The sequence below is a fragment of the Pedosphaera parvula Ellin514 genome (assembly GCF_000172555.1).
Taxonomy (GTDB): domain Bacteria; phylum Verrucomicrobiota; class Verrucomicrobiia; order Limisphaerales; family Pedosphaeraceae; genus Pedosphaera.
In genome coordinates, this window is the sequence record NZ_ABOX02000017.1 from 57672 (window position 1) to 115342 (window position 57671).

Below are 57671 nucleotides of genomic sequence, written 5' to 3' on the forward strand. Positions count from 1 at the left end.
GAGGAAAACTACCGCACTCTGGTCGAACAATCTCAAGACCTGATCTGGGCCATCGATCTTCAGGCACGATTCACTTTCCTCAACCAGGCAGCCTACAAGACGCTGGGATATCGTCCCGAGGAGCTTCTCGGCAAACCCTTTACTGAGTTTGTCCCACCGGAGCATGTGCCTACATACCAGGCCGCCTTTGAGGAAAATATTCGCACCGGAAAGGACACGCTGGATTACGAGAGCTTCCTGGTCCGCAAGGATGGCACGATTGTGGCACTGAGCGCCAATGCAACGGTCATCCGCGATTCTCAAGGAAATCCTGTGGGTATCACCGGCATTTCCAAGGATATTTCCGAACGCATCCGTGCGGAACAGGCCCTGAAAGATAGCGAAAAACGTTATGAACTGGCCGTCAGTGGCTCGGCTGCTGGTTTGTGGGACTGGAATATTTTGACCGATGAAATTTACTACGCCCCAAGGCTGAGGGAACTCCTCGGTTACAGCCAAAACGAATTCCCAGATCGTCTTTCCTCAGTAAATGAGAAACTTCATCCTGATGACTACGAACGTGTTTGGGCTGCCATACGTGAACACCTGGAGCGCCGGACCACTTATAATATCGAGTTTCGCCTGCTCACCAAAACTGGCGATTACCATTGGTTCCTTGGTCGTGGCCAGGCCCTTTGGGAGGAATCCGGCAAACCATACCGGATGGCTGGCTCAATCTCGGACATCACTGAACGCAAATACACCGAACAGGCCCTGCGCGAAAGTGAAGAAAGATTCCGCCAACTGGCGAACACCATGGATGAGGTGTTCTGGATGAATTCGCTGCTTCCCGAACGCGTTCTCTATGTGAGTCCCGCCTTCTTCCGCATTTGGGGTGTTTCACCAGAAGCTCTCTATCAAAATCCGCGCCTGTGGCTGGAATCGATTATCCCCGGGGACCGCCAAAGAGTTCGCGATCTTTATGACAACTTTTTCAAAAATAAGGCGGTCCCCACTTATTCCGCAGAATACCGCATTCGGCGTTCCGATGGTTCGCAACGTTGGATTTCCGACACTGGCTCCAAAATCAAGAATGAACGGGGGGAGGCCTATCGAGTTTGTGGTATTGCAAGGGATGTTACTGAAAGAAAGCTCGCAGAAGAAAACCACGCCGCTTGGGAAGCCAAACTGCAGCAATCACAAAAAATGGACGCCATTGGCCGCCTGGCCGGTGGCATTGCTCATGATTTCAATAACATTCTGACCGTCATCTCAGGAAATGCCCGGATGGCGAGACAAGACCTGCCCGCCGGGCATTCACTTCAGGAACACCTCACAGAAATCGAAAAATCCTCCGAACGCGCCACCGATTTGGTCAGGCAAATTCTGGCTTTCAGTCGCCAGCAGGAAATGGAACGCAAGCCGCTCTACCTGGCCCCTGTGGTTGAGGATGCTGTAAAATTCCTCCGATCCACCCTGCCTGCATCGATCGAAATTCGGTCGAATTACGAATCCCATCTCCTTCCTATTTCAGCCAACGCCACCCAGGTGAACCAGGTGATCATGAACCTTGGCACCAATGCGAGCCATGCCATGAATAACAACGGCCTGCTGGAAGTGAGGCTGGATATGGTCACGGTGGATGCCAACACCGCTGGCACAGTCCCTGATCTGCACCAGGGCAGGTACGTTCGCCTCTCGATGCAGGATGCCGGCTCTGGAATCGACACGAGTATTCTTCCCCACATTTTTGATCCGTTCTTCACGACCAAGTCACCTGGCCAGGGCACCGGTTTGGGACTGTCCGTCGTGCACGGCATCATGAAGAGCCATGGCGGTGCCGTCACGGTTGAAACGGAAGTCGGAAAAGGCTCTGCTTTCAACTTGTTTTTCCCTGCTCTTGAGGTCGAGATACCACCCTCGAAACCCGTGGAAGCGGATGAAGCCCAGGGTCACGGTGAACGCATTTTGTTCGTGGATGATGAACACTCGATCGTCTTCATTACCACGCGCATGCTCAAACGGGTGGGTTACAACGTCACCGGATTTACCAATCCTCTTGAAGCCCTCGCTGCTTTTAAGTCGGACCCTGATCAGTTTGACCTTGTTGTCACAGATATGTCCATGCCGTACCTGGATGGACCACGCTTGATTGTGGAAATCAAAAAGATCCGACCCGACATCCCCATCGTAATGACCACCGGTTACATCCGCTCTCAAGATGTTGAAAGCGCAAAAGGTCTTGGTATCGCCGAGCTGATCCTAAAACCGAATACCATCCACGAATTGGCTCAAACCCTTCACACCATCCTCGCCCGCCGCCTGAAACCAAACACTCCGCCTTAATTCGCAGTTGCCCCGACGAATTCAAGGCTCCTTTTCTCCGTCCATTCCCCGAAATCTTCCACCTGCACCAATCTTGAAATTGAACGCCTTGCCATCTTTCAAACTCTCAACCTCATACACATACTCTCCCTTCTCATCAAAAACCTTGTCGATCCGCACCAACTTGCCGTTGCCCACTTTTCCGTGAAGCACCTTTCTTCCGAGCGGCGGCAGGTCCGACGCAAACGCCTCGATGGTCTCCAGCTTTCCATCCCCCGCAATCGTCATATCACGACTCCTCCCCCCTTCATTCACTTCGGCACTGTACGAAATTCCATCCTCTTCTAATACTCGATAAACACTCTCCAGCTTTCCCTTCGCACTCTCAACTTCGATGGTCTTCCTCACTGCGACCGGGGCTTCCTCCAGACCAATCTCAGCCCGGATCATTTTGCCCTCCATCGTCACTGTAAAAAACCGATCCTTCCCAGCCTTGTTGGTCATCTCGACTTCATAACTGATTGTTCCATCCTCCTCTGAAGTCTTTTCCACGCTGTCGATTGTTCCGTTACCCAACTGTGCCCTGATTGCTTTTTGCGGCACGGCCGGCACCTCGTTCAAATCCACTTCCATGCCCAGCAACTTGCCTTCCTCCGACACCGTCATGTCCCGCGCATCCTCGCCCTTCACGATTTCCACCACGTAACTAATCTCTCCATCATCTTCCTCCCGGTCAATCTCCCCCACCTTGCCCCCGCCCACATTCAACTGGCTTTGCACCATCTTCTGCACCGCCGCTGGCAAATCAGATAAAACAAGCTTCTTTGCCTCCGCCGCACTGATCTCGGTACAAACCACCCCGCAACAACACAGGAAAAGACTTGCTACAAGCGAGAGTGATTGCCGGCTGAAGTTCCTTTTCATGATTCCGCTGGAATATAGCCGCCCCCCTTAAATGTCAACGTGGATTTCAGGCCTAACTGTTTGGCTTCCGAACGATTATGACGTCGCCTTCGTGATCACAGAGAACTAGTCGATTCGATTCCGTGCACACCATCACCACATCCAAGTCTGAAATAACACATTCTCCGGTGACACGTCGATAGGCCTCTGCAAATGCCTCTGTCGCAGACATCCGAAATGCAAAAGGTGTATTCCCCGAACGAAATGAACAATCAGTCACGACAATAACGAATTCATTTGAATTCGTGCCGGCCAAAAGCTTCCGGATGGCGGTCGCATCACTTTCCTCCAATAATTTCTCCCCAGCCCACTGCTCTATAACCAGCCCATCCTTCTCAGCAGCAGACCAGAGAGAACCGGGAGTGAGATAGGCCACACTTGGAATCAGAGCCCTAACAGCTTTCCAAATCATCTCCCATGAGACTCTCTCAAGATTGGCGTCGGACATTTCCATAATTGTATCACTCATTTAATACTCTCCGCAAAATTCGCGAAACAAGCGCCTCTCCTCCATTGTCGACAAGAGAGGACGCACACCGACACAGCCGCTGACGCTCTTGATTCAGCTAAAGATTAAGCGCCAATCAGCCCCTTTGCCTTCGCCATCGCCTCATCCAGCTTGGAGACATCCTTGCCGCCGCCTCGGGCATTGTCTGGCTTGCCGCCACCTTTGCCACCCACGATCGGCGCGATGCCTTGAATAATTTTCCCCGCCTGCACCTTCGCGGTAAACTCAGGCGAAACTGACGCCACCAGCGCGACCGCTCCATTGGCAGCCCCACCGAGCACAACAACTCCCTTGAATTGCCCCTTTAAGGCGTCTGCTATCGATTGCAACGTGTCGCCATCTGCCGAACCCAGGTTCTCAATGATGGCCGGAATTCCATTCAACGTCGCCGCTTTCCCAATCAAGCTCTTCGCGGTGTTCGCGGCTTCCTTTTGGTTTACGGCCTTGAGCTGTCTCTCCAGCTCTTTCTGTTGGGCCAGCAAGGCATCGATTTTCTTTTCCAATTCACCTATCGGCGCATTCACTTTGCCAGCAATACTCTTGATAAGTTGAATTTCATCGGTTGCCTTGCCATATGCTTCCAACCCGGCCACCGCTTCGATACGACGCACTCCAGCCGCCACGGCAGACTCACCAATAATGCGGAACAACCCAATCTCTCCGGTTCCCTGGGTATGAGTTCCACCGCAGAGTTCCATGGAGTAACCGTTCAACTCCCCGGCTTTCCCGCCAATCTGCACGACGCGCACGCGGTCGCCATACTTATCACCGAAAAATTGCATCACGTCTTTGCGCCCCTTCACATCGGCATGAAGAACCTCCGTCCACGACACGCCTGCATTTTCCAAAATGCGTTCGTTCACCAGCTTTTCCACATCCGCCACCTGCTGTGGTGTCAATGGCTGTGAATTAAAATCAAACGTCAGCTTATCCGGCCCCACGAATGAACCCTTTTGCGACGCCTCTCTGCTCACGACTTCATGAATTGCCCAGTGCAAAATATGCGTCACCGTGTGATGCCGCTGAATCGCATTGCGCCGCTCCCGATCCACCGTCAACTCCACTTCACTTCCCGTCTGCGGCGCATCACCGTCCGCAAGGAAATGTAGCCAGGTGTTCCCACTCTTTTGGGTATTCTCCACCCGCCACAATTTGCCGCCTTGGCTCAATTCACCCGTATCTCCCACTTGGCCACCCATTTCCGCATAGGCCGACGACGTGTCCAGCACTACAGCGGTCTTATCCTTCAATCCCACGACTTCAAGCACCTTCGTTTTGGCCTGAAGTTGATCAAAGCCGATAAACTTGGTCGGCACGGTCGTTTCGATTTGCGAAAGCGAAATCACTTCTTTCTTCTGCGCGGCCTGAGAACGCTTCTTTTGCTCGTCCATGAGCAAATTGAACCCAGCAACGTCCACGGCCAGTCCGCGTTCGCGGGCCATCAACTCAGTGAGATCGAGCGGAAAGCCGTATGTGTCATAAAGCTTGAATGCAAAAGGTCCCTGTAGTTGATGACCGGGCTTAACGTGAGCAATTTCCTGGTTGAACAACTCGATACCTCGATCCAACGTTTTGTTAAAAGCTTCTTCCTCCGAGCGAATCACATCCTTGACATGCTGCTTGCGTTCGCGAATTTCGGGAAACACCTGACCCATCGTTTCAGCCAGCACATCCACCAGCTTGTAGAAAAACGGTTCATGGAACCCGAGTGTGCGTCCGTACTTAACTGCGCGACGCAGGATGCGGCGCAGCACATAGTTCCGGTCCGTATTCCCGGGCTGAATCCCATCAGCAATCGAAAAACTCAACGTCCTGATATGATCCGCAATCACGCGGAACGCCACGTCAACCTTCTCCTGCTCTGTATCTCCTGTGCTGCCCGATTTCGGCAATGTCGAGCCATAACGCTTACCGCTCAATTTCTCGATTGCATCAAAAATTGGACGAAAAATATCCGTTTCGTAGTTTGAAATCTTGGCATTGGCAAAATCCTTGAAACCGTGTGACCCCTGCATGATTGAAGTCACACGCTCAAATCCCATGCCAGTATCAACATGCTTTGCAGGCAATGGTGAAAAAGTCCCACCCGGATTCGCATTGAATTGGATGAACACCAGATTCCAAATCTCAATGCACTCCGCCGTTCCCTTGTTGACGAGCGCGCCCTTGGTATCCCCTTGCGGCGTCAGATCCACATGCAACTCCGAGCACGGACCGCACGGACCCGTATCGCCCATCATCCAGAAATTGTCCTTCTTATTGCCGTTGACGATATGCACCTTCGGATCGAGCCCGGCGGCGGAAAATTTCGCGGCCCACAAATCGTAAGCTTCCTGGTCAAAATCACTGGGGTCGCCCAGCGATTTGTCCGGGCTGTAAACCGTCGCGTACAAGCGTTCCTTCGGAAACCGCCAGACTTCCGTCACTAGTTCCCACGCCCAATCAATCGCTTCCTTCTTGAAGTAATCGCCGAAAGACCAGTTCCCCAACATCTCGAAAAAAGTATGGTGATAGGTATCCAGTCCGACATCTTCCAAGTCGTTATGCTTGCCGCCAGCGCGAATGCATTTCTGCGTGTCCGCCGCGCGCGTATCCAGCGATGGAACCGCTCCCGCCCATTTGCTCACGTCCGCCTTTTTCTGCCCCAAAAAGATCGGCACGAACTGGTTCATCCCTGCGTTGGTGAACAATAGGTTCGGCGAATCCGGCATCAAGCTGGACGACGGCACAATGGTATGCTGTTTCGATTTAAAAAAATCGAGGAACGACTGGCGTATCTGGCTACTGGTCATAAAATCTTAAAGGCAGCCTCGCTGCTCAAATCATCAATGTAACTTAGCCGTAAAAAGGCACAAATGCCCGCTTTCGACAGGCGGAGAGGATAGAAAATCACCTCATTTAAAGCTAGTGGAAGTTTAAAGCCCCCAAACCGAAACCGGCAGGGGGCTGAATTTGCTGAAATCTCGTTGAAAACAAGGCTATTGCTTCTTCTTGAACAAATCGGTGACCCCTTTAGCTGCCTTATTCAAGTCATCAACACTTCCCTTACCCAGATTCTTGCCAATGTCTTTAAGTTGCTTGCCGCCATCCGCGATGGCTTTGGTCCCAGCTTCCACCGCCCCTGCCAGAATCGGCTTCAATATTTGCCGAGATAATTCCGCAGCCGAAACCCCACCTTCCCCGGTGCCAACGTTTTGCAAATGGATGTCAGGAATCGGTACGGTCATCCCCAAAGTCTGGCCCAAAGCAGTGATATTGAGGTGCACCTTTGCACCGTTCACAACAATGTCCTTCACTATGAATTTCTTTTCCTTCTTACCCGCAGTCGGTTCGTTCTTCACCTTCTCCTTCGTTTCGCTGGTCGAATTAAGATTTTCCAGGATCTTGCTCAAATTATTCCCGGTTAAGGTTCCCTCCATGGTGATTTCAGGAGCCTGAATATTGATTTGCTCCACCATGATGGTATCTGACAACACAGAGCCCACCTTAACAGCCACTTTGACGTCACCCACCTGGATGGCGGAAGCAGTTTTATAACCTTCCGGATTGCCCACGAACAATTTGCTCAACTGCCCGCTCCCTCCAAATGGAGAGATGTTCGCGGAACCCAGCTTCACATCGACTTTTGTGATCTGAGGCCCCACCGTTTCCACTCCCTTTTTCACAATGGAATTCAGTGAAAAGAAAACTGCCACCAGCGCCACCACGAGCAGGATGCCCAGTCCGAGAACAATTCGAATCAATGTTTTTTTCATATTAAAGTGTCATTCGGTGCCACTGCGGAAAAAATGCCTTTCCGCCAGACAATACCTCGGCCATGGTTGGGTTCGGAGCCATGCAGGTCAAGCGCATTCAATGGCCGTGTTGTAAAGAAAAATCTTGGCAATTAGGGTGATGACCCGCTGAATTTTTTGAAATATTTCCTTGAGAAAAACACACAATTCGCTAATACTTTTTGCAGTTGAATGCGCATAAAAAGTTGAGTGCGCCACGCTCTTTGTAAACAAGTTTGAGCACCAGATTTTACCCTGCCATGTTCGTGCTCCTAGCAAAAATCCTTGAACCGTAATTAGAAAAACACGGAGCCTCTATTTCGGTTGTCGGCCGACAGGCCTTGACTGGAAGTCGTAAGTGATCGATCGGGCTCCACCTGTTCCTTAAAAAGTTCAAAGGGACTGTTATACACGGCATTACGGTGGGGTACTCTTTAAAACTCATCCACACGGATGAGTTTTTTGTTTTGGGCGAGTCCTCCCAAACCTGATATATTAATCCCATGTCGCGGGACGACCTGTTTGCCACCCCCAAAGAACCTGAGGCCAGTGCTTTAGAGAACACTGAACCCCAACCGGTTCGGCATATGCCGTTGGCAGCACGCATGCGCCCCCGCAATCTTTCTGAATACATCGGTCAATCACACATCCTTGGCCCGGGCCAACTGCTCCGCCGGGCCATCGAAGCCGATCGCATCCAATCGCTCATTTTCTACGGTCCACCCGGCACAGGCAAAACCTCGCTCGCTCAAATCATCGCTCTCCAAACCAGCAGCAAATTTGAGCGCCTTAGCGGCGTCGAATCCAACGTGGCCGATATGCGCCGCGTCCTGTCCGCTGCATCCAATCGGCTCGAAAATACCGGCCAACCGACCATCTTGTTCGTCGACGAAATCCATCGCTTCAATAAATCGCAGCAGGATGTCCTCCTGCCTGACGTGGAAAGCGGCGTCATTCGTCTGATCGGTGCCACTACTCACAATCCATTTTTCTTCGTCAACTCCCCGTTGGTCTCACGATCGCAAATATTTGAATTACGCCCTCTCACCGAAGAGGAACTCTACCAGTTGCTTCAACGCTCCCTTCAAGATCCCGAGCGCGGTCTGGGCTACATGAAAATCCATGTGGATGAAGCCGCCTTGCGCCACCTCGCCAAACTTTCTGATGGCGACGCTCGCAAAGCCTTGAATTCTCTCGAAATCGCCGCACTCACCACCTCTCCCGAAGCCAACGGCATCATCCATATCGATCTCGCCGTTGCCGAACAAAGCATCCAACGCAAAGCCGTGGTGTATGACGGGGATGGCGATGCCCATTACGACACCATCTCTGCCTTCATCAAATCCATGCGCGGCAGCGATGCCGATGCCACGCTTTACTGGCTCGCCAAAATGATTCACGCCGGTGAAGATCCCCGCTTCATCTCGCGACGCATCGTCATCTGTGCTGCTGAAGATGTCGGCCTGGCTGATCCCATGGCACTCGTCCTCGCCAATGCGGCGCACCAAGCCGCCGAATTCATCGGCTGGCCCGAGGCGCGCATTCCCATCGCCGAAGCTGCGATCTACATTGCCACTGCCATTAAAAGCAACACGAGCATTACCGCCATCGATGCAGCATTGGCCGATGTCCGTTCCGGTCGCACTCTGCCCGTCCCCGAGCATCTGCGCGATGCCCATTATGCTGGTGCAGAACGTCTCGGCCACGGCAAAGGCTACGAATACGCCCACGATCACCCCGACCACTTTGCTTCTCAGGATTATCTCGGAGCCGACAAACACTACTACGAGCCCACCGATCAAGGTGTGGAGAAGAAGATCAAGGAGCGGGTTGAGAAATGGCGCGCCTTGCTGGCCCAGTCCAGAAAACCTAAATGACAATTCGTCATGGATAACAGCCCTTCCCCCAACCATATCCATAAGCACGAGAAAGCCACACTGCGAGCGAAAGTCCGGACCGAAGTGAAAAAGCTTTCTCAGGCAGAACGACAGTCCTTGTCCCTCCAACTCTGCTCCTTATTGGAACAACAGGAAATTTGGAAACAGGCTCAGTCCATATTGTTCTATGCACCTCTACCAGATGAACCTGACATTTGGAAACTGGTGGAGGATTCAATTGCTACCGGAAAAACCGTCCTATTGCCTCGCTTCCATCCTGAACAAAATCAGTATGTTGCATGCCATATAAAGAATATTCCCCGGGATCTCTCCACCGGTCAGTATGGAGTCCGTGAACCAAACGAATTTTGTTCCACAATTTCTTTAAACCATCTGGACTTGATACTCGTACCTGGGGTAGCATTCGACTTTGCTGGACACCGGCTTGGTCGGGGGAAGGGGTTTTATGACCAACTGCTGGAAGTTCTGCACGGTACGACTTGTGGAGTGGCATTTGATCAGCAAATTTTGGATAAGGTCCCTGTCGAACCGCATGACATTCGTTTGAGTTGCATCTTGACGCCGACGCGCTGGCAATCAGCAACACCGCCGCGCCCGGTCTTGAAATGATCCTGGTGGGAAATATTTATGCAGAAGGCGCCTGCCTTGTCGTTGGCGCAGTGCTTTGCTATCTTCTTTTGTGGTTGCGAGACCGCAATGCAAGAAAGCTCCAAGCTCTTCAACTCCAAACCCTTCTGGAGAACGCCCGCCGCGATGCTGAAGCCTTCGTTCGCGATGCGCGCCTCGCTGCCAACGAAGAAGCGCTCAAAATCCGCGAACAAACAGAACAATCCTTTACCGCACGCAGGCAGGAACGCGCCGAACTCGAACGCCGCCTCAGCGAACGCGAAACATTGATCAATACCCAACTGGAAGGCGTGGTCCAGGCTGAGAGAAGTTTACGTGAACAAAAGGATGTGCTGAAGCGAAAGGCTGACTTGCTGGATTCACAGCAACAGGAACTGGAGGGGCTCATCAAACTTCGCCGCGAACAACTCGAGAATCTTTCCCGACTTTCCGAAGACGAAGCTCGCACCCAATTTCTTAAGGAAGTTGAAATGGAGGCGATGCGCGATGCCAGTAATCTGACACGGCACATTGTCGAGGATGCGAAATCCAAGGCTGAGGAAAAAGCCCGGCAGATAATTAGTGTGGCCATTCAGCGTTACGCAGGGGATCACACATTCGAAACCAGCACCGCCACCATTGCCCTCCAGGGAGAGGAAATGAAAGGCCGCATCATTGGTCGTGATGGCCGCAATATCCGCGCTTTCGAAGCTGCGACTGGCATCACGGTTTTAATCGATGATACCCCGAACGCAGTCGTGCTCTCCGGTTTCGACCCGGTTCGGCGCGAAATTGCGCGTGAAGCCATGAATCGCCTGATTCTTGATGGACGAATCCATCCCACTCGCATCGAGGAAATAGTTGCCAAGGTCACCCAGGAAATGGATGAAACCATTGTGCGACTTGGTGATGAAGCAGTCGCCAAGACTGGCCTCTCACCGATGCATCCAGAAATCATCAAACTTCTCGGTCGCCTCCATTTCCGCCACAGTTACTCCCAAAACATCTTGAACCACTCAATCGAAGTTGCCCATCTAATGGGCCTGATGGCTTCAGAATTGGGAATCGATGTTTCCCTCGCCAAACGCACTGGGCTGCTACATGACATTGGCAAAGCCGTAAACCACGAGATTGAAGGTCCTCACGCTGTTGTAGGCGCTGATATCATCAAAAGGCACGGGGAATCTGATGCCGTTGTAAACGGCGTCGCCTCCCATCATAATGATATTCCTCCCATCGGCCCATTGGGCATTCTGGTCAGCGCTGCTGACGCCATCAGCGCATCACGCCCTGGCGCCCGCTCGGAGAACATGGCTACTTATTTGAAGCGCGTGGATGATCTTGAAAAGATCGCTTTGTCCTTCCCCGGAGTGGAAAAATGCTTTGCCGTTCAGGCGGGACGTGAACTTCGTATCATGGTCCAACCTGAGCAGGTTTCAGACGACCAGGCATTTGCCCTCGCCCGGAATATCGCCTCCAAAATCGAAAATGATCTGCAATATCCGGGGCAAATTAAGATCACGGTCATTCGGGAAACACGCTGCGTGGAAGTCGCCAAGTAGTCTCACCTGTCCCCCTCACGGCGCCCTTGGCCTTTTTCCCATTTTAAGATCGTCGTCTCCCCTCAGAATTTCAGCCGAACGTTCATTGATAAGTACGTTAAAAACTCCAAAATCTTTTTACCGTCAAAAACCTCTTCGTTGTCTCAAAAAAAAAAGCCATTGGCGATTACCAATGGCTTTTCAAATCTATCACCGCAGGAACTACAAAATGCTAGTGTGGCTGTGTCATCGTTCCAGGAAGCATCCCGTTCTGCCATCCTTCTGGAGAATTCCATGGCCGTGGCGATTCATTGCTCGCCTCTGCATCGCTGGTCTTACAACCACTGCAGCAGCCAAGCCCAACAGTAAGAGATAACAGCAGGGCCCAAGTCCGACACTTTTTCAAACTGGAAACAAGCTTCATGGGCAAAGATCAGTAAAGAACCTGATCGCCTTCCATCAAGTCAACGACCTTCCAACCCGGCATCACATTGGCGATACTGCGGTTGGCCTGAACGCTCTTGATCTTAACCTTGGCGACCAACTTTCCGTTACGATTTACCAACATTTGTCCATCCTCAAGCACACCCTGTTTGTCACCAATATCAAGCACTACAAACTCATACTTTGGATCAACCGCCAGGACTCTGCCTTTTAAACCGTCGGGCAGCTTAACCAGAAATTCTGGATCAAGGAGCGTATTCAGCTTGTTTTGAAGTTTGACGTTATTGGCGATCAAAATCTTCTTCTCAGCCTCGATCGCGTCACGCTGTTCCTTCAGCGAGGTAATAGATGCCAGCGTCGCCTTGATATGGTCGATGGGAACGCCCAAGGCTTTCCACGCGGCTAAATCGTTTTGGGCCGAATCACGCTCCGAGGTGGTCTTCTTTAAACTATCGGAAAGCGCGGTGGCCTTCTTGGTCGCTTCAGCAGCCTCAGCGCTGGCTTTACCGAGCTCATCCTTAGTCGAAGCCAACTCGGTCTTGGTCTGATCCAAAGTGGTTTGAGTATCCTTGGCGAGCTTTTGAGCTTTTTGCTTCTCAGCTCTCTCCATATCGCGATCCTTGGCGTTCTTGTCCCGGTCAGAGATCGTCGTGTTAATCTTGTCTTTTACCTGAACAAAATTCAGAACCCCAGCCGCGAGCCCGGCTATGATGGCGATAATTAAGGCAATTCGAATCAACATGGCTTTTGCAAAAAACTGATTTTCACATAGCCTAATCACACTAACTCACCGTGTCAACGCCCTTTGAAGCAAGTTTTTTAAACAGCAACTCCTCACCTGAAAGCCCGGCCATAATAAACATAAACAAAAAGCCAGCCTGGTTGCATCCAGACTGGCTGTGAGCTTCAAATTAACCCGCGATCTATTTAATCAGGCGGTAATATTTGCTTCCACCCGACGCGGTATTTGTGACGGTGTATTGACCATTTGCAATCGCCCCCGTCCCTTCCGGACTCCAGATGCTGGGACTGGCCAGGACCGGTGCCGACTGCAAAGCATAGCCGGTGAAATTCGTGGGCCAACTCACAAGCGCATGAACTCCGTCAAATGTCACGCTCAGTGACGGTGGTGTGGGAGCAACCAGATTGAATGCCACAATACCATTGTTCCCATCCACAGCGTATACCCGGTTGCCGGCGAAAACGACTTGCGCAATCAGATTGACATTCGGCTTCGAATTGGCCGGGAAATTATAAGTTGCAAGCAACAACGGTGCGCCCAGGTCAGAGATATCATACAGCGCAAGGCTGTCAGGAGAATTGGTATTGCCGGCAAAGTTAACACCAGCCAGCAACTTTCTCGAAACATCCAAGGCCACAGACCCAAGCGACGACGCGAAGTTGTTGAAGTTGCTCAGCACCGTGCTCGTCCCGCCAGGCAGGTTGTAACTTACCAATTGCAGGGCCGTTCCCGCTCGCTTCTGCCATATATTAGTCCCTGTCGCGAATTGCAGACTACGACCAATCGGAGTGCTGGGACCTGTTTCCCCGAAGTAAGCATTCGTGAATGAAGCCAATGAAGCATCCACCGGTGTCAACACCGCTGCCAGGCTTCCCTGGTTGGCATCAATCACGATCTGGGTGTTCGTGCCAGCGCCACGGACGTCCATCGCGTCACCCCAACGGAAACCAGTGGTCTGATTGGCAGGCTCACCGGAGTAGACCAAGGCTGGCTGGGTGCTGCTATTGGCATCTGCCCAACGATAAAGCTTATAAACTGCTGCGTTTGTTCCGCTGGTATCCATGTTTGCCGCATAAATGGAACCATCCTGGCTCACCCCGACGGAAAGCAAGACAATGCTTCCACCAGTAATGCCAGTGGTATCAAGTGTGTATAGGTCCGCTCCTGTTGCGGCATCCAATACATGAACGGCTTGCCCCGAAGAAGCTCCCGTACGGGTTACTACATAAACCTGATTTGACAGGGCGCTATACGCAATGCTCCGGTAAAACGGAGTCGACCCACTACTGCTGCCATCCAATGGAAGATAAGGACGGCTCGCGGGTGCCAGGTTCCATGCCTGTGACAAGGAATAATTCCCCTGACTCAATGCGACCGTTACCACAGCCACCGAACTTGTCGAGGAACCATAAGCATTCGCTGCAATCACGCGGTAGTTACCGCCATCGGTGAGTTGGGCATTGGTGATGGCATAGGTCAGATTCGTAGCCCCTGGGATGTCCGAGCCATTTCTCTGCCACTTGACCGTTGCTTGTTGATCGAGCGTAACCGTCATGCTCCCCCCACCACCCAGGATCACTCGCAGGTTTTGTGGTTGCGCGAAAAAGTTCGGTGCTGTCGGCGGCCCCAAAGCCACCTTGAACGCCATGATGCCGTTCTGTGCATCAATGGTGAAGAGCATATCGCCAGCAAAGAAGGTCTGGGAGATAAAATTGCCATTCGCATTATGCGGATACACCGGAAAAATGTATGAGGCCAGGAACAATGGACTGTTCAAGTCGGAAATCTCATACAGGTCAAGGGAATCGTTCGTCGCTGCGACAGGATAATTCACCCCGGCCAACAACTTCCGCGTCAAATTCAACCCGACACCAGCGAGAGTGTTGGTGAAATTGGAATTCGTGCTCAAGGTGGTGGTAGCTGCTGGTGCCTGGGTCAAATCGAAACTGGATTGCACCAGCCCAAAGCCTTTACGTTTCTGGTAAAAAGTACTGCCAGGTCCGAATTCGAGGCTGCGACCAATGGGGGTTCCCACAGTCGGCTGCAGGAAATATTGCGCCGTCCAGTTCGTCATCGTGCTATCGGTCGGAGTCAGGACAGCCACGTATCGTTGTGCAGCATCGTTATTATCCAAAATAATTTGGGTATTGATTCCACTGCCACGCACGCTCATAACGTCACCCCAGCGGAAGGTGCTGCTCTGAGAGGCTGGATCACCCATAAAAATTTGCACTGGCACGGTGTTGCTATCGCCGTTCGCCCAGCGATACAGTCGGAACACCTTGGCCGGGTCTGCTGGACTTCCGCCATAAGCGTTTGGAGTTTCATTACAGGCATAAATGGCCCCGTCATCCGCCACGCCGATCGCATCCAACCCCAAGCCCGATGAACTCCCTTGTGGCGCCACATAGAGCTGAATTCCGTTCGTGTTCAATGTGTATAGCACGGCCCCATTCGTGGCGTTAATTGCATACACCAGATAATTTGAGGTGGTGGGGCTGGAGCGACTGACAACATATAACTGATTTGAGAGCGCATTGTATGCGATGCTGCGCTGGTTCGGCACATTGCCAGTCCCACTATAATCAATATACGGTTGAGCTCCTGCTGCTGCGCTCCATTGTAGGTTCAAATGATACAGGTCGGTCGGATTCACCACCACCAACTGTGATGCAACCGTCTGCGTCCCTGCCGCGTTGCTGACAACACAGCTGTAAGTTCCAGAATAACTCACCTGCAAATTTGAAATGACCAACGAGCCATTGGTGGCCGAAGCGATATTCACTCCGTTTGAAGTCCATTGATAATTCACCGCTGGGAACGCCGACACGGACAGTGTGATTGTCCGCCCAATTGTCATTCTATTCGTGGCGGCTGGTTGCGACAGGATTGTTGGAGCCACAGTTGGTACGGCATCAACGCTGTAGGCAATCAACCCGTTGTTAATCACGTAGGAGTAAAGCTTGCCGCCACCAAAGTCCAGATACCCGGGAGGAGCCGAGGCATTGGCATTGTTGGGGGTATAATCCTTAATATCGAGAAGCACAGGACCGCGGTTCGTATTTGAGATATCATAAAGGCGAACATGTTCAGGACCGGTAGTCCCGCTGATTACGTCAATGGCAGCCAAAAGTTTGTGGACATTATCCACTGCAATCGGGCCGAGATTGTCGGTGTTTCCGAGTGCCGTGGAATCATAGGTTTTAATGGTAGTCGCACTCAAAGCTCCCAAATTGAAACTCATCCAGCGAAGTGGAGCCCCAACCTTTTTAGCATAAAAGCTATCCCCAGGCCCAAAGGCAATGCCATCGTTAAAATTCGCGGTTGTCGCGTCCGTGCCGAGAACATTGGATGCGAAATTCGTGCCATCAGCTGTTGTGAATACCACCACGTTGGTTCCCGAAGTTGAATTCACCAGCGAACCAATAATAATTTGTGTATTGGCCCCTGCTCCACGAATGTCCATGCTGGTTCCATATCGCTGAGCCGGGGTGAGAAAGTTTGAAAAGCAAACCGATGGTGCGTTGGTGGTAAGGACGGAATCCCAGCGATAAATGATGAAAGGAGTAGTGCCGCTGTTGTTGACTTGGTTGCACACATAGACGGCTCCGTCATCCGCCACCAGGCTCCCCGCATCGGCATAGGCTCCGCCGACAATGCCGTTGGTGTTCAAATTGGTCACTATGGTTCCGTTGATGCCATCCAAAATGTAAATATTACCAAGCACATTGCTCGAGCCACCCGCCCCGGAATGTGTATCCACGAAAACGAGATACCCAGTTACTGGGTCATAGGCCATCCCACGCTGGTTATTGCCGATATCAATCCAAGGCACATCCAACGGCTGTATACTCCCATCGAAACGCACTCCAAAGGAGGTAAGTGGATTTAGACCAGGATTTGTTTGGGCATTAGCTCCAAATACGAGAGCCATCAGGGAAATGATGGCGAGGGCGATGCAGGTTCTTGTTTTCATAGGTTAAACTCTTCTAATATGACCGGGACACTTATTTTCATTGTCAATTTCAAATCACTCTCTTCCTCGAACACCTGCAAAACACCTCGTCCGCTCCGCGTTGGTCCGGTGTTTCCGTGCAGGCCTGTCATTTATCCCACTTGATTATGGCAGCTTAGGATGCTGTTAGTTCCGGTCCTCTGGGAAGGTTGAAAATTCAACTCCGCCGATCATTGGATTACGAAAATAAATGCAACTGGTGGGATAAAAAAGACTCTGCTCATTCACCTTATGGCAAACAAAAAATGATTTAATCAAGCAAACTCCTGAATGCCACTTCATAAAATCTTATTAGGTGAATAATAAATTTGAGCATGAGAACCTCGTTTTTTTCTGTCAATAAAATTAAGAAATTTTTCAGTGCTTTTGACGCCTATTATGTGCAGGTTGCGCATGATTTACCCATCTAATTCACCATGATTAGTTACTCACTGACTGGTCGCTTTAACATTCCCTCTACCTCCGTCTTTTGATAAAAAGATTGCGCAGAAAGGCTCAAGAATCGCGACATGAAGATATTTAACCTGATCCGCCAAAAACAAAGAGCTCAACGCTTCCGGCGACGCTGAGCCGTTCAATAAGCCCGGTAATTTATTTCTTTTTCAACCGATTAATGAGGAAGCCGCCCATGCCTAAACCGCCGATCGCCGGAGTCGAAGGTTCAGGAACCGGCTGGGGGGAGTTACATCCGTCCAATTCGTGCCGATTCGTAACTGCTGATAAAGGCGTTAGCCGTTGGAGTCCCGGCAGAATTATTGAAGCCAGCCCAAAACCCAGTTGGCATTCAAGCCAGCCAAAGCTTTTGCAGAAACTGCAGCAATAATTTTCAGCGCGACAAACACGCTCGCCAAGTTAATCAAGATGCTAACATTACTTAATGTTTTCGGCCCTTTTTTCTGTGTTCCACACGAAATACCAATTGACGAAATAAAATCACGGTACTAGTTTTGTTCGATAGTTTCAAAACTCCAAATCAGAATCGGCACAGAGAATATGAGAATTCGTATCTTCCCCTCGAAAGCCTTCACCTTGATTGAACTGTTGGTGGTCATTGCCATCATCGCCATCCTGGCTGGGCTGCTCCTCCCGGCACTCGCGAAAGCCAAGGAAAAGGCCAATCGCACCGCCTGTCTGAGCAACTGCAAGCAAATGGGCTTGGGGAGCATGCTCTATGCTGAAGATGATTCTGATGGAAGACTGACAGGATCTTTGAAAACAGGAGCACAAGCCATCCATGATGATGACGATCTTAATTGGCTCTATGGCCTTAACGGTGGTCCAGGTATCAAATCCGTGAAGGTCTTCGTCAACCCGAGCACTAGGAACAACGTGGATCCAAATGATACTTACGATTTTCTATACAACGGGGGCATCATCAAAAAACTCCGACAATTGGATGATAAAGCTGCTGGACGGATGACAAACTATGGTCATAGCTATGAAGTATTTGGATCTTTCTACGATCCCAGCTACACGCGAAAGACCACAAAAAGCATTCAAGCCTATCGCCATGTCAACCTCCCGCTTCGCGACACGGTCGTTGGTCCCAGTGATATCTGGCTCATCTTCGATGCGATGGAACCTCACAATCCGGACTGGCCCTGGCAAAACTATCCCAACCCTTATTGGGGTCACGGCATGGAAGGCGGTCATGTGATTTTCTGTGATGGTCATGCGGAATGGATCACTCGCCCGAAATGGAATTATCGCTACGAGCTTTCCGAGGACCACGGAACACAGTTGACTCCTTACAATTGATTTTGAGCAGTTCGCGGGCATATTTTATGGTTTCATTCGCAGCCAAGCCCCCTATCGTGCACGAGCCAAAACTTGAAGAGTATTCCGACTTAACTTTTTCGGATACTTGATGACACATCATTACTATTCATTGAGATGGACACTTCTTGGCTGATCGCCACCCTCTTGATTATTACTTTCCTGCCCGTCCGACTAGATGCCCAGGCAGGAAACAAAGTCACCATCAATTCCGACAATGTTCTGGTGATCAATGGCAAAAAGGTTTTTCCCATTGGCTTCACGCTCGCACCTTCTCCCGATAGCAAGGCGCCGAATGGAAAAAATGGCATTGAGGAACTGGCCGATGCAGGTGGCACTTTCTTCCGCACCGGAGCCAATGGTCATCCATGGGATGAGCAGACCTTCGTAACCGAGCAAAAATGGGAGGATGCGGCCGCTCGTTACGGCATGTATTGCTGGCTCTATTTGCATGACCTCGCCAGCATCAAAGGTCACGATACCAAACATGAAGCGATGCTTCGCCGCGTCGTCACTCAATTCAAAGACCATCCTGGGCTGGGTATTTGGAAAGGCACGGACGAGCCTGAGTGGGGTAAAGCTAAAATCGAACCTTTGGTAAAAGCACGCGAAATAATTCGTGAACTCGATCCCAACCATCCTCTTGCCATCATTCAGGCACCGCGAGGAACAGTCCAGACCCTCCGCCCCTACAACACCGCCTCGGATATCACTGGAGCCGATATTTACCCCATTGGTTATCCGCCGGGCACTCACTCGCTCCTCACGAACAAGGAAATCAACATGGTTGGCGATTATACCAGGACGATGATGGAAGTTGCCGACGGCAAAATGCCTGTTTGGATGGTGCTTCAAATCGCCTGGAGCGGAGTTGTGAGACCGGGCAAAACCTTGCGCTTCCCCACCTTCCCAGAGGAGCGATTCATGACTTACGAAGCCATTATCAATGGGGCCCGTGGTATTCTCTATTTCGGCGGAAACATTGAAACGGCGATGCCACCAGAGGATGCCAAACTTGGGTGGAACTGGACCTTCTGGAAAAATGTTTTACGCCCCGTGGTTGAGGAAGTAGGAAATAAAAGTCTGCTCGCCCCTGCTCTGGTTGCCTCGGAATCGAAACTCCCCATTAAAATAAAAGATCCGAAGGATATGGAATTCTGCGTGCGTGAAGTCGGATCTGATATTTACATCCTGGCCTGCAAACGCGGTGGCACCACAGCCCGGATTGAATTCACTGGCATTCCGGCCACCAAGTCCATTGGCGAGGTGGTCTATGAATCCCCGCGGAAGGTGGAATTACATGATGGAAAATTTGCAGATTGGTTCGCTCCTTTCGAAGTCCATGTTTACCATCTTAGCCGCTAAAACCTCTTTCTTCCGGGGTGGACAGAAGCAGCAAAAGATCAATTTCTCTTCGTTGCTGAATTCCATTTCCATGCCATAATTCTCGCACATGAAATACAGACGCTTTGGCCGGACTGAACTTGCCATGCCCGTGATCTCGTGCGGAGGCATGCGCTATCAATACAAGTGGCAGGATGTCGACCCAAAGGAAATTCCCCATGACAACCAGGCGAACCTGGAAGCCACGATCCATCGTGCCATCGAACTCGGCATCAACCATATTGAAACCGCTCGCGGCTATGGATCCTCGGAAATGCAACTCGGCAATATCCTGCCGACTCTGCCTCGCAACAAAATTATAGTTCAAACGAAGGTGGGACCAACCGAGAATCCCGCCGAGTTCTTGAAAAAGTTTGAGCAGTCGATGGCTTATCTAAAGCTCGATCACGTGGAACTGCTCTCCCTCCACGGAATTAACAACCGTCAACTGCTCGATTATTCTCTGAAAAAGAACGGATGTCTTGCCGCGGCACGCAAGCTCCAGAAGGACGGCCGGGTTCGCTTTATCGGCTTTTCCACCCACGCCACTACAGACATCATCCAGGAAGCCATCGCCACAGACGAATTCGATTACTTCAACGTGCATTGGTATTTCGTCAACGATCTGAACTGGGCTACGATCACCGAGGCGCGAAAGAGAGACATGGGCGTCTTTATCATCAGCCCCAATGACAAGGGCGGCAAACTATACGACCCACCGAAAAAACTCGTCGATCTCTGCGCTCCGTTATCCCCGATGATTTTCAACGATCTCTATTGCCTGGCTCGGCCCGAGGTGCACACCCTCAGTTGCGGTGCCGCCAAACCATCGGACTTCGACGAACATGTCAAGGCATTGGACTATTACGACGAGTTACAGGCCACCATCACCCCCATTGAAAAAAGGTTGCGAACTGAGATGGAACGCACCTTGGGCGCAGACTGGTGCAAGGCTTGGTTCCGAGGCTTGCCTCAATACATCGATGTTCCAGGCCAGATCAATATATTGGAGATTCTCCGGCTGTGGACTTATGCGAAGTCGTTGGATTTAGTCGCCTGGGGAAAAATGCGCTACAATCTTCTCGGCCAGGCGGACCATTGGTTTCCTGGTGAGAACTCCAGCAAAGTGGATTCGCTCAATCTCGCTGCGGTTCTTCAACGCAGCCCCTTTGCTGAAAAAATCCCGGCCATTCTGAAGGAAGCACACGAAATGTTATTTGAAGCTCCCAAGAAACGATTGAGCGAGAGTTGATCTCTCTTCTGGTACATGAGAAAGGCCAGCCTTGCAGCTGGCCTTTTAAATTCCCTTGAAGGATTATTTCTTATTTTCCTTCTTATCGTCTGCCGCGGGAGTCTCCTTCGTCGCTGTTGGCGGAGCACCGACATTCAACTGGGACAGAATGCCATCAGTCAGGTCGTTATCATGATTGTCATAGAGCACCACCGGCGTGTTGTTAATGGATTCAGCCGCGCTGTCAACCACCAGACTAAAGCCGCCTGCCTTGGCCTTCGCGCTGATGGCGTTGCGAATCTCCTGAAGAATTGTGTCACGCATCCGCTTGCGCTGCGTATCAAGCTGGTCCCGGGCATTGTTCTCGAAAGCCCGAATGGTATTTTCACTGCTCTTAATTTCCAACAGTTTCGCCTCCGCTGAACTTTTGCGCTTGTCCCTTTCTTCCTGGGTCACTGACTGGTCATTGGAAGAGGCAATAATCTTGTTATAATCTTCCTTTACCTTGTTGTAGTCATCCACCATCGACTTATATTCCTTGTCGAACTCCGCAGCTCTATCTTTCAGCGCTGCCTCCGCCTGCTGGCGTTTCCAGTAGTTATCAAATACTTTGCGCAAATCGATGGTCGCAATGCGGCTTTCTGCCATGGCCGGGATGCTGAGCAAAGAGGTCAACAGCAATACTGGTAGAATTCGTTTTAAAATAGTCTTCATGTTTTGATCGTTAACTTATAATGGACGGGCAAATCCGACGCCAAACTGGAACTTTCCACTGTTACTATTAAATATATCATGATGAATCGGAATGCCATAGTCCAGTCGCAGTGGTCCGATGGGTAAATCCAGTCGCAATCCCAAGCCCCAGTTGTCGCTGTAGGCTGTCGTACTGCCTGCCACGCCATAATCCTGGAAAGCGCCAAGTGGAGTCGGTGCTCCCGGGATGACAGGTCCTCTTGCATGTATCTGTGAGGTCTGGAAACTGTAAGGCAGCGCATAAACGCTTCCGATGTCATAGAACACCGCAAACCTTAACCGCGAGATGATTGGAATGCTGTATTCCGCCGAAGCCATCCAGTAGGTATCGCCACCAATGGGTTCAAATTGTTGGCCGTTTTGCGTAGCCTCTCGCGGACCGACTCCACGATAATCGTAGCCACGGAGAGAATATTGACCACCAAGGTAATAACGTTCAAAGAATGGCAAATCCTTCGAACCATACAAACGATCGGCCACTCCCGCGCGGCCCACGATTTCAAGCACATGATCCTTCGCGAACCCTTTGAAATACCAGGCGCTCTTCACTTCAGTTTTATAGAAATTGGCGTCTCCACCCAAAGGTCCGCCGACAACTTCCGCTGAAATTTCTGTTCTCTGGCCCTTGTTCGGCAAGGTCGTGCTGTTGCGAGTATCGTAGGCCAGCGAAACACCAAAGCGCGAAAGCAGCGTATTTCCACTGTCGTTAAAAATAGTGGCAGGAGCGTTTTCGTTGACATCAACAATGCCAACATTTTCAACCGTATAACTGATTCCTCCGATCAGAAAATCGCTTCCCAGAGCCCGGGTTAGCCCCAGCTTGGCTCCAGTATGGGTTTCGTTATAAAGATTATCCAGACTTTGGAAGTTATACACCGAGTGAAAGAGATCTATGCTCAGAGCCAGCTTACGATTCAGGAACCACGGCTCCACAAAGGAAATCAGATAGTCCTGGCGTTGTGTGCCAAGCTGCACGCGCAGGCGGAACTTCTGACCTCCACCAGTGAAGTAAGGCGGCTTGAAAAGATCGAAATTGGACTGGCTGATTTCGGCAAAGCCTAAAATGCTATCTACCGTGCTGAATCCTGCCCCAAAGGTAAACTGGCCGGTGGACTTCTCATCCACTCCGACAATCAGATTCTTATGATTCGGAATGACCGTTGGTTCCGGTTGCGTATCCACCTTTTCAAAATATTGCAAACCCTCCAAACGTTGTTTGCTTAACCGGACGCGCACCATGTCGAATGTGTCACCCGGCGAAACTGCCAATTCGCGGCGGATGACCTTGTCCTTGGTCTTTACGTTGCCTTTGATCTCGATCTTCTCGATGTATTGCTTTTCGCCGGAATCAATGTTGTACTCCAGATCCATTGTTCCGTTCTCAGTATTTGCGATCTTGTTTACCCGCAGGTTCGCCCCTTGCTTCACATCGATGTAACCTTTGGAACCGTAAAAATCCTCGATCGCATGAATATCATCCTGAAGGCCCTGAGGAGTGAAAGTCATGCCCACATCGGCCTGAAGACCATGCTCACCAATCTTGGTCTTCGCGTGCGATTGTTCGTGCTGCAACTTCAATCCCCGGAAAATATCATTCGTATTGAAGAGCAGATTCCCCTTAAATGTTACTGCACCCACTTTGTATAGATTGCCTTCGTAAATCACGAACTCGATCCGCATTGTCTTCGGCGTGGGATTGGTGATCCGAATATCTTTGATTTCAAAATCGATATAACCCTTTTCCTGGTAGAACTCCTTCAATTTCTCCTGATCCTCGTCAAACTGATCCGGCTTGAAAATTCCACTCCGGGTCAGCCAGGACAACCACCAATGCCTTCTGGTCTTGATTACGCGCCGTAATTTCTTTTGGGAAAAAGCATTCGCCCCGGTGAAATCAACTTCCACAATTTTGATCTTGGGACTCTCCTGGATTTCAAAAATCACACTCGCCCGGCCCGCACGCTCATCAATGTTACTGATGACATATTTAACCGTGGTTCTTGGATACCCGGACTTCTGATACATCTTCTGAATTTCCTGGGAATCGGTGAATAGTTTTCGCTCGTCCAGCGGATCTCCAATTTTGGAGGTAACTTTCTTGAGCAACTTCGAGTTGCTATACTTGGTATTACCCTCGAATTTGATCCCGGTCAGCCGGAGCTTTCCTTGCAGGATGTAGGTAAGCACCACTCCCTTGTCCGTGAAGTTATCCAGAACCTGGATGTTAAAGAAGTAGCCGGTGGCATACAGGTTCTTCACATCGTCATCGACACTGGTGCGGACATAAGGATCTCCCACTTTGACATGAATGTTCGCCCGAACCAGATCTTCACTCACCGTCGCCGGGCCAACGTTGGTAATGATGATTTGCGCGACTTTATCGAAGAGGGATTGCGCCGATGAATTCGGCACGTAAGCCAGCAATAAAAGGAGTAGGAAACCGCCGCGGCGGATAAAGGTGTTCATCGGCTAATTTCCAGTCGGCACATCATCATCACTGACTTTTGCTGCGTTTTCAAAACGTGTATAGGGCTTCATGAACGTCAAGTGCACGTCACCCGTCGGCCCGTTACGCTGCTTCGCAATCAACAGGTTCACCGCTATCGCTTCCTGTTCCTGCGCGGGCGCATCATCATCATCTTCCTTCGTTGGTTTGTACAACAACAACACCAGGTCAGCGTCCTGTTCGATTGAACCTGATTCACGCAAGTCCGACAAGCGCGGTTTGCGATCTTTGTCCTTCTCAAACTCACGATTCAACTGGCTCAACACGATCACGGGAACATCCAGTTCCTTCGCCAACGATTTCACCCCGTTCGAGATATCCGCAATCTCCTGCTGCCGGTTCTCGGCTCGGCGCGCAGTAGAATGGAGCAACTGCAAGTAGTCAATCACAAACAGCTTGATTCCATACTGCTGTGACATGCGCCGGGCCTTCGCGCGGAGCTGCAGAATCGACAGGCCGGAGGTGTCATCGATAAACAACGGCGCGTTGGCCAGCTTGCCGGCAGCGCTGGTCAGCTTTGGGAAATCCCGCTCAGCCAGGAACCCCTCACGCACATTGCGCATGTTTACCTTCGATCGTGAGCACAACATACGCATCACCAGGGATTCCGAAGTCATTTCCAGGCTGAACACCCCGACGGGTAGCTTTTGATCGATCGCCACATGTTCGGCGATGTTCATCGCCAGGGAGGTTTTGCCCATGCTGGGACGGGCAGCCAACACCACCATTTCTCCCCCGTGCAGCCCGCTCGTCATTTTATCAAAGTCGGCAAAACCAGTCGGAATTCCAGTCAACATTCCTTGCCGCTGATGGTAATCTTCGATGGTGGAAATGGCTTTCTTCACCAGATCCTTCATCTTGTCTGTAGCCCCTTCAGCGCGCGTTTCACTGATTCGTAAAATATCCCGCTCTACTTCGTCCAAAAGCGTATCCACTTCCTCCTCCGAGCTGTACACCCGGTTCACCACATCGGTACAGACATAAATCATCTTCCGGAGAATGAACTTTTCATAAACGATCTCGAGGTAAAAGCTCAGATTGGCCGCGGACGGAACGGTGTCAGGCAGAGTCCCGAGATAAACAAGCCCCCCCACCTCATCCAGCTTGGCCTTGTCCTTCAATCGCTGCTGCAAAGTGATAAGATCAATGGCTTCGCGTTTATCATACATTTCCACCAAATTCTCGAAGATCACTTGATGCCGGAGGTCATAGAAAGACTCCGGTCCGGCCTTCAACTTTTCCACGCATTCACCGATGCAATCATTTGGCGACAGAAGTATGCATCCCAGCACCCCCTGCTCGGCCTCCGGAGAATACGGTGGCAAGCGGTCCAGCTTGGGAGCCGCTTCGACAAAACCAGCTTTTTTCCTGCGGGACTTCTTAAAATCACCCGGTGCACCGGCACCATCAGACATTCCGTCACTCATACTATCATTGAAACGAAAAGGGACGGCAGCTGTAAACCTCTATTCTCAGGTTCTTACACACAGGTTTTTCACAATGTGCCGGCAACAACCCAATCCGTGGAGGAAGTGGCAGTTTAATTTCACTTGCCCTTCCACGGGTTGCCTTTACTCTCGCCCAGTATTTTCGCTTGGACGAAAATCTTAAAATCGCCTATATGGTTAGCCTTGGTAATAACCGCCGCCGCCGCTAGAGGGATGTGCGGAGATTTCCAAATGCTGAGAATGCGAGTTGTAAAATGAATAATCAGAAGACGAGTATATCTTTCAAGACCTGCCCTGCTGCAATCCGATGCCGTGGCTTGGGGCTGGCTTTTCTGGCAACACTGCTCGTTTTCACAAGCTTGATGAGGGCGGGAGCTGCTCCCGAAGTAAATATCTTCCCCTTCCCGGTCATAGCCAGTCTTCCGCAGTCAATTACTTTGGGGCCGGATGGCAATCTCTGGTTGACACAATTTAGCGGCAACAGGATTGCCAGGATCCAGGCCAACGCATCCAGCGTTCAAGGGCCCGGTTTCATAACGGAATTTGTAATTCCGACTGCCGACACGCGCCCCTACGGGATCACCACCGGCCCCGATGGCAATCTTTGGTTCACGGAAGCACACGCAAATAGAATTGGCCGCATCACCACCAATGGAGTTTTTCTCCCCGAGTTCCTGATCCCTACCGCCACCAACTCCAACCCTGCAGGCATCACCAAAGGGTCTGACGGTCGCGTTTGGTTTACCCAATTAACCTACAATGCGCTTGGAGCCGTAACCGCGAGCGGAGTTTTTAGCCAGTACCGCGGCATCACGGGTAACGGAAATGTTATCGCCACCAACAGCCTCCTTTACAACATCACCCCGGGTCCGGATGGCAACCTCTGGTTCGTTGAAGGCGCCAAGGCGAAGATCGGTAGCATCAACCCAACAAATCATGTGGTGCATGAGTACACTCTCCCCACGGCCGGCAGTGTTCCGTTTGACATTGTGTCTGATTCCAAGAATAGTCTTTGGTTTACTGAATACGCTGGTCAACGGATCGGCAGCATCACAACTAATGGGGTGATCTCGGAATTCAAGCTGCCTTCTGCAACCAGTGTCCTGAGCACCAATGGACCCTACGGTATCACAATTGATACGAATAATGGCGTAATCTGGTTCAGTGAGTACAATTCGAACTCCGTCGGTTCGGTCGATATTTCCACACATTTGGTTACCGAATACCACCTCCCTGCAACGAACTATTTCCCCACTCTTTCCTACCTGGTTCTCAATCCCAAGGATAGCCACGTCTGGATTACCGAACCGACTGGCAACACCTATTATCACTTTTTCGTCCAGCAGAAACCTGCCATCACCAAGCAACCCCAGGGAAAGACTGTAAATCCTGGCACTAATGTCACGTTTACCGTCACTGCCACAGGTCCAGCACCATTGCACTATCAATGGCTATTGAATGGCACAAACATCGGAAGTGCTACTCAGAGCAGTTTTGTAATCACGAATGTGCAGACAACCAATGGTGGAAATTACTCTGTCAAAGTCAGCAATAACTTCGGCTCTGTTACCAGCTCAAGTGCTTCGCTGACCGTCAATTCGCTGGTCCCAGTTCTATTGAGCGAACCGCTCAGCCAGACAGTCGATCTTGGCACTAATGTTAGTTTTAGTGCCACTGCTGCCGGGGCCGCTCCACTGACCTATCAGTGGCTATTTAATGGCACAAACATCGGAGGTGCTACTCAGAGCAGTTTTGTAATCACGAATGTGCAGACGAACAATGCTGGAAATTATTCCATCGTCGTAACCAATGCCTTTGGCTCAATTACCAGCTCCAACGCACTACTGAATGTCATCATCCCCCCGATTGCAGTACCGGTTTTGTTCAGCAAAATCCAAAGACTTCCCGGCGGAGACACTGGTTTGACTCTGAGTGGCCAGGCTGGCGACAAGTATGAGGTGGATGGTTCGACGAATTTGGCGAACTGGCTGCTGATTACCAATTTCACTATTAGCACCACCCCCTATCAGGTCATTATAAAAGGTTCATCGAACTCCCCCAGCCTCTTTTATAGAGCCAGATTGTTGCCTTAGTTGGAGAGTTTTTTCGGATGGTTGGTGCATTTGACGAACCGATTTAATCAGGCCTCCCCGAAAAATCTGCAAGAGTGTTTCTGCTTTTTCAAAGACGAGCTCAGCCCTCCGCTTGACTATACCGCTTTCGCACATAAACTCTGCCTATGCGGTCAACATACAATTCCGGCTCGTGCAAAAATTTCTAGTCCAAGCCCCATGAGAAAACCTTCTGTTGGCATTATATTTTTGACCGTATTCATCGACCTCATCGGATTCGGGCTCGTCATTCCCCTGCTGCCGATTTACGCAAAGAATTTCAATGCGACCGGTTGGCAGATTGCGCTGGTCATGGCTGCATACTCCTTCATGCAGTTTGTCTTCGCACCTTTTCTGGGTCGTCTCTCGGATCGCATCGGTCGCCGCCCGGTTCTGCTTACCAGCACCGCGGGAGCCGCAGTTTCTTATCTGATTTTTGCCTACGCCTCGATGCAGCAAGGAGGCACAGCACTCATCCTCCTTATAGCCTCACGCGCATTCGCTGGTGTTTGCGGTGCCAACATTACTGTGGCCCAAGCTTATATTGCCGATATCACCCCTCCCGAAAACCGTTCCAAACGAATGGGCTTGATCGGCATGGCGTTCGGGCTCGGATTTATCTTCGGCCCAATCCTGGCCGCTGTCGCGCGAACTTATTTCGGCGATTCCGGTCCCGGTTGGGCGGCGTTTGCTCTGTGCGCCATAAATTTCTTTCTCGCTCTGACCATCCTGCCTGAAAGCTGGAAACCCTCTTCCGAACATGTTGCTCCGCGTCCTCATTTGGCTCAATGGATGCACACCCTGTCGCGGCCAAAGGTCGGCCTTCTGATCGGCATTTTCTTCCTGGCAACCTTCTGTTTCACCTGCTTTGAATCCACGCTCGGCTTACTCATTTTGTCAAAATTTTCCCTTAAGTTCGATTCGGCTAAGGGCATCAGAACAGTGTCTTATCTGTTCATTTACGCAGGCTTGGTTGGGGCGCTGGTTCAGGGCGGTGCCACCGGTCGCCTGGTCAAAGCCTTGGGTGAACCGAAGCTCATCGCCCTGAGCTTGTTTCTAGTTGCCATAAGCCTGGGACCATTGCCCTTCGCACAAAACTGGACTCAGGTCTTGATTCTACTGGCTCTTCTCTCGATTGGTTCCAGTTTGACCCGCCCTCCAGTATTCGGAATGATTTCCAACTTCAGTTCTGCCCAGGAACAAGGGGTCACGATTGGTGTTGCCCAAAGCGCAGGCAGTCTGGCCCGCATTATTGGTCCACTATTCGCCCTGCCACTTTTTACATATCAGCAGTCGTATCCTTACTTGATTTGTGGTGCAATCTCTCTGCTTACCGGAATTCTCGCCTGGCAACGCCTCAGTCGAGATCACGCGCCAGCAGTTGCGGCTGAACCGCAAAAGGCCGGCTCATAAACCTCGACTAGTTCACTCTCAGCTGCTATTCGTTCCGGCATACCTTTATGATCAAAGGATTTTGCCAGACCTTAGCCTTAGCGTTCCTTTCGCTTTGCTCCCTCAACACTCAAGGCTCAGATGTCCGCCTGCCTTTTGACGAGGCTAAACTGGAGTTCTCCGCTCCCCCGCTTGAACAAGCCAGGTGGCTGCTGCGTCCGGTTGCCGAATATGGTGTACTTGGCAAACCGTTGACTTCTCTCCCGAATCCACAGGAGGACCTCATTGGGAAACCCATGACTGTGGACCGGTCACAACTACAATCTTACCTGTCCAGCCACAAAATAACGGATGCTGAAATCGGCGGCGCAATCACAAATACATTAAAGGCAAAATATTTTGTGATCCATGACGTCAGTGCACCGAACTATCACGAAAAGACATTCCCTACAAACATCAACGAAGCCACCTGGTTTTATAACGGCCTCACTTTCTGGGGCAGCAACCATGCAGCCCACTTTTTCGTCAACCGGCTCGGACAATCCGTCGCTCCCCACCCCCTCACCACTCCGTGGCGTGCCACCAAATTTGAAACCAAAGTATTGAAGGAAAAAAGTCGCGGTTTGTTCGTTCATACCGAACTCATCCAGCCTCGCCGCACCGACCCGCAAGGACGTCCTGGAAATGATGGCATTGCTCCCGATCCTGGGTTTACAGAATCGCAACTGGACCGTCTGGCTCTACTGTATGTAATCGCCAGTGTGGAACACGGTACCTGGATGGTTCCCGCCTTCCACGCCAATATCGATGCCGGGTATTCCAGACGCTCATGATGATCCCCAGAACTTCGATCTGAACTCTGGGCAAAACTTCTCGACGGTTTGTTACACCAGCTTCAAAAGGATGTCGCCCAAAAGAATTAATCAATTTCGCTTGAAAACAGGGATACCAAATTGAAACCACATTTTGCTCCAAAAGTGCAGTCTTCCAAGCTGCTCCCGCCAATCCTGGGTTTTCTTCTTTTACTCTTCTGTCTCGAGAGCTTCTCTGCAACCAACGAAGCCAGCCTCCGCTTTGAGGTGACTCTCAAGCAGGGCCTTGTCGCAACGCCTCAAACCGGACGTCTTTTGGTCATCCTTAACCAAAAGGAATCTCCCGAACCGAGGTTCGCCATCAACGACGGCTCTGTCATCATTGGCCGCGATGCCGACGATTTTGTTTCGTCTCAAAAACTCCTGCTCGATCACTCAACCATTTCCTGCCCTATTCCCAATCCTTCCGAACTCCCGACAGGAGATTATTTTGTCCAGGCATTGCTGATGGTGAATCAAGACCTTCGCCTGCCGAATGCCCCTGGTGATTTGTACAGTTCGGTTGCCAAAGTTCATATCGATCACGCCATAAGTAATACAGTCTGTCTCCAACTCAGTCAGCAGATTGGACCAGAGCAATTACCAGCAGATACCGAGCTCGTAAAATTCGTTCAAATACAATCAGCTCTCCTGAGCAAATTCCATGGCCGCCCCATCTATCTGCGGGCAGGAATTATTCTGCCGCGCAATTTTAACCGGAAGCCTTCCGAAACATATCCCCTCTGGGTGCGCGTTGGCGGACTGGATACCCGTTACACCGCCGTGCACTCTATGATGGGCGAAAAATCTGATTTTCAAAAGACCTGGCTTGCAGACGGAACTCCACAAATGATCATGTTGCAACTGGACGGCGCCGGTCCTTATGGCGATTGCTACCAAATCAACTCCGATAATAACGGTCCCTACGGCGATGCCATCACGCAGGAACTGATTCCTTATGTGGAAAGGCACTTTCGAGGAATTGGCAAGAGCCGGGCTCGCGTGCTTTCCGGCGCTTCTACTGGTGGTTGGGCATCGCTGGCGCTCCAGATATTCTATCCTGATTTTTTCAATGGTGTCTGGAGCTCCTCACCGGACGGGGTGGATTTCCGCGCCTTCGAATTGATCGACATTTATTCTGACACAAATGCCTACGTAAATAAGTTTGGATTTGAACGGCCGAGTGAGCGGACTTTGCAAGGAGACACCAAATTAATCATGCGCCGCGAAGTGCTGATGGAAAATGTCCTCGGTCGCGGAAACAGTTGGACCTTATCCGGTGGACAATGGTGCGCCTGGAATGCTGCTTATGGACCCAGGGGAGCCGATGGTCAGCCAATACCATTATGGGATCCTCAAACCGGGAAGCTAAACCATGAGGTGGCTGAAAAATGGAAGAGCCATGACCTGAATCTAATTCTGCACAAGAATTGGAAAGCCCTTGCCCCTAAACTTCAGGGCAAAATTCATATCGCCGTGGGCGATGCGGACAACTATTTCCTCAATAATGGCGTCCACCTGATGGACAGTTTCCTTTCGCATGCAGATCCTGCCTACCGAGGCCGGATTGTTTATGGCCCGGTCAAAGGCCACACTTGGTCCGACGTTTCCATGCGGGAAATGATGAATGAAATGAAAGCGGCGACTGAAAAGTAGGCTTCGCAATTTGCAGAGCGCTCTATTTTCCAACCGTTTCTGCAGCATCCAGATGACGCAATTTGATTTGCCGTATCGCCCCGGTCGTCTGCCACGTGGCAATGCCAAGCGGCTTTGAGCGTTCGATATCTCCGTAACGCAGGGAAATCTTTTTCCCTTCAGTCGATACATCAATGATGTTCTTTTCATCCAGCCAGGCTTCAATCTTCTCTGCTGTCACCCGCACTCGCACGCGGTACCACCTGCCCTTTTCAAATTTGTGATACTGCGAGGTCTCGTTCTCAGAGGCATCCTCACCATTAATACTGGACAGACCAACCAATGCGCCGCCCCATCCACCCAGGATCAGGCTGCAATACGAATCCTTCACGGGAAATGTAAGTCCACAAAAGAAATCCGACCCCTCCACTCGCATCGCATCGAGCGCGATTTCATAATCCACTTTCGGCACCTCATTGGTCCAGTTGATGCCAGTCAATTGGTCACCCATGTTGATTACAATCAACCCGGATTCCACCTCCGTCGTCCCATGTCCTCCAAATGGCGTAAGTTCCCAACCTTGCAGAGACTTGCCATCAAAGAGACTCTTCCATCCTGCTCCGGCCAATGGAGCCGAAGGCGTGGCAGCCGCTTTTTCAAAATTAACATCCGAATCACTTGCTGAGGCAGCCTGTGGTGCTGCTGGCTTCATCTGTGGGCTTGGAGAGGATTTTGGCGAGTCGCTTCGAGTTTGGTCTTGCCGTGTGGCGCATCCGACTCCCCACAAAGAAATGAGAGAAAGACTGAAGCTAAGAATCTGAAATGACCTTTTCATAAATGGTTCAATAACCCTGTTTTTTCATCCAATACATGACGATCAAAACCAGTATGCAAGCCGCTGACATATAAACTGCAGAACTGATGAAATAGGAAAGAACAACCAACAAGAGTCCACCCGCAAGAGGAATCGACGATTTCTGCTTCCAACCAAAGATGAAGAATCCGGTGCCGATGGCTCCCCAGATGAGTGAGGCGAATAAGAAGCTCGCGTCCAGTTTCAACATACTTTCTCCAGTTCCGCTTGACCGTGAATTGTGATGGCGCTAAGACACATTTCCGTCCAATCTTTTTCCAAGCATTGCGGGAAAGGTTCCCTCAGGCAATGCAATAAAGATTTTATGACCACACCCGGTTTTCTTCGAATCCTGCCGGATGGACTTTTACTTTCGATTAAGCTGCAACCGCGAGCCTCCGCGAATCAAATCGGGGAGCCTCTTGGCAATGAACTACGGATCAAAGTCACCGCACCTCCCGTGGATGCAGCCGCAAACGAAGCGTTGCTTCGACTCCTTGCTGATATTTTGAAATGTCCTCGCGGCAAGGTTGAACTCGTGCGTGGCCATACCTCCCGTCACAAAGTAATTAAATTGCATGGGTTGGAAGCCAATGCCGTGTTGACCAGGCTTATTTCCCACGATTGACTAAATCGGGAATCCTGCATTTTGGAACATTATTATTGCAGTGCGATTGCCAACTCGCCCGTATCTTGTTTTACTCTACACGGTGCAGTCAGAAATCGTAAAATGTATTGAAGCAACCGGCTCGGTCGCCCCATGGCTGTTCCTCGTCCTCTTTCTCCTTGCCTCCTTCCTCATGATCTGGCGGTTGGAAAATATGGCTAAATCAGGCTTGGAAGGAACAATCCTGGGAACCCTTGTCATGCCCTACTGCTCCGGGATCGGGAATCTAATATTCGCATATGTACTCGGCAGGCAGGGTGGAGAAGCCAGCGAAGTAATGACGAATTGCCTCGTGAACAACGTCACGAACATGACCTTCATTCTCGGCTTCCCTGCCATCTTTTGGAACATGAGCATCATTCCCCAAAAGCAGGACAATAATGGGAAGGGAAAGAAGAAGAAGAAGAAGAAAAAGGAACCCAAATCCAGTCAGAACGTGTACAAGCTCAACAAACTCTCCCTGCTGCTGACCCTCATCGCTGTTTTGTTCTTCACGGGCGCCACCTGGATTGTGGGCGGGGATGGAAAGATCGACTTTGCTGACGGGATTGTGCTCGTTGGCATCTTTCTATTCTGGCAATGCTTTCACGTCTTTGAAGTGCTGAAAGGCAATGTTCAGCAGAATCGCAGCTTCGATTGGATGCTGGCAGTCGATTTGCTCCTGTTGGGTGTGGGGGCTTTCGCTGTCTACATTAGCACCGATTGGCTGGTAGCCTATGTTTCAAAAATTCATACCGGTTTTATCAGCGCCAAATACATCGGTTGGCTCAGCGGCTGGTTGATGGTGGTGCCAAATGGTATGCTGGCAATTTACTACGCCATCACGAAACGCCCTGAAGTCGTCTATACCTCGCAGGTCGGGGACGGACACATTTGCATCCCGCTCTGCATCGGCATCTTTGCTTTGTTTAAATCCATAACAATGCCTCAGTTCTTCCAGGCGGGCATGCTTCTGCTGGTTGGGGCGACCGTAGTGCACCTGCTATTTGTAGGCTTCTTTAATCGATTGCCTCGTCTCGCAGGACTGGGACTTACCGCGGCCTACGGCTATTTTCTCTACAAGGGTTTATTGAAATGAGCTATAGGTTATACACGAGCGGACTGGAACGAACTTTATCACTGAACTCGACGAATGGCTTTTGGGCTTCCAGCCATTGCGGATGTTTAGCAATGTCTTCCATCGTTTGGGAGGTATTATTGCAAATAAGATAAATCCCATCGCCCAGGACGACAAAGGCCTCGAACAACGTTCCCACTCCATGCCTGGTAAATTCAAAATCCCCCACCCCGTGCCGATCCTTCACCAGTTCAGCACGCAAAGCTCCAAGGTCATTGGCAAAATTCTTCAGAAAATCATCATTGCGCGGTCCAATATAATTCAAAATTCTGCTCTTTTTCTGGGCCAGCGAGATAATCGCCCATTCATCAAAAACCGTCTTCTTGTACCGGGCATTCATCTGGTCGGCGCATTCTTTGATCAACTTGGTAGCTTCTTGAAGAGTCATAATGATGGCAGAAAAGGATTCATTTCCAAAATTGAGGCATTTTTAGACTGTACATATTACCATCTTGGTGAACACGCAATCGTCATGCCAGATTACGGATCGAAGTCAGCCTAGGTACCGTTGAACATAACAACTAATATCCGCGAGCCTGAAAATTAAATCCTGATGTTAACTGACCACAATTTGAACCGTAACGGTCGCCTGGCAAATTGGGTTTACAAACTTCTCTGGATACTATTCCTCGCCTGCTGTATGGGAAGGTTGCTGGGGGATCTTGCAATGTTTCCATTGCAAAATGCCAGAATTCTGGGAGACGGTTTTCCTGTTATGGCCGCCATCTTGAGCGTGGCTACGCTTATGCGCACCTTGCCTGCCGAAAACTCCATCATGGTTGCAATCTATGTGATCGTAATATCGACCGTGCTTACGATGATAGAGGTACGAATCGGAATCCTGTCCGGCCCAATAAGCTTTACTAATGTGTTCGGGCATAAATTGTTTGGCCGTGTCCCCTGGGCGATGCCTTTCATCTGGGTGACTCTCCTCATTAATTCCCGAGGCGTTGCCAAACTGATTCTTCGTCCCTGGCGCAAAGCGCGCTATTACGGGTTCGGGATGATGGGCTTAACGAGCCTGTTGATTGTTCTGCTCAGTTTCCAACTGGAACCGTTCGCCACCCGCGTGAATGACTACTGGCATTTCACCACTCAAAGGATTTCGTGGTATGATACGCCTTGGACCACCTTCCTGGATTGGTTCATCGGTTCGCTAATCATTCTTGCCTTCACAACGCTCTGGTTCATCAATAAAAAACCAGTCAAGAGCGAGCCGGTTGATTTTCTTCCACTGCTAATCTGGTTAATAATCCTCGGACTTTTAACCACCGCGAACCTTCATCATCACCTCTTGACCGCAGGGATTTTAGGAATTGCTACTGTCATTATTGTCTCCCCGTCAGCGGTGGCAGGAGCGCGGTCAAAGACTGATAATGTCAGCTAGGATTTCTGTTGATCGGATGAACTTTCCACCTGCTTTTCAGTCTCGCGCACACGGGTTAGCTTGAGCGTAGCCACGCGCATTCCCTCCATCTCTTCCACTTTTAACGAGTAGTCACCCACGGTAACGATGTCACCCATTTTGGGAAATCCGCCCAGTCGGTGCGTCACCCAACCACTGACGGTGGTAACTCCCTCTTCCTGCAATGTTTCACCCACAATTTCCGATAGCTCATGCAAAGGCAGGGTTCCGGCCACTTCCCAGGTCTGACCGCTGGTTTTGGTTACAAGTGGTTTCTCCTGATCAAACTCATCCTGAATTTGACCGACGAGTTCCTCCAGGACGTTTTCCAGGGTTACCATGCCTACTGTTCCGCCATATTCATCCACTACAATGGCAAAATGCAGTTTTCGATCCAAAAAGAGCTGAAGCAGCTTTTCCAATCGCGCTGTTTCGGGCACATAAATCAGTTTGCGTACCACCGGTTTCAAATCCGCTCCGCTGCGAGCCTTGATCCGCATGGCAAAAAGATCTTTGATATGAATCACCCCCAGTGTTTTGTCCAAATCACCATTTTCGCACAATGGAAAGCGGGAATAGCGACTTTTTTCCGCCACATCCAAACACTCAGTGATGCTGGCTTCGGTATCCAGGAATGTAATTTCCTGCCTTGGACGCATCACCTCGCGAACAATGCGTAGTCTCAAATCCAAGGCATTCATCACAATATCTCGTCCAAATCTTGTGGCACCCGATTGTCGTTGTGTTGAGGTGAATAACAGGCGTAGTTCCTCCTCGGAATGAGACCGTTCGTGCTCGTCGACCGCCTTGATTCCAAATTGATCCAGGAGCCATTGGGCGGAATGATTTAGGAGCCAAACAAAAGGATGCGTAATCAATGCGAACCATGCCAGCGGCTGAGCTGTCCAAAGTGCCACGGGAACGGTCTTGCGCAGGGCGATTGCCTTGGGAGCCAGCTCACCGACGACAATCAGCAGGAAGGTGTTGATGAAAAACCCGAGCGAAAGCGCCACCGTGTGTCTGATGGTTTCTGAATCCACATGCAACCAGCCAAACACAGGATCCAGCAGCGCCTTAAATACAGGCTCCACCAGCATTCCCAGTCCCAGACTGGCCAACGTTATGCCAACCTGCGTGGCACTGATGGCAGCATCAAGATTTTTGGTCAGCAAGCGCAATATCTTCGCGCGTCGGTTTCCCTTCGAAATCAAAGTCTCCACCTGTGTGTCGCGAACTTTAACCAATGCCAATTCAGCAGCCACAAAAAAGGCGTTCAGCAGCACCAGGCCGAAAACCCCCAGCAGTCTGACTACGTTTGTGCTGAATGTATCCATTCTACAGCCGCACCTCTCCGAACATGGTCTTGAGGATATCTTGCAAGCCTACAATCCCAATTTCGCGTTGATTCCGCCCAAGCACTATCGCCAGCCGTTCCCCGCTTCTTTGCATCCGCTTCAAAGCGTCCTCCAAACGCATTCCTTCTTCCAGATATAGCGCCGGCTTGACATAATCACCGGCCGTTTTTCTGACATCCAAATCAGGTTGGTATAATACGGTTCTCAGACTGACAACCCCAATGACCCGCCGTTGAATCCCGTCATTCCTAAAAACCGGCAGGCGGGTAGCGCGTCTTTCCTGAGCCAATTTGAGCACTTCGCTCATCGGCGTATCGACGGAAACGGTCGCAACTTTCTCCATCGGGATTGTCACCTGGTGCACTGTAATATTTTGCAAATCCAGGACGCGATTAATCATGATGCGTTCTTCGGATGTAAGTCCCTGGGCTGACTCCTGCATCACCAGCCGCATTTCATCCCGGCTGCCGAATAAGTTGCCCGTAAATGTTTTCCCCCCGGTCCAACGCAGCAAGCCATGAGACAGACTCGTAACCAATGATACCAAAGGGGAGAGCACCATATAGGTTATTCTAAATGGTATCGCCACCGCCATGCATAAACGATTGGGATAGGCGCGAAAGAGCATCTTTGGCAACAATTCGAAAAAGGTGTAAAAAAGAAACATGATGACGATGAAGCCCGCCAGCAGTGGAATCGGATGCTGGCCAAACCATCGACGCAGAAGAACCACCAGCACTCCCACAGCAATGAGATTTGCCAGGGTGTTGCCAATAAGAATTGTCCAAAGAAAATTTTCCGGCTGCTCGAGGTATTGGAGCAAAACCATTGCCTTGCGATTCCCCGAACGTGCGTACTGACGTATCCGTATGCGACTTAATGCCAGCACACCCGCCTCCATCCCTGAAAAAATGAAGGAGAGGATAAGACAAATTCCAATTACGATGACGATGAGCAATGTGCCAGCCATGGGATTATTTCCTCATCACCTCCACCAATAACTCTCGCACGCGACGTTCATCGGCCGAGGTTATTTTTAGTCGTAAACCGCGAAAACTTACTGATTCACCCGTGGCAGGAACGGTTTGCTTTTGCGCCACAGCGAGTCCTCCCATGGTATCAATCTCGGGAACTTCCCCGAGAGCAGGATACTCCCGGCGGAAATCGTCCAACCGCATAGTACCATTGACCCGCCAGCGTCCGGGCCCCAATTTCTCCATTACAAAGCCTTCCGGTTCTCCTTCCCCACGGATTTTTCCAACCATCTTTTCAAGGATATCCTGCATGGTGATGATCCCGGCAGTTCCGCCGAACTCATCCAGGACAATCGCCAGACCGCGTTGCTGCCGTTGGAGACTCTTTAAAAGCTGAAGCAAATTCATGGTTTCCGGCACAAAGGAAGGAAATTCGATGACGTCCGCCAGATCTGTCTCTGGATCGATCAAAAGTGTCCGGACATTTAATACCCCCACGATAGTGTCAGGAGATTCATCGTAGAGCGGCAACCGGCTGTGTTTGTATTTGCGGGCGGCCGCAATCATTTCTTCAACTGGAAGATCATCTGGAATACAGGCCATCTGCGCGCGAGGCTTCATTACATCCTTGGCAGTTTCACGGTCCAGGCCGATAATCTGGAGAATAATTTCTTTTTCGGACTGGGCCAAAGTCCCCTGTTGATAAGCCAGCTCCAATAGCTCCTGATACTCTTCGTCCGAAAGCACGGATGGTGAGCGTGCCGACTTCGGAAGAACTGCCTTTAAAATCATCGTGGTGATCGTTTGGGCTGTGTAGCGGAACGGACGAGTCACGTTCAGCAGAAAGTGCATGGGGCGCGCCACACGTAATGCCCACTTTTCGGGTGCCCGCACAGCCAGTGTTTTGGGCACCACCTCGCAACCGATCAGGATCAAAACCAGCAAACAGGGCAGTAGTACAAAAAACAACCAGTCGTCCCATGGAGCGGCCCAGAGAGTTATGGCCAGGATCGCAGCGTTGGATACCGTATTTCCCAGGACAATGGTGGCAAGCAGGTGCTGTGGCTCAACCAGCAAGCGCGCCACCAATCCTCCAGGCACTCGCTTTTTCTCCTCCAATTGTCGAATTTGCCACTTTCCAAGGGAAAACAATGCCGACTCTGCCAGGGCAAAGAAAAAACTCCACCCCGCAAACATCAACACCCCAAAAAGAGACACATATGGCATGAGTGCCATGTAAATTAATATGGGGCTAAAATTGCAAAGGCAAAAGAACAAAACCCTTGCTTCCAACGCTGTTGCAACGCAATAACCTTCGCTCTGTCAGGAGGATGCCTGGTTTGTGACCTAGTTTAACGCCACTCCGCGCCGGATATAAGTCGGCACGTCCAGATCTTCGCCTTGGTGGATCGTCGGTTCGCTCTTCTCAAACCGGCCTTTGGACACTATTTCCAACGGCAATTGCCCTTGGAGCATCGCAAAGGATTTTTTGCGTGAACGGCCGGAACTGGTTTTGCCTTGGGAGGAAATCAGATGCTCAGTCTGTTGCGGTGTCAGGGATGGAGCTGGCGGAACGTATCTCGAAGTCGGCCGCGGAGTCACCTCCGGATTTAAAATATTTTTTTCTTGTTGAGTGGGAGAACCCGTCTCGACGCTCTCTCTTGGTGCAACCTGTGTGTGCATCTGACGGGAGCTAGGCTTTTCCTCACGGCTGTTGCGTCGGGAAGCAACCAGCGTAACTGATAACCGGCCAGCGAAGCTCTCATGAATGCCAGCTCCCATGATGATGTGGGCATTTTCGCAATGACGGTTGATCTGTTCCATGATGCGATTGATCTCGGTCATCGTCATGTCAGGACCACCCGCCAGGCTTACCAGAACCGCATCTGCTTCGGACATCACCTGGCCGCCTTCAAGAAACGGATGCGCCAGGAGTTTTTCAACCACTTCCTTCGAGCGGTTCTCACCTGAGGCTTCGACTGTGGCCAGGGAACTTTCCTCGTGACGTCCCCGCAACACTGCACAGAGGTCATTGAAATCAACATTAATGAGGCCGGTTTGATTCAATAGCCGCCAGATGCCTCGCACACCTTGAGCCAGGAACTCGTTGGTAATCTTCAATGCCTCGTTGACGCTGGTATTCTCGTCAATAAGCTTAAAAACCTTTTGATTCGGCAGGCAGATCACACCATCGGCCTCACTCTTTAAATCGCGCAAGCCGAGTTGCGCCTGACGCCCACGGCGGGAACCTTCAAATTCAAATGGAAGTGTGACGATGCCCAGCACCAGCGCACCGCCTTCCTTTGCCAGCTTTGCAACCACCGGCGCCGCCCCGGTTCCTGTTCCGCCACCCATTCCGGCCACGACGCAAACGACATCGGCGCCAGCTACCAAACCCCGAATTCGGTCAATGTCCTCCTCTGCAGCAGCACGTCCCATATCAGGATCACCACCCGTGCCCAAACCACGCGTAAGCTTGGAACCCAGAACGATCTTCTCGGCCACTCCCAACTGGTTCAGCGCCTGTGCGTCAGTGTTGATCGCCAGAAAGCTTATTCCCTCATAGGTCTGTTGGGACATGTATTCCGTGGCATTGCCGCCCGCACCACCGACGCCAATAACTTTGAGCGAAAACTTTTTTCCGATTGGCGCCGCCTCAGGCATTATGTTCATTTCAGATTCCATAATCTCTATTAGTTCTGAACTTGAGTCTTGAACGCGAGCTCGGCGTTTACGATTTACGATTAAAAATATCCGTGAACGTTTGCCGGATACCCTCAGTTATTCCCGTTCTACGCTTTTTTTGTTGGAACGAACCGAACTTTACTAGGCCTATGGCGGTAGCGAATTCCGGCTGATCGAGCGCCGATTTGATTCCGCTGATGGAATTGGCCTTGCCGAGAGAGGCCGGCAATTGAAACACCCTCTCTGCCAGCTTTAAAATATCCGGAATGCGGGCTCCACCACCGCAAATGAAAACGCCGGCCCGCAAATAATCCAACAATCCCGATTGAGCAATATCCTGCTCAATTAACTGAAAAATTTCCTCCAACCGAAGCGTCATAATCCGACGCAAGTGTTCGAGATTAATGCTCTTTTCAGGCAATCCAAGTTCGCTGGAAATGCTGAAGCTCTGGCCTTTTATATTATCATCTGCCGTGGCCGATCCGCGTTCAATCTTAAGTTGTTCCGCACGTCCCAGCGGCACCTTCAATCCATAAGCCAGGTCATTCGAAACATGATCGCCGCCCACCGCGAGCACACCTGTATGCTTTATGATACCATCTGCATAAACCGCGAAATTCGTCGTGCCGCCACCGATATCGATCACCAAGGCTCCCATTTCCTTTTGTTCGGTGGTGAGCAGTGCCAGCGAGGAAGCGAGCCCATTGAAAACTATGGCTTCCACTTCCAGTTGCAATCCTTTCACGGTTCGAATGGGGTTCTGCAAACGGTTAAAATTCCCATGCACCACGTGCACATCCACCTCTACCCGGGCCCCCAACATGCCGGTCGGATTGACGATGCCATCCTGTCCATCCACAGTGAAATGCTGGCGAATGGCATGAAGTACATGGTTTTGCGCGGGGAGATTGATGGCCTTGGCGTTTTTGATGACATCCTGCACATCCTCCTCTGTAATCTCACGGTCTGCTGAAACCACCGGATGAACTCCTCGATTGTTGAATCCACGAATATGGCTTCCAGTCACCCCCAAATAGACACTCCGTATTTCGACATCCGCCATCTGCTCGGCTTCGACGATGGCATTGCGTACATCCTCCTCCACCAGGGGCGCGTCGGCAATTTCGCCTTTCCGCACACCGCGGGAGCGCGCCTGCCCCACGCCGATGAGATTCAGAGCTCCGGTGGAGTTCACTTCGCCCACGACGGCGCAAACCTTGGAAGTTCCAATTTCCAGTCCGACAATCAAGGATCCAGGATCAAACATTTTTCCTCCTGTTACGTTGTGAGAATTTGGTTTTGGGAGTTACCGGCGGAACCGAACTCGCTTCAACCCAGCGTGCCGGAATGTTATTGGGCACTGACAAGTCGAGAGTCGCTATGGCTTTGGTCATCTTTTGCCCTTGGTCGTAGATTTCACGCCAGCGACGCAATTGCCGATCCAAATCCTGAGTGGAGAAAATGACCTCAGTTCCCTGCCCCGTCGTGACGACCAAAATTTCTGGCGAAGAGACATCAATCTTCTTCAGTTCCACCATGCCCTGCATGGGTGAGCGTTCAAATGCCGTGACTAGTTGCAAGGCCGATCGGGCTTGCAGTAAATCCAGCCGCTTGCCAGGAACCAGTTGGTTGAGGTTAATCCCTGAAATGACTGGCAACACGTCGTTGGTTTGGATCGCGGCGGCAGCACGTTGTTTGGGATCGATCACTGCCATGACATAGCCATCTGAATCCACGTGCAGGATTCCCAAATCGAGTCCAGTTCCATTGGTACGGGCTACCGGCACATAGATTTGCGCCAGTGGTTCACGCTCGGAAACGCGCAACCGAAGCGTGTGCGGCAACACTCGTTCCACCGCCACAGATTTAATGACGGAAGCCATTTCCAGGTCCCGTTTCACCTGTCCCAAATCAAGGGCAAGCAGGTTTTGTCCGGTTCTGACTCCGGCCCAAATACGTAATTGCTCAACCGCAAGCACCCCGTCTGATTGGATATCGAGTTCCTGAATGGCGAAAGCCTTATTCTGGTAAACCAAGGCATTCAAAGCCCATGTACCTGTGCACCAGAAAACGTAAAGGCAGAAAATCGTGGCAAAGACCAGGCCCAGAGCGATGGCACTGATACGAATGCGCGTCGCCCGCACCTGGTCCGAGCGCAACTTTACGTCCAGTACGTGATCGCGGTTTAACCGGCGGTTTTTCGGCTTTCGTTTCAACAGAGCCATAATGCCCTTCTCTATTTTGCGGTTACCTCTTCAATGCCAGATCAACCATCTGCTGACACAACTCAGCGTATCCGATGCCTGCCGCCATGGCGGCTTTAGGCAACAAGCTTGTCTCGGTCATCCCCGGCAGCGTGTTGACTTCCAGCACAACTGGTTCACCATTTGGCCGGACCATTACATCCACCCGGGAATAATCACGGCCGCCAATGGCTTTAAAAGCTCCAAGTGCCGCTTCCTGAATCCTGGCTGTTACTGCCTCGTCAAAGGGCGCAGGGCAAAGATATTCCGTCGCACCTGCTGTGTACTTATTTTGATAATCGTAATTACCAGCCTTCGGACGGACTTCCACGATTGGCAGAGGCCGGTTTCCAAGAATGCCAACGGTGGTTTCTCTTCCCAGAATCCGCTCTTCCATCAACACCTGGGTATCATAGCGCAAAGCTTCTGCGAGTTTCTTGCTCCAGTCACCAACACGATCAACAAATTGTAATCCAACACTGGAGCCCTGGCGCACTGGTTTCAAAACCACCGGCGGTTGCCAGCCCATCGGCCACACGGCGCTGCGGGATTCAAAAATCATGAAACGCGCCGTAGGCACCCCGGCCTCAACGCATTTTTGTTTGGTAAGGATCTTATCGAATCCCAGGCGGCTTGCCTCGGCATCACAGCCAGTGTAGGGAATACCCAGTTTGTCCAACTCCCGTTGTACCGTACCGTCCTCGCCGTAGGTGCCATGCAACGCGAGAAACACCACTTCAGTCCCCGCTGGCAGCGACCACTTTTTCTCTTTCGGATCAAGCTCGTCAACCCGATGGCCGAGTGAGCGCAATGCTTTCGCCACGGCCCCGCCCGTGCGCAAAGAGACTTCACGTTCCGCGGAAGGCCCGCCCAACATTACGGTAATTTTGAGAATTTTGGACATTTTGCTGGATACCATTCTGAGTGCAAATGTTGTCACGTTTTCGCGTGTACAAGTCAAGCCATTGGCAAAAAAATCACCGAATTTTTTACAACGCAGACGTAATGCCTAATCCTCACCGACAATTTCGACTTCGGTTTCGAGTTCCACTCCTCGTTCTGAACGAGCGCGCTGCTTGATCAACTGGATCAGGTTGAGGACATCCTTTGCCGTTGCCTGACCTTCGTTAATGATAAAATTGCCATGCTCCTGGGAAACCATCGCGCCACCAACACGCGTCCCTTTCATTCCCAGTTCATCGATCAGCTTTCCAGCCGGTATGGTTCCCGGATTCTTAAAGATGCAGCCGGCGCTCGGAGCGGCAGGTTGGGATTCCCAACGCTTCGCACTGAATGTTTTCAACCGTTTCTCCACCACTTCACGATTGGACGGGTGCCCCTTGAGCACTGCACCCAGTGCGATATGGGTCTTCAAAAGAGGACAGGAACGGTATTCAACTTTTATCTCGGTTGCCTGCTGTTCATGTACCTCCCCGCCGTAATCCATATATCGAATGGACTCGACCACATCAAAAGTCCACCCACCCATGGCGCCAGCATTCATGCGTAATGCGCCACCCACGGTTCCTGGAATGCCTTCCAGGAATTCCAGACCCGTGAGCTGATGTTTTTTGGAATCCATGGCCACCTGTTTCAATTTGGCGCCGGCACCACAATGCATGAGGTAGCCCGAAAATTCGACCTTGCTAAAATTGGGATGTACCAGGCAAATGACCACCCCATGGATTCCTCCATCCCGCACCAGGAGATTCGATCCGCGTCCCAAAATAAAGATTGGCGCATGGAGCCGATTACAAATCTGTAGCACCTGGGCAAGCTCAGTTTCAGAAGCTGGCTCTACATAGACGTCAGCGTTGCCTCCTACTCTCATGGTCGTCCGTTTCGCCAACGGCTCGTCCGCCCGCAAAATGGTATTTGCGGACACTTTGGACTTCAATTCGGTTAAAAGTTGCAACTTCATGTCAGACCTATTCTGCCCGGAGGACTCTCCGTTGGATGCGCGCACGTTAGTTGCTGGGCCGGCTTGGTTCACGAAATGGCGGATTGATGGTGTTGGATGGTCGGTGTTTCCGAAAACGGGTTTTTACTCCCGGCACGTCGGCGATTCATGACCTTATCCATGATGCTTTCAGCAATCACCTGGGCAGCCTTGGGCGCATGCCACCCGTCGAGCGCCGACTGCATCTTTTCGCGAGCGGCGGACTGTTGAATCAATTGTATAACCAGCGAACTTAGGATTTCAGGAGTAGCCTGCTTTTGTTCCAACAGATGGGCCGCACCTGTTTCTTGAAATGCAAGGGCATTGAAATATTGATGGTTGTCTGTCGCCGCTGGGAAAGGAACCAATACTGCAGGCAAACGCATGGCCGCCAATTCGGCCAATGAGGAAGCGCCCGCACGACTCACCGCCACAGAAGCTGCTCCCAAGGCGAGACTCATTTCCCCAAAAAATGGCCGGACGACCGCTTTGATCCCCAGGGCAACACAAGCCCGTTCCACTTTCTCAACATCGGTTGGACCAGTCAGGTGGAAAAGCTGAAGATCTGGAATTTGCTGAAGCAGGAGCGGCAGAACGCCAAGAACCATGTCATTGAGGCCGCTTGCTCCCTGGCTTCCACCGGTTACCAGCAACAGCGGCTTTTCAGGACTGAATCCAAGAGCAATCTTTGCCGCGGCTAGATCACCGGGTAGAAACTGCGGACGAACCGGCGTGCCCGTCACTTTCACATTTCGGCTATGCAATCTCGCAGCCGCCCCAGGAAAACCGATAAAGGCCTGATGAACCAGCCAGGAGAGCCAGCGATTCGCCCGCCCCGGTATCATGTTGGATTCATGCAAAAAGGTGGGAATTCCCATTGCTCTGGCAGCCACCACGGGCGGGGCGCTGGTAAACCCACCCATGGCCAAAACGGCTTCAGGCTTTTCCCGTTTGAAAAGTTTCCGCGCGGCGCGAGACGATTGCACAAATCCGCGAACAAAGGCCATTCGACTGCCACGCACCAAACCCACTGCTGGAAGCGTGGCCACCTCCACTCCCGAAGCAGTCTTGATCGCCTGTTGGTCGACTTCCTTGGGCGAGATCAACACTGAAACCGTACAACCGCGTCGCATTAATTGCTCCGCGACCGCCAATCCAGGGAAGAGATGCCCTCCTGTTCCACCGCATGCGATGGCGACCCGGGGTTTTTGCTGGTTATTTTGCATTACGAAAGTTGTGGAGAAGGAATTGCGTCAGCTTCCACTGTCTCGCTTACATTCGCGTTCACAGGACGTGCTTTTCGGGCCACACTTACCAACAATCCAATGGCGGTTAGCATCATGAGCAAATTGGATCCACCGTAACTGATAAAAGGTAGAGGCAATCCCTTGTTCGGGAGCGTATTGGTAACCACCCCAACGTTAATCACCGCCTGCAGGCCGATGAGAGAAGTCAGACCAGAGGCGAGCAGTAAACCGAATGTATCCGAAGAACGACCGGCGATATACAAACCGCAAGCGATGATAATAATGAAGGTCAACACCACCAGCAGCGTGGCCACCAACCCGAGTTCCTCGCCAACAATGGCCAAAATAAAATCTGTATGATGTTCCGGAAGAAAACCGAGTTTCTGGCGGCTGTTACCAAGACCGACTCCAGTCCAACCACCCGCTCCCAAGGCCAGCATCGCCTGGTTGGCCTGATAACCAATATCCATTTTGTGTTCTTCAGGATGCAGCCATGCCAACATGCGTGCCCTGCGCATGGGATCATATAAAAGCGAGAATCCGAATGCGGCCAAAGCCAAGGCCCCAGGCGGCACAATAAATTTAAGACGGGCCCCGCATACGACAAGCATGATTCCAGTGACGCCAGCCATCAAAATCGTAGTACCGCGATCGGGCTCAACAAAAATAAACGCCAGAACAAAACCGATCATGATTCCTGGCAGTACAATACCATTCTTGAAGGTGTGCATTTTACGCTGAAAATGGTCCCCATACCAGGCCACCGCAATGATAAGCGCCAGCTTTGCTAATTCTGAGGGTTCAAATCTAAATCCATGAAAGTTGAGCCAGCGGCGCGCTCCGTTGATTCGCGGCGCGTAGTTTGCCGGGCCTGCGAGAACGAAAACCAAAAGCACAATCGAAAAAATCAGAATTGGCCATGCAAGCTTCTTCAGCAACCGGTAATCGACGCAAGCTGCTATGACGCAGGACACGAGCCCAACCGAGCCCCACAGGCATTGCATAATTAGATAATGCATCCCCTTGTCCGCCATGCTGGAGCTATAAAGCATCACCATGCCCAGCGCAAGCAGAGCGGCAACGCAAAAAACCAAAGCAGTGGTTGCCAGTTTCATGATAAAAAATAGTCAGGTGCCGGGTTGAGGTAACCCGGCACCCGACGCCTCAAATGAGTTTAATGAGCCGGAGCTGGAGCCGGTGCCGTCAAAGAAGGAACAGTGCCCGTGCCCGAAGCAGCTGGTGCTGGCTCCGGAGTTGTGGTTGCCGGAGCAGACGATTTGGCAGGTATCTTCAACTTGTCACCTACTTTGATCCGGGCGGTCTTCAGGTTGTTCGCTGACTGCAGAGCCTTGACTGAAACTCCTGACTTCTTGGCAATTTTCGCCAGGGTATCGCCCGACTTCACGGTGTATGAAGCCCCACCTGAGGTCGCATCAGCGGAGACAGAAGCGCTGCCAGAAGCCGTACTACCGGTTGTGGCTGGAGCTGCCGAGGCAGCAGGAATTTGAATCTTCTGGCCTACTTTCAACTTGGTTGCAGGGATAGTGGGATTGGCATTTTGCATGGCCTTCGAACTAACTCCAAACTTTTTGCCAATGGTATAGTACGAATCACCTTTCGTGACGACGTATTCTGAAGTCGCACCAGGGGTGCTGACAGGAGGAACAGTTGGAGCAACCACGTCATTGGTTGGGGGTGCCGGCAGGACAGGAGCAGGCGTATTGTTGTTGACAACAGCCGGTGGTGTTCCGTTGGTATTGGTGTCCAGTGGCGGAGGAGTATTATTAGTATTGTCCAGGTTACTGGTAGTCTGAGGACCGGTGTTTTCTGTGGTATCTCCCTTATCCTTCTTGCAACCGACCATTAACAAGCCGCCGAAAAAGACAATGTGGAGAGCGATGACACAAAAAACAGCAACCTTGAATCGGTTACGCCCTTTGTTTTGTTGCTCCATTAAGGAGCCCTGTGGAACGAGTGGATTTGAGTTATTCATTTGCTTTGCCGCTTGGTTAGCGTTCTTTCCTGAGGTGGTATTATTTTGGTTCTTTTTCGCCTCGGGATTTTCCCTCAAAAAATCCCGAGGCAAATTGTTAAAATTATTAGTTAAGGTTCGTTTTTATTCTGATCTTTCGACCGAAAATCGTCGTTGATACTGCCACTACGGGTGGAAGTCGCCAAATCGAGGACTGCTTGTCGAAACACTTCACCACGATGCTGATAGTTTCGAAACTGGTCGAAGCTTGAACAGGCAGGTGAAAGCAAGATCACGTCACCGGGCACAGCTGATTTTCCCGCTGCTCCGACAGCTTCTAACAATGAACTCACAGTAGTGCAAGGAGTAAACAGGCTCCAGGCAGCACGAATTTTTTCGCGCGCTTCGCCGATCAAAAAAGCCCCTTTTACACGCTGCGACATCAGCGGCCCAACGTCATGGTAATCCAGACTTTTATCTTTTCCACCGGCGATCAGCCAAATGTTTGGCTCGCCTGCTGGAGCGGGTGGAACCGAGAGCAATGCCTTTTGCAAAGCGTCGACGTTCGTGGCTTTGGAATCGTTGATATATTTTACCCCGTTGACCTCCGCCACAAATTCAAATCGATGCGCCCCGGGAGCCTTGGTCTTTAAAGCATTGACAATCTCCTCGAGCGGAATCCTTAGAACATGACCCACCGCCAGGGCAGCCATAACATTTTCGGCATTATGCGATCCGCGCAGCAGGCATTCGTCCATGTTCCACAGTGGTCCCTCCCAACCCGGCAACCGGCTTATCAGCAGTCCCCGGTCCAGGAAAATATCAGCACGCCGATTATTGGCGCTGAAAGTAATGATTTTTGAGGGGATTGGAACGTCCAACAAGCGCAATTGTGCCAACGCTTCACTTTGAACAATGGCCCAGTCAAACGCCTGTTGGTTCTGGAACAATCGGGCATTTGCACGGACATAATCCGCATGCGTCGCATACCGATCCAGATGATCGTGCGCCAGATTCATAAGCACAGCCACGGCTGGGCGGAAAAACTGAGTCGTTTCCAATTGGAAGGAATTCGCCTGCAGGACCAGAAAATCCATTTCCTTGGTTTCCGGTACAACCGAACATACCGGCCGGGCACCATGTCCACACAAGGAGGTCTTTCGATTGTTGTGAGTGAGGATGCTTTCAACCAATTCCGCAGTCGTTCCTTTGCCGTTTGTGCCCGCAATGGCGATGCTCAAACATTTGGATTGCTGGAAACCAAGTTCAAATTCTCCAATAACGTTTACCTTGCGCTTCAAAAGTTCCAGCACCATCGGATTACTGGCTGAAACCGACGGACTAACCACGGCCAGATTGAACTCCCGCTTCGGAGAAACAGTAGCCCCCAATTCAACCTGAATTCCCAAAGCGCGCATTTTGCCCGCCGCAGCACGCAAATCTTCAGTGTTAGCCTTGTCAACGACCGTGACACTCGCGCCACTCTTGTTTAAGAGTTCGCAAGCCGCACGGCCACGGGCACCGAGGCCAACCACTAAAACTTCTTTGTTCTCGAGATTAAACATTTAACGGATTTTCAAACTGCTTAAGGCCACGACAGCGCACAAGACACACAAAATGTAGAACCGCATAACCACCTGGGTTTCGGTCCAATTCTTCTTCTCAAAATGATGATGGATGGGAGCCATTAGAAACAGGCGTCGTCCCGCCCCGAATCGTTTCTTGGTCAGGCGAAAATAGCTGGTTTGCAAAATAACCGAGAGCGCCTCCATGACAAAGACTCCTCCGGCGATGATCAGCACCAGTGGTTGATGAATCAGAACCGCGATGATTCCCAAGGCTCCTCCCAGGGCGAGCGAGCCAGTATCGCCCATGAACACCTGCGCAGGATGACAATTATACCAGAGAAAACCCAATCCAGCGCCGACTATTGCAGCGCAGATAACGGTCAGTTCACCAGCTCCAGGCACGTGGGGGATTTGGAGGTAATCCGCCGCTTTTGCATTTCCACACAGGTAAGTGAGAATCAAAAAGACGAATGACACAATCAGCGTGCATCCAATCGCCAGGCCATCCAATCCATCCGTGAGATTGACTGCGTTGGAACTGCCGACGATGGTGAGCATCGTGATCACCAACCCAAGCACTCCGGCACTTGAAAGTATCGGGTATTTATAAAATGGAACCATCACATCTGTGATTAACTTGCTGGTGGCTGGCAGACGCCAAAGATAAACGCCAATGAAGAGTGCCAACGCGATTTGCACATACAGCTTAATGTGCGATTTCGCTCCGCCGCTGCTGGCTTTGCTAATTTTGGTGTAGTCATCGTAAAAGCCCAATCCGGCCAGAACCACGACCGATAAAAGCGTCAGTTGCACCAGTGTGTTCCACTGGGCCCATAGCAACGTGGATGCATTCAATGTCACGATAATTAAAAGACCACCCATCGTGGGTGTCCCTACTTTTTTGCCGGTACGCCCGGCAAAGTTGCCCGCCGCCTCGGCACGATCCTGATAGTTTTGCCCGAAACTCAATTCCTTCAGCCAGGCTATCACCCGCGGCCCCAGTAACAGACTCATCAATAAAGCTGTGACTGCTGCGCCAGCACTTCGGAATGTGATGTAATGAAAAAGGCGCAAACCTGATAGAGATGCTTCCCAGGAAGTTCCCGTGGCTCGATCCATCAGATAATCGCTCAAATAATAAAACATTAAGACTTTCCCAGTCGCCATTACGACTTCAACATCTCAAACAACCGTTCCAGACGAGTGGAGCGAGATGCCTTTAGCAAAACCACGTCGCCTGCCTTCAAAAAATTCTTCACTGCTGCCGCAGCCGCAGGCACATCATCAAATTCGCTGGCCTCTGCCAATCCCGCATCACGCGCCGACTTCGCCATCGCTCCCGCCATTTTGCCAACGGCAAAAAGCCGATTGAGCCCCAACTCAGCAACCCGGCGCCCTACTTCTTCGTGCGCCGCTTCGCTGTGAGCACCCAATTCGGCCATGTCTCCCAACACTGCCACCCGCCGTCCCACACATGGCATCTCCTGCAAAGTATTCAAGGCGGCCAGCATGGAATCAGCGTTCGCGTTATATGCGTCATCTATTACGCATATCCCATTCCAATTTGAGAGTTGTAGTCTCATTTTTGCTGACTTGCAGTCTGACAAACCCTGCTCTAAATGGTCTCTCGTCAATCCCAACTCCGCTCCAACTGCGAGAGCGAACGTGGCGTTTAAGGCCTGATGCCGTCCCAAAAGCGCCGTTCGATACTGACCCGATAAACTTTTATCTGGTGCATCTACTTGAAAAACAACACCTTGCAAATCCATCTTAGCATCAGTTACCCGCCAATCATTCCCTGCTCCAAAACCGACACGAACCACAGTCGCTCGCGTTCGGCGGGCAATCTGCTTGGTCCAGTCACTGTCGCCATTCAAAAAAAGTTTTCCATCTGCGGGCAGCAACTCAGCCAACCAGCCTTCTTCATCTGCCACTCCTGCCACATCACCAAAAAATTCCAGATGTTCCCGACCAATACTCGTAATGATGCCAAACTTGGGTTGGATCATGCTTACCAACGGAGCCAACTCGCCCGGATGGTTGGTTCCGATCTCCAAAACTGCGGCCTGATTGGCCTTTTCAAGCCTGAGGAGAGTGGCAGGAACTCCAATATCGTTGTTAAAACTGGCCTCGCTCCAGAGCGTATTCAGCCTCTTTTTCAACACGCCAGCCAGGAGTTCCTTCGTGGACGTTTTCCCGTTGGAACCCCCAACAGCGATGATTGGCAGCTGAAAGTCCTGTCGATAGCGAGCAGCCAGTCTGCCCAATGCTTGGCGTGTATTGTCCACGACAATGACACCACACTCTGGCATTTTGCCCGTCATCCTCGTGCGTTCTGCCACCACTGCGGCAACCCCTTTGCTCGCTACTTCGGTTATGAACTCATGCCCGTCAAAGCGCTCGCCAGCCAAAGCAAAGAACAGGTCTCCCGGTTGTACCTGACGTGAGTCAGAGCAAACCCTCGCGACCCGGGTCTCGGGAGAACCGGCCCGCAGTTCCCCAAGCATACTCGCAGCTACATATGTCAAAGAACGAGGTTCCATTATAATCGCGTAAGCCTGACAACAGGCGTGCTAAAGCGTCTTGCTGGCTACTGTTTTCTGCTGCTGCTGCCCGGCATCTGCCGGCACAATCACATTAGGTGGCCCAATTTCCACATCTCTATCGGGTCGGATGTTCAGGTAGTTGGCTGCTTTCTCAGCAATTTCTTTGAATACTGGGGCTGCCACTTGGCCGCCTTGGTGCAGATGTCCTTTAGGATCATCCATCGAGACGTAGATGCAGATTTCGGCATTGTCCGCCGGAAAGAATCCGATGAAAGAGGCGTAGAATTTATTCAAATGGTAAGGGACTTTCTGAGCTGTGCCGGTTTTTCCCGCCACGGTGTAATGCTCCATCGCCGCCTTCGGCGCCGTGCCATCCTTGGTGGGGACCGTCTTCAGCGCCTCAATCATCTCTCTCGCCGCTTCCTCACTGATGACTCTCCGCACCGGTTGCGGAGCATATCTGGCAACCACGTTGCCTCCATTGTCCTCCAGGCGATCCAGCAAAATCGGCTTCATCAACACACCTTTGTTTGCGATGGCGGACATTGCCATGCACATCTGCATGGAAGTGATAGCGACTCCCTGGCCCATGGGAATTTGGGCTATGGAAACCTTGGTCCAATCCTTTACTGGATGCACCCACCCGCCAATCTCCCCGGGAAGAAGTATCCCGGTCTTGTCGCCAAATCCAAAATCCTTCATGTATTGGTAAAGCTTGGCCTCCCCCATGCGGATTCCAATTTTAGCTGCACCAATGTTGGAAGACTTCGTGATGATACCCTCCGTGGAAAGCGTACCATATTGCGCATGGTCGTGAAGAGTTCTGCCGGCAAATGCAAACCGTCCATGCTCACAATCGAACATGTCGCTTAACTTCACCATCTGATCATTAAGAGCACCGGAAACAACCACGATCTTGAACGTCGATCCCGGTTCATTCATGTCCGAAATCAATCGATTACGACGCGCATCAGCCGTTCCGCCCGGGCTGTTGGGATCAAAGCTGGGAAGGACTGCCATCGCCAAAATCTCCCCGGTTTTCGGACGAACAATCATGCCCGAAATTGCGGCGGGCGATTCCTTCTGCAAACCTTCAGCAAGGGCAGATTCCAAAATGTGCTGCAAGCCGGAATCGATTGTCAGAACTGCATTCAAACCATCATTAGCCTCCACATCCTGTTCGCGTAATGAAACGATCTCACGTTTTTGACCATCAACTTCCGTCAACCTCCAACCACGCACTCCTTTAAGTTTCGCATCCAGCATCCGTTCAATACCGTCTATCCCTATGGTTTCTAAAAACCTGCCGACACCATTGGTACGTTCAATGATTCCGGTAAAACCTATCACGTGAGAGGCCAGACTTTGGTTGGGGTAAGTGCGCAACTGGTCATCGATCGGATCAGTGGAAATGGCCTTGGCTCGTAAATTGCGATAAAAAGCCTTCTCCTTCTTGGAAGTAATATTTTCTTCCCCGGCAAAAACAGCATTGGACATCGCGGACTGCACCTTCTGCCAGTCATCACTCGAAACTTTCCGCTTAAGAACCACGTAATGGTTGGTCCTGGTTTCACCCTTCTCATCCCTGCCGATGCGCGGCATCAAGCGCTGCGTCAGCTCTGCCTCATTCAAGCCCAGAATCGGAGCGACTACATGCGCCACCTCCGCTTGACGATTTCCGATGAGCGCCGGGTCGGCACAAACCGTTTTTACGAAAATACTGGTGGCCAGCAGATTTCCCTTGGAATCGAGGATGTTTCCGCGGCGCGGCTCCAGCTGGTAAACGTGCTGCGTGTTTTCACGGGCCTTGGTCTCCAGCACCTCGTGTCTGAGGACCTGTAGGTCCACAAGGCGATAGCCCAGTCCCGCGAAGGCGGCTCCCAGGAGGAGCGCCAACATCAGCAACCTTCGATATTGCAACCGTTTTGCCATTTCTGATTGAATTTACCAACCGCCCGTGCCGATCGGTTCCTCTCCGACGGCGTCACGGGCGGCGGTAAAAAGCGTTATTTCGTCATGGCCGTAGCCAGCACGTGATCCTGGTCAGCCGCATACTGTTGCTCGCGCGGAGGCACAGGCGCAGCGGGTTCCACTGCCGGCTCGGTCAATCGCCAAATCTGAGCAGGCTGTGGCTGCACAAGCCCTAATTTTAATTCCTTCACCCGCATATCCAGATATTTGGGAGAGAGAAGCGTGGCCAGCTGCTTGCGCAACTTGTCGTTCTGTTCACGCACTTCGATGATGCGAGCTTCCCGTCTCCGGATCTGGGTAGACAGTTCGGAAATCTGCTGCTTTTGCCAGACGTAGCCGATGCCAGAACCGCCAATTGCCAGGCAGAGAAGCAAGGCTTTCAATGCCGGACCAAAGCGGATTGCCGCCGATTGATGTTTACGATTCCGTGCCATGTTAATTTAAATTTTTTCCATTATGCGCAACTGCGCGCTCCGACTCCGCGGATTTTCCTTCTGCTCCGCTTCGCCCGGCAGCACCGCTTTCCGCTGCACCCATTTCAACTCCGGAGTGCGAGGCTTTCGCAATTCCGGCACATCCACTTCACCTTCGAACGTGTAGTCCCGCGACTTTTGCCGTCCGAACTCTTTCACCTTGCGGTCTTCCAGCGAGTGAAACGTGATCACCGCCAACCGGCCGCCCGGCTTTAAAATCCTCACTGCGCCAGTCAACCCGCGCTCCAATGAACCGAGTTCATCGTTCACCGCCATCCGCAACGCCTGGAATACTCGCGTGGCGGGATGCGCCTTTTTCCCATGACGCGGCGCAAGGCGCTCGATCAGACCAGCCAGTTGACCAGTGGTTTCAAATGGTCGCTGCTGCCGATCATGCTCGATGGCCCGTGCGAACCTTCGCGACTGTGGCTCATCGCCCAGTTTCCAGAAGATCTCAGCGAGTTCCTCTGCGCTTGCGTGGTTCAACAAATCTGCCGCCGTCAATTGCTGACGCTTGTCCATCCGCATGTCGAGTGGGCCTTCCTGCTGAAAACTGAACCCGCGTTCCGCCACATCCAACTGCGGCGAACTCACACCCAGGTCCAGCAGCACCCCATCGAAACTTTCCGGTTCCAGCGTTTCAAAGAGCTCCGCGTAATTTCCGCGGCTGATTTCAAATCTTCCGGCAAACTCCGCCAGTCGCGCCTGTGCCGCCTCAACCGCGACGCCATCTCGATCGCACCCAAACAACCATCCATTCGGCGAACTCGCGGCCAAAATGGCTGTTGCGTGACCAGCCCCACCGAGCGTCCCGTCGGCGTACTTGCCGCCCGACTTCACTTTTAGTGCGGCCAGCACTTCCGCCAACATCACCGGTTTGTGATTGAAATTTGGCACTGCGCATGGGCTCCCTTAGCGGACCTCGGTAGGCCCGAAAAAGCGCGAAGTCAATCGATTCCAGGTTGTTGGTTCCGTCTTCGTCAATGGTTTCAGATACGGTTGCGGTCCCTTGGGCAGTTGCGCCCGTTTGGGGCTGACGACTTCCAGATCCGAGTCGCTCAGGTCATTCCGCACTGGTTTTACTTTTTCCAGCGATAGCTCTGTCTGCACGTGAGTCCTGACCGGCTTATGAGCTTTTGTCTTTCCGCCAACCTTCAGCACAGCCAATTGCGGAAGCGGATTCATTTTCTTAAAAAAATCTTTCATCCGAGTTGAATTTGTTTTCCGAGTCACCGGGACTGTGATCGATACGGGCGCAGCCTTCAGTTCGATTTTCTCTGCGGGCAACGCCACCGGGACGGCCTCATTTCCAGTCGCCAACTTTGTTTCTTCCGCCTCCTGATCAAAAAGCGCACCCGCCTCAATGGCGGCCGGTTCAATTTTCGTTGGTGCGCAAACCGAACCCACAACCTTCGGGAACTCCGGTTTGGTCGTATGGGCGAACGGATTTTTTTCCGAGTCAAACTTTGGCAACCGATTTTTGCTTCTCATCAGATAGCGACTATCGGCGTCACTCATTCCCATTAAACTTCTTCCCGCTGCGAGAAATCGTCCCAGGCTCATAATTAAATCAGTTTAAAGGCTTCAGGTAACAGGGCCGCGTCCACCGCACTCACGGTTTCATATCGTTCGGGATTCCAAATCTCGAACCGGTCCACCAAACCAACCATCACCGCTTCCTTATCAATTCCCACGGCTTTCGCCATCGACTCTGGAATGCAAATGCGCCCGCCTTTATCCAGCGAGCAGCTGGCGGATTTGCTTCCCAACAAGCGACGCAGTGCCGATGCTTTCGGATCTGCAAATGACATCTGGCGAATTTTTTCTGCCAACGCCGCCATTTCCGCTGGCGGCAAAACCATCAAGCAAGCGTCGGGTTGTGCGCCGTTCGGCCAGAGGATCAAAGTGAACTCCACATCCGGCTGCGAGGGGCGCCACTTCGCCGGGATCTGAACGCGCCGCTTCTCATCCACTCCGTGATGAAAGAGCGAGTTGTAGTAGATCACTTCGTTTGTTTCGGTGCCGGGCATTTTTTTAACGTCGGGCTCAACCTCACCCCACTGTTATACACAACGCCCCACTTTTAACCATTTCCCTCCATTTATTGTCAATCTCAATCCACGAAAAATGTTATCCAAAAGTTATTCACAATTGGCGAGTTATGTTGGATAACATCTAAAACGGCGTGAGTGTCCTAAAGTCAGACAATTTGCTTAAGCTGAAGTGATGCTGCGAAGAGAAACATTAAAGAAAAGTATAAAAACTACTGATCAATTGAAAACTGTCGACGCTCCAATATCGTTAAAGATGTTTTTGAGGTCCGAAAACGTTTAAAGATTAATTTTTTTCAGTGAGAACTTCCGACTTTGACTTTGCTTTGCCGCCAGAACTGATCGCTCAGGCTCCCACAGCCACACGCGATCAGTCGCGATTACTTGTGCTGAAACGCAACACTGCGGAAATTGCACATCGTAAATTTCGTGACGTCCTGGAATTTCTAAAACCGGGCGATGTTCTTGTTTTAAACAATTCACGCGTGATTCCAGCACGCTTGCGCGCCCTCAATGCCAGGACCAATGGCCAATTCGAAGTATTACTGCTTGAGGAACATGCTACCAACGATTGGTGGGTGATGATGCGACCGGGTAAACGTGCCCGGATTGGAACTGAACTGGTTTTTCGCGATAAAACCGGGGTGGTTGCCCACATTCGAGCAAGCGTTATCGATACAAATCCCGAAGGACATCGCCGTATCCATTTCACTGGCACGCCAAAT

Annotated in this window: 46 protein-coding genes and 1 other RNA gene (2 of these 47 cut by a window edge); 16 read left to right on the top strand and 31 right to left on the bottom strand. The window is 51.3% G+C overall.

Annotated elements, in window-relative coordinates; genetic code table 11:
- Positions 1 to 2325, top strand: partial view of a PAS domain S-box protein gene (locus CFLAV_RS32360; RefSeq protein WP_050785771.1) — the 3' portion only. Its footprint begins 846 nt before the window's first position; the window shows 2325 of its 3171 coding nt (coding positions 847–3171); its start codon lies beyond the left edge, outside the window; it ends in the stop codon at positions 2323 to 2325.
- Between the two features lie 21 nt (positions 2326 to 2346).
- Here the strand turns inward: CFLAV_RS32360 and CFLAV_RS14815 are convergent, their stop codons facing one another.
- The 4 genes from CFLAV_RS14815 to CFLAV_RS14830 form a co-directional block, all read right to left on the bottom strand.
- Positions 2347 to 3228, bottom strand: a complete 882-nt coding sequence (locus tag CFLAV_RS14815) for a PepSY-like domain-containing protein (protein WP_007415573.1) — start codon at positions 3226 to 3228, stop codon at positions 2347 to 2349.
- A gap of 52 nt (positions 3229 to 3280) precedes the next feature.
- Positions 3281 to 3736 carry a hypothetical protein gene (locus tag CFLAV_RS14820; RefSeq protein ID WP_007415574.1) on the bottom strand — a complete coding sequence of 152 codons (456 nt, stop codon included), beginning with the start codon at positions 3734 to 3736 and terminating at the stop codon, positions 3281 to 3283.
- A gap of 104 nt (positions 3737 to 3840) precedes the next feature.
- The gene (gene alaS, locus CFLAV_RS14825) at positions 3841 to 6567 is read right to left on the bottom strand and encodes an alanine--tRNA ligase (protein ID WP_007415575.1); all 2727 of its coding nucleotides are present in this window, start codon (positions 6565 to 6567) and stop codon (positions 3841 to 3843) included.
- 186 nt (positions 6568 to 6753) lie between these two features.
- Positions 6754 to 7530, bottom strand: a complete 777-nt coding sequence (locus tag CFLAV_RS14830; RefSeq protein WP_007415576.1) for a DUF748 domain-containing protein — start codon at positions 7528 to 7530, stop codon at positions 6754 to 6756.
- 267 nt (positions 7531 to 7797) lie between these two features.
- Here CFLAV_RS14830 and ssrS point away from each other — a divergent pair.
- From ssrS to rny, 4 genes are all read left to right on the top strand, one after another.
- Positions 7798 to 7981: non-coding RNA, 6S RNA (ssrS, locus tag CFLAV_RS33695), on the top strand.
- A gap of 70 nt (positions 7982 to 8051) precedes the next feature.
- Positions 8052 to 9425 carry a replication-associated recombination protein A gene (locus CFLAV_RS14835; protein WP_007415577.1) on the top strand — a complete coding sequence of 458 codons (1374 nt, stop codon included), beginning with the start codon at positions 8052 to 8054 and terminating at the stop codon, positions 9423 to 9425.
- Positions 9426 to 9434: 9 nt separating this feature from the next.
- On the top strand, positions 9435 to 10055 hold the full coding sequence (locus tag CFLAV_RS14840; protein ID WP_007415578.1) for a 5-formyltetrahydrofolate cyclo-ligase: 621 nt from the start codon (positions 9435 to 9437) through the stop codon (positions 10053 to 10055).
- Entirely contained in the window at positions 9995 to 11614 is a 1620-nt protein-coding gene (gene rny / locus CFLAV_RS14845) for a ribonuclease Y (RefSeq protein WP_202796904.1), read from the top strand. The genes CFLAV_RS14840 and rny overlap by 61 nt, the downstream gene beginning before the upstream one ends.
- A gap of 412 nt (positions 11615 to 12026) precedes the next feature.
- Here the strand turns inward: rny and CFLAV_RS14850 are convergent, their stop codons facing one another.
- Entirely contained in the window at positions 12027 to 12779 is a 753-nt protein-coding gene (locus CFLAV_RS14850) for a hypothetical protein (RefSeq protein WP_007415580.1), read from the bottom strand.
- 181 nt (positions 12780 to 12960) lie between these two features.
- A complete protein-coding gene (locus tag CFLAV_RS14855) occupies positions 12961 to 16755 on the bottom strand; it encodes an immunoglobulin domain-containing protein (RefSeq protein ID WP_007415581.1) in 3795 nt (1264 codons plus the stop codon).
- Between the two features lie 1032 nt (positions 16756 to 17787).
- Between CFLAV_RS14855 and CFLAV_RS14860 the strand changes: the two genes are divergently transcribed.
- The 3 genes from CFLAV_RS14860 (at position 17788) to CFLAV_RS14870 (ending at position 21205) form a co-directional block, all read left to right on the top strand.
- The gene (locus CFLAV_RS14860) at positions 17788 to 18552 is read left to right on the top strand and encodes a type II secretion system protein (protein WP_007415584.1); all 765 of its coding nucleotides are present in this window, start codon (positions 17788 to 17790) and stop codon (positions 18550 to 18552) included.
- 135 nt (positions 18553 to 18687) lie between these two features.
- The gene (locus CFLAV_RS14865) at positions 18688 to 19935 is read left to right on the top strand and encodes a hypothetical protein (protein ID WP_007415585.1); all 1248 of its coding nucleotides are present in this window, start codon (positions 18688 to 18690) and stop codon (positions 19933 to 19935) included.
- Between the two features lie 88 nt (positions 19936 to 20023).
- Entirely contained in the window at positions 20024 to 21205 is a 1182-nt protein-coding gene (locus CFLAV_RS14870; protein WP_007415587.1) for an aldo/keto reductase, read from the top strand.
- Positions 21206 to 21268: 63 nt separating this feature from the next.
- Here the strand turns inward: CFLAV_RS14870 and CFLAV_RS14875 are convergent, their stop codons facing one another.
- Genes CFLAV_RS14875 through dnaB form a run of 3 tightly spaced genes read right to left on the bottom strand, consistent with a single transcriptional unit; the run spans position 21269 to position 25870 of the window.
- On the bottom strand, positions 21269 to 21898 hold the full coding sequence (locus CFLAV_RS14875; RefSeq protein ID WP_007415588.1) for an OmpH/Skp family outer membrane protein: 630 nt from the start codon (positions 21896 to 21898) through the stop codon (positions 21269 to 21271).
- Positions 21899 to 21913: 15 nt separating this feature from the next.
- Positions 21914 to 24403: an outer membrane protein assembly factor BamA gene (gene bamA / locus CFLAV_RS14880; RefSeq protein WP_007415589.1), complete on the bottom strand. Its 2490-nt coding sequence runs from the start codon at positions 24401 to 24403 to the stop codon at positions 21914 to 21916.
- 3 nt (positions 24404 to 24406) lie between these two features.
- Positions 24407 to 25870 carry a replicative DNA helicase gene (gene dnaB, locus CFLAV_RS14885; protein WP_007415590.1) on the bottom strand — a complete coding sequence of 488 codons (1464 nt, stop codon included), beginning with the start codon at positions 25868 to 25870 and terminating at the stop codon, positions 24407 to 24409.
- A gap of 275 nt (positions 25871 to 26145) precedes the next feature.
- On the opposite strand from dnaB, the gene CFLAV_RS32365 reads away from it, so the two are divergent.
- The 4 genes from CFLAV_RS32365 to CFLAV_RS14905 all read left to right on the top strand — a co-directional run bounded on the left by CFLAV_RS32365 (position 26146) and on the right by CFLAV_RS14905 (position 31901).
- Positions 26146 to 27984, top strand: a complete 1839-nt coding sequence (locus CFLAV_RS32365) for a virginiamycin B lyase family protein (protein ID WP_007415591.1) — start codon at positions 26146 to 26148, stop codon at positions 27982 to 27984.
- Positions 27985 to 28182: 198 nt separating this feature from the next.
- Positions 28183 to 29415: an MFS transporter gene (locus CFLAV_RS14895; protein WP_007415592.1), complete on the top strand. Its 1233-nt coding sequence runs from the start codon at positions 28183 to 28185 to the stop codon at positions 29413 to 29415.
- 47 nt (positions 29416 to 29462) lie between these two features.
- Positions 29463 to 30227: a hypothetical protein gene (locus CFLAV_RS14900; protein ID WP_007415593.1), complete on the top strand. Its 765-nt coding sequence runs from the start codon at positions 29463 to 29465 to the stop codon at positions 30225 to 30227.
- 120 nt (positions 30228 to 30347) lie between these two features.
- The gene (locus tag CFLAV_RS14905) at positions 30348 to 31901 is read left to right on the top strand and encodes an alpha/beta hydrolase-fold protein (RefSeq protein ID WP_050785772.1); all 1554 of its coding nucleotides are present in this window, start codon (positions 30348 to 30350) and stop codon (positions 31899 to 31901) included.
- A 22-nt stretch (positions 31902 to 31923) separates the two neighbouring features.
- Here CFLAV_RS14905 and CFLAV_RS14910 read toward each other — a convergent pair whose 3' ends face one another.
- Positions 31924 to 32592, bottom strand: a complete 669-nt coding sequence (locus CFLAV_RS14910) for a 3-keto-disaccharide hydrolase (protein ID WP_007415595.1) — start codon at positions 32590 to 32592, stop codon at positions 31924 to 31926.
- A gap of 130 nt (positions 32593 to 32722) precedes the next feature.
- Positions 32723 to 32944 (bottom strand): hypothetical protein, encoded by a 222-nt coding sequence (locus tag CFLAV_RS14915; RefSeq protein ID WP_007415596.1) that lies wholly within the window; start codon positions 32942 to 32944, stop codon positions 32723 to 32725.
- A gap of 114 nt (positions 32945 to 33058) precedes the next feature.
- Between CFLAV_RS14915 and CFLAV_RS14920 the strand changes: the two genes are divergently transcribed.
- Both CFLAV_RS14920 and CFLAV_RS14925 read left to right on the top strand, forming a co-directional pair.
- Complete coding sequence (locus tag CFLAV_RS14920; protein ID WP_007415597.1) at positions 33059 to 33361, top strand: DUF167 domain-containing protein; 303 nt, start codon at positions 33059 to 33061, stop codon at positions 33359 to 33361.
- Positions 33362 to 33401: 40 nt separating this feature from the next.
- Positions 33402 to 34478: a calcium:cation antiporter family protein gene (locus CFLAV_RS14925; protein ID WP_007415598.1), complete on the top strand. Its 1077-nt coding sequence runs from the start codon at positions 33402 to 33404 to the stop codon at positions 34476 to 34478.
- Between the two features lies 1 nt (position 34479).
- Here the strand turns inward: CFLAV_RS14925 and CFLAV_RS14930 are convergent, their stop codons facing one another.
- On the bottom strand, positions 34480 to 34905 hold the full coding sequence (locus CFLAV_RS14930; RefSeq protein ID WP_007415599.1) for a hypothetical protein: 426 nt from the start codon (positions 34903 to 34905) through the stop codon (positions 34480 to 34482).
- Between the two features lie 165 nt (positions 34906 to 35070).
- On the opposite strand from CFLAV_RS14930, the gene CFLAV_RS14935 reads away from it, so the two are divergent.
- Positions 35071 to 35904: a carotenoid biosynthesis protein gene (locus tag CFLAV_RS14935; RefSeq protein ID WP_007415600.1), complete on the top strand. Its 834-nt coding sequence runs from the start codon at positions 35071 to 35073 to the stop codon at positions 35902 to 35904.
- Here CFLAV_RS14935 and CFLAV_RS14940 read toward each other — a convergent pair.
- The 19 genes from CFLAV_RS14940 to CFLAV_RS32370 all read right to left on the bottom strand — a co-directional run bounded on the left by CFLAV_RS14940 (position 35901) and on the right by CFLAV_RS32370 (position 56925).
- Positions 35901 to 37256, bottom strand: a complete 1356-nt coding sequence (locus tag CFLAV_RS14940; RefSeq protein ID WP_007415601.1) for a hemolysin family protein — start codon at positions 37254 to 37256, stop codon at positions 35901 to 35903. The genes CFLAV_RS14935 and CFLAV_RS14940 overlap by 4 nt on opposite strands.
- A 1-nt stretch (position 37257) precedes the next feature.
- On the bottom strand, positions 37258 to 38247 hold the full coding sequence (locus tag CFLAV_RS14945; protein WP_007415602.1) for a hemolysin family protein: 990 nt from the start codon (positions 38245 to 38247) through the stop codon (positions 37258 to 37260).
- A 4-nt stretch (positions 38248 to 38251) separates the two neighbouring features.
- On the bottom strand, positions 38252 to 39487 hold the full coding sequence (locus tag CFLAV_RS14950) for a hemolysin family protein (protein ID WP_007415603.1): 1236 nt from the start codon (positions 39485 to 39487) through the stop codon (positions 38252 to 38254).
- 111 nt (positions 39488 to 39598) lie between these two features.
- Positions 39599 to 40924 carry a cell division protein FtsZ gene (gene ftsZ / locus CFLAV_RS14955; protein WP_160164587.1) on the bottom strand — a complete coding sequence of 442 codons (1326 nt, stop codon included), beginning with the start codon at positions 40922 to 40924 and terminating at the stop codon, positions 39599 to 39601.
- Between the two features lie 58 nt (positions 40925 to 40982).
- Complete coding sequence (gene ftsA, locus CFLAV_RS14960; protein WP_007415605.1) at positions 40983 to 42203, bottom strand: cell division protein FtsA; 1221 nt, start codon at positions 42201 to 42203, stop codon at positions 40983 to 40985.
- Positions 42196 to 43161: a cell division protein FtsQ/DivIB gene (locus CFLAV_RS14965; protein ID WP_007415606.1), complete on the bottom strand. Its 966-nt coding sequence runs from the start codon at positions 43159 to 43161 to the stop codon at positions 42196 to 42198. Before CFLAV_RS14965 ends, ftsA begins: the two co-directional genes overlap by 8 nt.
- 22 nt (positions 43162 to 43183) lie before the next feature.
- Positions 43184 to 44083, bottom strand: a complete 900-nt coding sequence (locus tag CFLAV_RS14970; protein ID WP_040548885.1) for a D-alanine--D-alanine ligase — start codon at positions 44081 to 44083, stop codon at positions 43184 to 43186.
- A 105-nt stretch (positions 44084 to 44188) separates the two neighbouring features.
- Positions 44189 to 45100: a UDP-N-acetylmuramate dehydrogenase gene (murB, locus tag CFLAV_RS14975; RefSeq protein ID WP_007415608.1), complete on the bottom strand. Its 912-nt coding sequence runs from the start codon at positions 45098 to 45100 to the stop codon at positions 44189 to 44191.
- Positions 45101 to 45168: 68 nt separating this feature from the next.
- Positions 45169 to 46344, bottom strand: a complete 1176-nt coding sequence (murG, locus tag CFLAV_RS14980) for an undecaprenyldiphospho-muramoylpentapeptide beta-N-acetylglucosaminyltransferase (protein WP_007415609.1) — start codon at positions 46342 to 46344, stop codon at positions 45169 to 45171.
- Positions 46344 to 47480: a putative lipid II flippase FtsW gene (gene ftsW, locus CFLAV_RS14985; protein ID WP_007415610.1), complete on the bottom strand. Its 1137-nt coding sequence runs from the start codon at positions 47478 to 47480 to the stop codon at positions 46344 to 46346. Before ftsW ends, murG begins: the two co-directional genes overlap by 1 nt.
- Positions 47481 to 47539: 59 nt before the next feature.
- Complete coding sequence (locus CFLAV_RS14990; RefSeq protein ID WP_007415611.1) at positions 47540 to 48358, bottom strand: LysM peptidoglycan-binding domain-containing protein; 819 nt, start codon at positions 48356 to 48358, stop codon at positions 47540 to 47542.
- A gap of 110 nt (positions 48359 to 48468) precedes the next feature.
- Positions 48469 to 49902 (bottom strand): UDP-N-acetylmuramoyl-L-alanine--D-glutamate ligase, encoded by a 1434-nt coding sequence (gene murD / locus CFLAV_RS14995; RefSeq protein ID WP_007415612.1) that lies wholly within the window; start codon positions 49900 to 49902, stop codon positions 48469 to 48471.
- On the bottom strand, positions 49903 to 51072 hold the full coding sequence (gene mraY / locus CFLAV_RS15000; protein WP_007415613.1) for a phospho-N-acetylmuramoyl-pentapeptide-transferase: 1170 nt from the start codon (positions 51070 to 51072) through the stop codon (positions 49903 to 49905).
- Positions 51072 to 52448, bottom strand: coding sequence for a UDP-N-acetylmuramoyl-tripeptide--D-alanyl-D-alanine ligase (locus CFLAV_RS15005; protein WP_007415614.1), 1377 nt, complete (start codon positions 52446 to 52448; stop codon positions 51072 to 51074). The genes mraY and CFLAV_RS15005 overlap by 1 nt, the downstream gene beginning before the upstream one ends.
- 30 nt (positions 52449 to 52478) lie before the next feature.
- Positions 52479 to 54383, bottom strand: a complete 1905-nt coding sequence (locus CFLAV_RS15010) for a peptidoglycan D,D-transpeptidase FtsI family protein (protein WP_007415615.1) — start codon at positions 54381 to 54383, stop codon at positions 52479 to 52481.
- A gap of 74 nt (positions 54384 to 54457) precedes the next feature.
- The gene (locus CFLAV_RS15015; protein ID WP_007415616.1) at positions 54458 to 54856 is read right to left on the bottom strand and encodes a hypothetical protein; all 399 of its coding nucleotides are present in this window, start codon (positions 54854 to 54856) and stop codon (positions 54458 to 54460) included.
- Between the two features lie 6 nt (positions 54857 to 54862).
- Positions 54863 to 55792, bottom strand: coding sequence for a 16S rRNA (cytosine(1402)-N(4))-methyltransferase RsmH (gene rsmH / locus CFLAV_RS15020; RefSeq protein WP_083808950.1), 930 nt, complete (start codon positions 55790 to 55792; stop codon positions 54863 to 54865).
- A gap of 15 nt (positions 55793 to 55807) precedes the next feature.
- On the bottom strand, positions 55808 to 56413 hold the full coding sequence (locus CFLAV_RS15025; RefSeq protein WP_237712403.1) for a hypothetical protein: 606 nt from the start codon (positions 56411 to 56413) through the stop codon (positions 55808 to 55810).
- A 47-nt stretch (positions 56414 to 56460) separates the two neighbouring features.
- The gene (locus tag CFLAV_RS32370; RefSeq protein ID WP_007415619.1) at positions 56461 to 56925 is read right to left on the bottom strand and encodes a division/cell wall cluster transcriptional repressor MraZ; all 465 of its coding nucleotides are present in this window, start codon (positions 56923 to 56925) and stop codon (positions 56461 to 56463) included.
- A 320-nt stretch (positions 56926 to 57245) separates the two neighbouring features.
- Here CFLAV_RS32370 and queA point away from each other — a divergent pair, with 320 nt between their 5' ends.
- A protein-coding gene (gene queA, locus CFLAV_RS15035) for a tRNA preQ1(34) S-adenosylmethionine ribosyltransferase-isomerase QueA (RefSeq protein ID WP_007415620.1) crosses the window boundary here: on the top strand, positions 57246 to 57671 show its 5' portion. 651 nt of this gene lie beyond the right edge of the window; the window shows 426 of its 1077 coding nt (coding positions 1–426); its start codon is at positions 57246 to 57248; its stop codon lies off the right edge, out of view.

Coding starts and splice junctions, on each gene's coding strand:
- CFLAV_RS14815 (WP_007415573.1), bottom strand. CDS start 3,228: ATGAAAAGGAACTTCAGCCGGCAATCACTCTCGCTTGTAGCAAGTCTT.
- CFLAV_RS14820 (WP_007415574.1), bottom strand. CDS start 3,736: ATGAGTGATACAATTATGGAAATGTCCGACGCCAATCTTGAGAGAGTC.
- alaS (WP_007415575.1), bottom strand. CDS start 6,567: ATGACCAGTAGCCAGATACGCCAGTCGTTCCTCGATTTTTTTAAATCG.
- CFLAV_RS14830 (WP_007415576.1), bottom strand. CDS start 7,530: ATGAAAAAAACATTGATTCGAATTGTTCTCGGACTGGGCATCCTGCTC.
- CFLAV_RS14835 (WP_007415577.1), top strand. CDS start 8,052: ATGTCGCGGGACGACCTGTTTGCCACCCCCAAAGAACCTGAGGCCAGT.
- CFLAV_RS14840 (WP_007415578.1), top strand. CDS start 9,435: ATGGATAACAGCCCTTCCCCCAACCATATCCATAAGCACGAGAAAGCC.
- CFLAV_RS14850 (WP_007415580.1), bottom strand. CDS start 12,779: ATGTTGATTCGAATTGCCTTAATTATCGCCATCATAGCCGGGCTCGCG.
- CFLAV_RS14855 (WP_007415581.1), bottom strand. CDS start 16,755: ATGAAAACAAGAACCTGCATCGCCCTCGCCATCATTTCCCTGATGGCT.
- CFLAV_RS14860 (WP_007415584.1), top strand. CDS start 17,788: ATGAGAATTCGTATCTTCCCCTCGAAAGCCTTCACCTTGATTGAACTG.
- CFLAV_RS14865 (WP_007415585.1), top strand. CDS start 18,688: ATGGACACTTCTTGGCTGATCGCCACCCTCTTGATTATTACTTTCCTG.
- CFLAV_RS14870 (WP_007415587.1), top strand. CDS start 20,024: ATGAAATACAGACGCTTTGGCCGGACTGAACTTGCCATGCCCGTGATC.
- CFLAV_RS14875 (WP_007415588.1), bottom strand. CDS start 21,898: ATGAAGACTATTTTAAAACGAATTCTACCAGTATTGCTGTTGACCTCT.
- bamA (WP_007415589.1), bottom strand. CDS start 24,403: ATGAACACCTTTATCCGCCGCGGCGGTTTCCTACTCCTTTTATTGCTG.
- dnaB (WP_007415590.1), bottom strand. CDS start 25,870: ATGAGTGACGGAATGTCTGATGGTGCCGGTGCACCGGGTGATTTTAAG.
- CFLAV_RS32365 (WP_007415591.1), top strand. CDS start 26,146: ATGAATAATCAGAAGACGAGTATATCTTTCAAGACCTGCCCTGCTGCA.
- CFLAV_RS14895 (WP_007415592.1), top strand. CDS start 28,183: ATGAGAAAACCTTCTGTTGGCATTATATTTTTGACCGTATTCATCGAC.
- CFLAV_RS14900 (WP_007415593.1), top strand. CDS start 29,463: ATGATCAAAGGATTTTGCCAGACCTTAGCCTTAGCGTTCCTTTCGCTT.
- CFLAV_RS14910 (WP_007415595.1), bottom strand. CDS start 32,592: ATGAAGCCAGCAGCACCACAGGCTGCCTCAGCAAGTGATTCGGATGTT.
- CFLAV_RS14915 (WP_007415596.1), bottom strand. CDS start 32,944: ATGTTGAAACTGGACGCGAGCTTCTTATTCGCCTCACTCATCTGGGGA.
- CFLAV_RS14920 (WP_007415597.1), top strand. CDS start 33,059: ATGACCACACCCGGTTTTCTTCGAATCCTGCCGGATGGACTTTTACTT.
- CFLAV_RS14930 (WP_007415599.1), bottom strand. CDS start 34,905: ATGACTCTTCAAGAAGCTACCAAGTTGATCAAAGAATGCGCCGACCAG.
- CFLAV_RS14935 (WP_007415600.1), top strand. CDS start 35,071: ATGTTAACTGACCACAATTTGAACCGTAACGGTCGCCTGGCAAATTGG.
- CFLAV_RS14940 (WP_007415601.1), bottom strand. CDS start 37,256: ATGGATACATTCAGCACAAACGTAGTCAGACTGCTGGGGGTTTTCGGC.
- CFLAV_RS14945 (WP_007415602.1), bottom strand. CDS start 38,247: ATGGCTGGCACATTGCTCATCGTCATCGTAATTGGAATTTGTCTTATC.
- CFLAV_RS14950 (WP_007415603.1), bottom strand. CDS start 39,487: ATGGCACTCATGCCATATGTGTCTCTTTTTGGGGTGTTGATGTTTGCG.
- ftsZ (WP_160164587.1), bottom strand. CDS start 40,924: ATGAACATAATGCCTGAGGCGGCGCCAATCGGAAAAAAGTTTTCGCTC.
- ftsA (WP_007415605.1), bottom strand. CDS start 42,203: ATGTTTGATCCTGGATCCTTGATTGTCGGACTGGAAATTGGAACTTCC.
- CFLAV_RS14965 (WP_007415606.1), bottom strand. CDS start 43,161: ATGGCTCTGTTGAAACGAAAGCCGAAAAACCGCCGGTTAAACCGCGAT.
- CFLAV_RS14970 (WP_040548885.1), bottom strand. CDS start 44,083: ATGTCCAAAATTCTCAAAATTACCGTAATGTTGGGCGGGCCTTCCGCG.
- murB (WP_007415608.1), bottom strand. CDS start 45,100: ATGAAGTTGCAACTTTTAACCGAATTGAAGTCCAAAGTGTCCGCAAAT.
- murG (WP_007415609.1), bottom strand. CDS start 46,344: ATGCAAAATAACCAGCAAAAACCCCGGGTCGCCATCGCATGCGGTGGA.
- ftsW (WP_007415610.1), bottom strand. CDS start 47,480: ATGAAACTGGCAACCACTGCTTTGGTTTTTTGCGTTGCCGCTCTGCTT.
- CFLAV_RS14990 (WP_007415611.1), bottom strand. CDS start 48,358: ATGAATAACTCAAATCCACTCGTTCCACAGGGCTCCTTAATGGAGCAA.
- murD (WP_007415612.1), bottom strand. CDS start 49,902: ATGTTTAATCTCGAGAACAAAGAAGTTTTAGTGGTTGGCCTCGGTGCC.
- mraY (WP_007415613.1), bottom strand. CDS start 51,072: ATGGCGACTGGGAAAGTCTTAATGTTTTATTATTTGAGCGATTATCTG.
- CFLAV_RS15005 (WP_007415614.1), bottom strand. CDS start 52,448: ATGGAACCTCGTTCTTTGACATATGTAGCTGCGAGTATGCTTGGGGAA.
- CFLAV_RS15010 (WP_007415615.1), bottom strand. CDS start 54,383: ATGGCAAAACGGTTGCAATATCGAAGGTTGCTGATGTTGGCGCTCCTC.
- CFLAV_RS15015 (WP_007415616.1), bottom strand. CDS start 54,856: ATGGCACGGAATCGTAAACATCAATCGGCGGCAATCCGCTTTGGTCCG.
- CFLAV_RS15025 (WP_237712403.1), bottom strand. CDS start 56,413: ATGAGTGACGCCGATAGTCGCTATCTGATGAGAAGCAAAAATCGGTTG.
- CFLAV_RS32370 (WP_007415619.1), bottom strand. CDS start 56,925: ATGCCCGGCACCGAAACAAACGAAGTGATCTACTACAACTCGCTCTTT.